General features: G+C 73.5%; 50 protein-coding genes and 1 pseudogene (1 of these 51 only partly in view). 26 read left to right on the top strand and 25 right to left on the bottom strand.

Features of this window, described 5'->3' with window-relative positions:
• The coding region (locus K7854_RS28340; RefSeq protein ID WP_226029396.1) for an ATP-binding protein at positions 1 to 2,384 on the top strand (2,384 nt) is incomplete at its 5' end.
• Here the strand turns inward: K7854_RS28340 and K7854_RS28345 are convergent.
• Positions 2,363 to 2,824, bottom strand: coding sequence for an ATP-binding protein (locus K7854_RS28345; RefSeq protein ID WP_226029397.1), 462 nt, complete (start codon positions 2,822 to 2,824; stop codon positions 2,363 to 2,365). The genes K7854_RS28340 and K7854_RS28345 overlap by 22 nt on opposite strands.
• A gap of 149 nt (positions 2,825 to 2,973) precedes the next feature.
• Between K7854_RS28345 and K7854_RS28350 the strand changes: the two genes are divergently transcribed.
• The 3 genes from K7854_RS28350 to K7854_RS28360 are packed head-to-tail and all read left to right on the top strand — an operon-like array spanning position 2,974 to position 4,540.
• Entirely contained in the window at positions 2,974 to 3,807 is an 834-nt protein-coding gene (locus K7854_RS28350) for a helix-turn-helix domain-containing protein (RefSeq protein WP_226029398.1), read from the top strand.
• On the top strand, positions 3,804 to 4,085 hold the full coding sequence (locus K7854_RS28355) for a DUF397 domain-containing protein (RefSeq protein ID WP_226029399.1): 282 nt from the start codon (positions 3,804 to 3,806) through the stop codon (positions 4,083 to 4,085). Before K7854_RS28350 ends, K7854_RS28355 begins: the two co-directional genes overlap by 4 nt.
• Positions 4,082 to 4,540, top strand: a complete 459-nt coding sequence (locus tag K7854_RS28360) for a PPOX class F420-dependent oxidoreductase (RefSeq protein ID WP_226029400.1) — start codon at positions 4,082 to 4,084, stop codon at positions 4,538 to 4,540. Before K7854_RS28355 ends, K7854_RS28360 begins: the two co-directional genes overlap by 4 nt.
• 54 nt (positions 4,541 to 4,594) lie before the next feature.
• Here the strand turns inward: K7854_RS28360 and K7854_RS28365 are convergent, their stop codons facing one another.
• Positions 4,595 to 6,778 (bottom strand): MMPL family transporter, encoded by a 2,184-nt coding sequence (locus K7854_RS28365; protein WP_226029401.1) that lies wholly within the window; start codon positions 6,776 to 6,778, stop codon positions 4,595 to 4,597.
• A 4-nt stretch (positions 6,779 to 6,782) separates the two neighbouring features.
• Positions 6,783 to 6,998, bottom strand: a complete 216-nt coding sequence (locus K7854_RS28370; protein WP_226029402.1) for a hypothetical protein — start codon at positions 6,996 to 6,998, stop codon at positions 6,783 to 6,785.
• Between the two features lie 181 nt (positions 6,999 to 7,179).
• Between K7854_RS28370 and K7854_RS28375 the strand changes: the two genes are divergently transcribed.
• Entirely contained in the window at positions 7,180 to 8,349 is a 1,170-nt protein-coding gene (locus tag K7854_RS28375; RefSeq protein ID WP_226029403.1) for a sensor histidine kinase, read from the top strand.
• Positions 8,324 to 8,994, top strand: a pseudogene (locus K7854_RS28380) (response regulator). The gene K7854_RS28375 and the pseudogene K7854_RS28380 overlap by 26 nt, the downstream one beginning before the upstream one ends.
• A 4-nt stretch (positions 8,995 to 8,998) precedes the next feature.
• Here K7854_RS28380 and K7854_RS28385 read toward each other — a convergent pair.
• On the bottom strand, positions 8,999 to 9,616 hold the full coding sequence (locus K7854_RS28385; protein ID WP_226029404.1) for a TOPRIM nucleotidyl transferase/hydrolase domain-containing protein: 618 nt from the start codon (positions 9,614 to 9,616) through the stop codon (positions 8,999 to 9,001).
• Between the two features lie 47 nt (positions 9,617 to 9,663).
• Complete coding sequence (locus tag K7854_RS28390) at positions 9,664 to 11,193, bottom strand: IucA/IucC family protein (protein WP_226029405.1); 1,530 nt, start codon at positions 11,191 to 11,193, stop codon at positions 9,664 to 9,666.
• A gap of 127 nt (positions 11,194 to 11,320) precedes the next feature.
• Here K7854_RS28390 and K7854_RS28395 point away from each other — a divergent pair, with 127 nt between their 5' ends.
• The 3 genes from K7854_RS28395 (at position 11,321) to K7854_RS28405 (ending at position 14,981) form a co-directional block, all read left to right on the top strand.
• Entirely contained in the window at positions 11,321 to 12,847 is a 1,527-nt protein-coding gene (locus K7854_RS28395; protein ID WP_226029406.1) for an IucA/IucC family protein, read from the top strand.
• Positions 12,848 to 12,909: 62 nt separating this feature from the next.
• Entirely contained in the window at positions 12,910 to 14,175 is a 1,266-nt protein-coding gene (locus K7854_RS28400; protein WP_226029407.1) for a VWA domain-containing protein, read from the top strand.
• Positions 14,175 to 14,981 (top strand): hypothetical protein, encoded by an 807-nt coding sequence (locus K7854_RS28405; RefSeq protein WP_226029408.1) that lies wholly within the window; start codon positions 14,175 to 14,177, stop codon positions 14,979 to 14,981. The genes K7854_RS28400 and K7854_RS28405 overlap by 1 nt, the downstream gene beginning before the upstream one ends.
• 85 nt (positions 14,982 to 15,066) lie before the next feature.
• Here K7854_RS28405 and K7854_RS28410 read toward each other — a convergent pair whose 3' ends face one another.
• On the bottom strand, positions 15,067 to 15,723 hold the full coding sequence (locus K7854_RS28410) for a winged helix-turn-helix transcriptional regulator (RefSeq protein WP_226029409.1): 657 nt from the start codon (positions 15,721 to 15,723) through the stop codon (positions 15,067 to 15,069).
• An 87-nt stretch (positions 15,724 to 15,810) separates the two neighbouring features.
• Between K7854_RS28410 and K7854_RS28415 the strand changes: the two genes are divergently transcribed.
• The 5 genes from K7854_RS28415 to K7854_RS28435 all read left to right on the top strand — a co-directional run bounded on the left by K7854_RS28415 (position 15,811) and on the right by K7854_RS28435 (position 19,548).
• Positions 15,811 to 17,019 carry a pyridoxal phosphate-dependent aminotransferase gene (locus tag K7854_RS28415; RefSeq protein ID WP_226029410.1) on the top strand — a complete coding sequence of 403 codons (1,209 nt, stop codon included), beginning with the start codon at positions 15,811 to 15,813 and terminating at the stop codon, positions 17,017 to 17,019.
• 125 nt (positions 17,020 to 17,144) lie between these two features.
• Positions 17,145 to 17,714: a hypothetical protein gene (locus K7854_RS28420; protein ID WP_226029411.1), complete on the top strand. Its 570-nt coding sequence runs from the start codon at positions 17,145 to 17,147 to the stop codon at positions 17,712 to 17,714.
• 59 nt (positions 17,715 to 17,773) lie between these two features.
• Positions 17,774 to 18,373 carry a histidine phosphatase family protein gene (locus K7854_RS28425; protein ID WP_226029412.1) on the top strand — a complete coding sequence of 200 codons (600 nt, stop codon included), beginning with the start codon at positions 17,774 to 17,776 and terminating at the stop codon, positions 18,371 to 18,373.
• A 47-nt stretch (positions 18,374 to 18,420) separates the two neighbouring features.
• Positions 18,421 to 19,071: a hypothetical protein gene (locus K7854_RS28430; RefSeq protein WP_226029413.1), complete on the top strand. Its 651-nt coding sequence runs from the start codon at positions 18,421 to 18,423 to the stop codon at positions 19,069 to 19,071.
• Positions 19,072 to 19,125: 54 nt separating this feature from the next.
• A complete protein-coding gene (locus K7854_RS28435) occupies positions 19,126 to 19,548 on the top strand; it encodes an acyl-CoA thioesterase (protein WP_226029414.1) in 423 nt (140 codons plus the stop codon).
• Between the two features lie 28 nt (positions 19,549 to 19,576).
• Here the strand turns inward: K7854_RS28435 and K7854_RS28440 are convergent, their stop codons facing one another.
• The 8 genes from K7854_RS28440 to K7854_RS28475 form a co-directional block, all read right to left on the bottom strand.
• Positions 19,577 to 20,965, bottom strand: coding sequence for a nucleobase:cation symporter-2 family protein (locus K7854_RS28440; protein ID WP_226029415.1), 1,389 nt, complete (start codon positions 20,963 to 20,965; stop codon positions 19,577 to 19,579).
• 251 nt (positions 20,966 to 21,216) lie between these two features.
• Complete coding sequence (locus K7854_RS28445; protein ID WP_226029416.1) at positions 21,217 to 22,605, bottom strand: 8-oxoguanine deaminase; 1,389 nt, start codon at positions 22,603 to 22,605, stop codon at positions 21,217 to 21,219.
• Between the two features lie 75 nt (positions 22,606 to 22,680).
• Positions 22,681 to 24,099, bottom strand: a complete 1,419-nt coding sequence (locus K7854_RS28450; protein WP_226029417.1) for a nucleobase:cation symporter-2 family protein — start codon at positions 24,097 to 24,099, stop codon at positions 22,681 to 22,683.
• 64 nt (positions 24,100 to 24,163) lie between these two features.
• Complete coding sequence (pucL, locus tag K7854_RS28455) at positions 24,164 to 25,099, bottom strand: factor-independent urate hydroxylase (RefSeq protein WP_226029418.1); 936 nt, start codon at positions 25,097 to 25,099, stop codon at positions 24,164 to 24,166.
• An 8-nt stretch (positions 25,100 to 25,107) separates the two neighbouring features.
• Positions 25,108 to 25,509, bottom strand: a complete 402-nt coding sequence (gene uraH, locus K7854_RS28460) for a hydroxyisourate hydrolase (protein WP_226029419.1) — start codon at positions 25,507 to 25,509, stop codon at positions 25,108 to 25,110.
• A gap of 2 nt (positions 25,510 to 25,511) precedes the next feature.
• On the bottom strand, positions 25,512 to 26,021 hold the full coding sequence (gene uraD, locus K7854_RS28465) for a 2-oxo-4-hydroxy-4-carboxy-5-ureidoimidazoline decarboxylase (protein ID WP_226029420.1): 510 nt from the start codon (positions 26,019 to 26,021) through the stop codon (positions 25,512 to 25,514).
• 149 nt (positions 26,022 to 26,170) lie between these two features.
• Positions 26,171 to 26,539, bottom strand: a complete 369-nt coding sequence (locus K7854_RS28470; protein WP_226029421.1) for a helix-turn-helix domain-containing protein — start codon at positions 26,537 to 26,539, stop codon at positions 26,171 to 26,173.
• Positions 26,536 to 26,802 (bottom strand): YkoF family thiamine-binding protein, encoded by a 267-nt coding sequence (locus K7854_RS28475; protein ID WP_226029422.1) that lies wholly within the window; start codon positions 26,800 to 26,802, stop codon positions 26,536 to 26,538. Before K7854_RS28475 ends, K7854_RS28470 begins: the two co-directional genes overlap by 4 nt.
• Positions 26,803 to 26,943: 141 nt before the next feature.
• On the opposite strand from K7854_RS28475, the gene K7854_RS28480 reads away from it, so the two are divergent.
• The 5 genes from K7854_RS28480 (at position 26,944) to K7854_RS28500 (ending at position 31,799) form a co-directional block, all read left to right on the top strand.
• Positions 26,944 to 27,783 (top strand): TIM barrel protein, encoded by an 840-nt coding sequence (locus K7854_RS28480; RefSeq protein WP_226029423.1) that lies wholly within the window; start codon positions 26,944 to 26,946, stop codon positions 27,781 to 27,783.
• A gap of 47 nt (positions 27,784 to 27,830) precedes the next feature.
• Positions 27,831 to 28,721, top strand: coding sequence for a 2-hydroxy-3-oxopropionate reductase (locus tag K7854_RS28485; protein ID WP_226029424.1), 891 nt, complete (start codon positions 27,831 to 27,833; stop codon positions 28,719 to 28,721).
• 198 nt (positions 28,722 to 28,919) lie between these two features.
• Positions 28,920 to 30,383, top strand: coding sequence for a catalase (locus tag K7854_RS28490; RefSeq protein ID WP_226029425.1), 1,464 nt, complete (start codon positions 28,920 to 28,922; stop codon positions 30,381 to 30,383).
• Positions 30,384 to 30,833: 450 nt separating this feature from the next.
• A complete protein-coding gene (locus K7854_RS28495; protein ID WP_226029426.1) occupies positions 30,834 to 31,076 on the top strand; it encodes a hypothetical protein in 243 nt (80 codons plus the stop codon).
• A gap of 69 nt (positions 31,077 to 31,145) precedes the next feature.
• Positions 31,146 to 31,799, top strand: coding sequence for a DUF2207 domain-containing protein (locus K7854_RS28500; protein WP_226029427.1), 654 nt, complete (start codon positions 31,146 to 31,148; stop codon positions 31,797 to 31,799).
• A 163-nt stretch (positions 31,800 to 31,962) separates the two neighbouring features.
• Here the strand turns inward: K7854_RS28500 and gcl are convergent, their stop codons facing one another.
• Entirely contained in the window at positions 31,963 to 33,747 is a 1,785-nt protein-coding gene (gene gcl, locus K7854_RS28505; protein WP_226029428.1) for a glyoxylate carboligase, read from the bottom strand.
• Between the two features lie 147 nt (positions 33,748 to 33,894).
• On the opposite strand from gcl, the gene K7854_RS28510 reads away from it, so the two are divergent.
• Complete coding sequence (locus K7854_RS28510; RefSeq protein WP_226029429.1) at positions 33,895 to 34,581, top strand: hypothetical protein; 687 nt, start codon at positions 33,895 to 33,897, stop codon at positions 34,579 to 34,581.
• Between the two features lie 43 nt (positions 34,582 to 34,624).
• Here K7854_RS28510 and K7854_RS28515 read toward each other — a convergent pair whose 3' ends face one another.
• Both K7854_RS28515 and K7854_RS28520 read right to left on the bottom strand, forming a co-directional pair.
• Positions 34,625 to 36,814, bottom strand: coding sequence for a trypsin-like serine protease (locus tag K7854_RS28515; RefSeq protein WP_226029430.1), 2,190 nt, complete (start codon positions 36,812 to 36,814; stop codon positions 34,625 to 34,627).
• A gap of 291 nt (positions 36,815 to 37,105) precedes the next feature.
• Positions 37,106 to 40,579, bottom strand: coding sequence for an ALF repeat-containing protein (locus tag K7854_RS28520; RefSeq protein ID WP_226029431.1), 3,474 nt, complete (start codon positions 40,577 to 40,579; stop codon positions 37,106 to 37,108).
• A 532-nt stretch (positions 40,580 to 41,111) separates the two neighbouring features.
• Between K7854_RS28520 and K7854_RS28525 the strand changes: the two genes are divergently transcribed.
• Positions 41,112 to 41,654: a hypothetical protein gene (locus tag K7854_RS28525; RefSeq protein ID WP_226029432.1), complete on the top strand. Its 543-nt coding sequence runs from the start codon at positions 41,112 to 41,114 to the stop codon at positions 41,652 to 41,654.
• Positions 41,655 to 41,719: 65 nt separating this feature from the next.
• Here K7854_RS28525 and lbuL read toward each other — a convergent pair whose 3' ends face one another.
• Both lbuL and ibuL read right to left on the bottom strand, forming a co-directional pair.
• Entirely contained in the window at positions 41,720 to 43,342 is a 1,623-nt protein-coding gene (lbuL, locus tag K7854_RS28530; RefSeq protein WP_226029433.1) for a linear/branched/unsaturated fatty acid:CoA ligase LbuL, read from the bottom strand.
• On the bottom strand, positions 43,339 to 45,015 hold the full coding sequence (gene ibuL / locus K7854_RS28535; protein ID WP_226029434.1) for an isobutyrate:CoA ligase IbuL: 1,677 nt from the start codon (positions 45,013 to 45,015) through the stop codon (positions 43,339 to 43,341). Before ibuL ends, lbuL begins: the two co-directional genes overlap by 4 nt.
• Before the next feature lie 133 nt (positions 45,016 to 45,148).
• Here ibuL and K7854_RS28540 point away from each other — a divergent pair, with 133 nt between their 5' ends.
• Positions 45,149 to 45,979 carry a helix-turn-helix transcriptional regulator gene (locus tag K7854_RS28540; RefSeq protein WP_226029435.1) on the top strand — a complete coding sequence of 277 codons (831 nt, stop codon included), beginning with the start codon at positions 45,149 to 45,151 and terminating at the stop codon, positions 45,977 to 45,979.
• A gap of 748 nt (positions 45,980 to 46,727) precedes the next feature.
• Positions 46,728 to 49,559: an AAA family ATPase gene (locus K7854_RS28545; protein WP_226029436.1), complete on the top strand. Its 2,832-nt coding sequence runs from the start codon at positions 46,728 to 46,730 to the stop codon at positions 49,557 to 49,559.
• 372 nt (positions 49,560 to 49,931) lie between these two features.
• On the opposite strand, the gene K7854_RS28550 is transcribed toward K7854_RS28545, so the two are convergent.
• The 5 genes from K7854_RS28550 to K7854_RS28570 all read right to left on the bottom strand — a co-directional run bounded on the left by K7854_RS28550 (position 49,932) and on the right by K7854_RS28570 (position 53,650).
• A complete protein-coding gene (locus K7854_RS28550) occupies positions 49,932 to 51,038 on the bottom strand; it encodes a winged helix DNA-binding domain-containing protein (RefSeq protein WP_226029437.1) in 1,107 nt (368 codons plus the stop codon).
• Positions 51,039 to 51,182: 144 nt separating this feature from the next.
• Positions 51,183 to 51,770 carry an Asp23/Gls24 family envelope stress response protein gene (locus tag K7854_RS28555; RefSeq protein ID WP_226029438.1) on the bottom strand — a complete coding sequence of 196 codons (588 nt, stop codon included), beginning with the start codon at positions 51,768 to 51,770 and terminating at the stop codon, positions 51,183 to 51,185.
• Complete coding sequence (locus K7854_RS37715) at positions 51,767 to 52,870, bottom strand: DUF6286 domain-containing Asp23/Gls24 family envelope stress response protein (protein WP_226029439.1); 1,104 nt, start codon at positions 52,868 to 52,870, stop codon at positions 51,767 to 51,769. The genes K7854_RS28555 and K7854_RS37715 overlap by 4 nt, the downstream gene beginning before the upstream one ends.
• Entirely contained in the window at positions 52,867 to 53,052 is a 186-nt protein-coding gene (locus K7854_RS28565) for a hypothetical protein (RefSeq protein WP_226029440.1), read from the bottom strand. Before K7854_RS28565 ends, K7854_RS37715 begins: the two co-directional genes overlap by 4 nt.
• Positions 53,053 to 53,128: 76 nt before the next feature.
• Positions 53,129 to 53,650 carry an Asp23/Gls24 family envelope stress response protein gene (locus K7854_RS28570; protein WP_226029441.1) on the bottom strand — a complete coding sequence of 174 codons (522 nt, stop codon included), beginning with the start codon at positions 53,648 to 53,650 and terminating at the stop codon, positions 53,129 to 53,131.
• Positions 53,651 to 53,814: 164 nt separating this feature from the next.
• Here K7854_RS28570 and K7854_RS28575 point away from each other — a divergent pair, with 164 nt between their 5' ends.
• From K7854_RS28575 to K7854_RS28585, 3 genes are read left to right on the top strand one after another with little or no spacing between them, the layout of a single operon-like run.
• Positions 53,815 to 54,357, top strand: a complete 543-nt coding sequence (locus tag K7854_RS28575; protein WP_226029442.1) for an RNA polymerase sigma factor — start codon at positions 53,815 to 53,817, stop codon at positions 54,355 to 54,357.
• A complete protein-coding gene (locus tag K7854_RS28580) occupies positions 54,348 to 55,031 on the top strand; it encodes an Asp23/Gls24 family envelope stress response protein (RefSeq protein ID WP_226029443.1) in 684 nt (227 codons plus the stop codon). Before K7854_RS28575 ends, K7854_RS28580 begins: the two co-directional genes overlap by 10 nt.
• Entirely contained in the window at positions 55,028 to 55,369 is a 342-nt protein-coding gene (locus K7854_RS28585; RefSeq protein WP_226029444.1) for an Asp23/Gls24 family envelope stress response protein, read from the top strand. Before K7854_RS28580 ends, K7854_RS28585 begins: the two co-directional genes overlap by 4 nt.
• A 13-nt stretch (positions 55,370 to 55,382) precedes the next feature.
• Here K7854_RS28585 and K7854_RS37720 read toward each other — a convergent pair whose 3' ends face one another.
• A protein-coding gene (locus tag K7854_RS37720; protein ID WP_226029445.1) for an nSTAND1 domain-containing NTPase crosses the window boundary here: on the bottom strand, positions 55,383 to 56,769 show its 3' end. Its footprint extends 2,438 nt past the window's final position; only the last 1,387 of its 3,825 coding nucleotides appear in the window; its start codon lies off the right edge, out of view; its stop codon occupies positions 55,383 to 55,385.

Consider the following 56,769-nt stretch of genomic DNA (forward strand, 5'->3'; position numbering starts at 1 on the left):
TGGCGCGCCGGGCCGCCTCGGCGGGCACCGCGGTGCTGTGGGGCAGCGGCCAGGAGGCGGAGGGCCACACGCCGTACGGGGCGTTCGCCGAAGCCCTCGACGGCTGGCTCGCCGGGCACGACGCGGGCGAGCGGGCCCGGGTCGGCGGCGAGTATCCCGAGCTGGCCGCGTTCCTGCCGTCGCTCGGACGGGTCGCCACCGGGTCGGAGCGCAGCCCGGAGGAGGAACGCGACCGGTTGTTCCGGGCGAGCACGATGTTCCTCGGCGACCTGGCCGTCCGCTGTCCGGTCCTCGTCGTCCTGGACGACCTGCACGCCGCCGACACCGGCTCGTTCCGCCTGCTCGGCCACCTCGCCCGGCGCGCCGGGGAACGCGGCACCGCCCTGCGGTTCCTGGTGACCTACCGCGAGGAGGAGGTGCCCGAGGGCGACACCCGCCGCTCGGTCGTCGCCTCCCTGCTGCGACAGCGGCTGGGCGCGCGGGAGGAAGTGGGGCGCCTCGACGAGGAGGCGTGCCTGACCGTGGTGCGGGACGCCGCGGGACACCGCCCGGACGATCCCGCCCGTGCCCGCCGCGTGTGGGAACTCTCCCTCGGTAATCCGCTGTTCGCCCTGGAACTGACCCGCGGCCTGAACGAGGGCGGCACCGACAACGATGTCACTCCCGAAGGCGTCCGGGAGCTGGTGACCGGCCGCCTGGTCCGGCTCGACCCCGACACCCGCCGCGTGGTCGAGGCGCTCTCCGTGGCCGGCGGGGAGACCGCCCTGACCGAACTCCTCGACGTCGCCGAACACGGCTTGCGCCCGCCGGTGTCCGGCGCCGCGGCGGCCGACGCCCTGGACCGGGCCATCTCGGCCTCGCTCCTCGAAGAACGCCAGGTCGTGGTCGCGGGGCGGCCCGAGGCCGGGGTCGCCTTCCGGCACCCACTGGTCCGGCTCACCTGCTACGAACAGCTGACCACGGTCCGCCGCAGGCAGCTGCACGCCGCCTACGCCCGGACGGTGGCCCGGCGCCGCCCCGACGCCGTCGACACCCTCGCCGCCCACTTCACCCGGGCCGACGACCCGCGGGCCGCCACCTACCTGCGCCGGGCGGCCGAGCGGGCCGCGGGGCTCTACGCCAACGACACCGCCGACCGCTACTACCGGGACCTGGTGGCCCGCCTGGACGTGGACGCGGCCCGCGCCCGGCTCGCCCACGCCCATGTCCTGCGCAGAATGGGCCATTTCGAGCAGGCGGCGGACACCCTGCGGCTCGCCCTCGCGGAGTTCGCGCGGCGCGGCGGCCACGACGACGCGGTCCTCGCCGCGGCGCTGCTCGCCGAGACCCTCGTCAAGACCAGCGCCCCCGACGCCGGCCGCCGCGTCCTCCGGGAGCATCCGGTCACCGCGGACACCGCACCGGAACCGGCCGCCTGCCACCACCTCGCCCGTTCCGTCGTCCGCTGCGTCCAGGGCAGGTACGCCGACGGCGCGGAAGCCGCCCGGCAGGCCCTGGACGCCGCCCGCGACGTGCCGGGGGCCCGGGGGCAGGGGCTGGCGGCCCGCGCCTTGGCGCTGAACGCGGCCAACCTCGGCCTCGCCGGCCGCTTCGACGAAGCCCGCGAGGCGGGCGACCGGGCGCTGGCACCGGCGGAGGCGTACGGCGAGCCGACGCTGCTCGGCTCGGTCCTGTCGACCGTCCGTGAGAACGCGCGCCGGTCCGGCCGGCTGCGTGAGGCCGTCGACATCGGCACCCGCGCCCTCGGCCTCGCCGAGCGGTCCGGTGACCCGACCGCCGCCGCCTTCGAACGGGCCAACCTCGCCGAACTCCATCTGCTGCTCCAAGAGCCCGGCCCCGCCCGTGCCCTCGCCGACCACGCGGTGTCGGGTGCCGAGCCGTACGACGCCTGGTGCCTCCCCTACGCGCTGGCCACCCAGGCCCGCGTGCGGGCCTTCGCCGGCGCGGCGACCGAGGCGAACGCCCTCCTGGACCGCGCCGAGGCGGTCGCCACCGCCCGGGGCGACCGGCAGGCCGAGCACGAGGTCCGCACGGCCCGCGCGGAACTCGCCCTGCACACCGGCCGGCCCGGGGACGCGCTGCGCGCCCTGGACGGCCACTTCGCCGACGCCCCCGTACTGGCGACCTGGGCCGAACTCCTCTCCGGGAACCGCTCCGCCGCGCTGCGTCTCGCCCGCGCGGAGGTGGCGCGGAGCCGCCGCACGGGCGAACGCCTCGCCGAGGTGGAGGCCCGGACCGCCCTCGGAGCCTGCTTGTGCCGCCTCGGCCGCGCACCGCAGGGCGACGCGGAACTGCGCCGGGCCGACTCCCTCGCGGCGGCCCTCCCGTACCCGGCCGGGACCCGCCGGGTGGCGTGGGCGCGTCAGATACTGAAGGGGGCTTGAGGGACGGCCCGCGGCAGCAGGTCCAGCTCCGCGCGGACCGTCTTGCCGACGGGTACGCGGTCGAACACGCACCATCGGTCCGCCAGCGCGTCCACGAGCAGCAGCCCGCGCCCGTGCTCGGCATCCGGGGCCGCCGTGACCGTGGGGCGGCGCTCCCCCCGGCTGTCGGACACGTCGATCCGCAGCGTGTACGCGTCCAGCCGCAGCAGCACCTCGATGTCCCGCCCCGGCACCCGCCCGTGCGTCACGGCGTTCGCCGCCAGCTCGGCGACGAGCAGCGCGGCCGTGTCGGACACCGGCGAGCCGTACGGGATGCCCCAGGCGTCCAGCCGGTGCAGGACGAGGTGGCGGGCCAGTCGTGCGCCGCGCGGAGTGGAGCTGAACCGCTGGGCGAACACACGCGCGGTGACCGGGAGTCGGGGGGCGGAAGCTGGTCTCATGCCGCCCATCCCACCTGCGGAGACGCCGTTCCACCAGATCAGCGACCGGTACGCACGGTGAGCGTACGGGTGCGGACGGTGGACAGTAGGAGTAACCGTCCGTGACCATGGGCCCGTTGAGTGGGCGTGACGGGTGGGAGGTGTCCCGGATGACGGACGGTACGTGCGGCGCGGGTGAACCGGAGGCGTCGGACAGCCTCAAGGCGTTCGGCGAGGTCGTCAAGGCGTTCCGCAAACGGGCGGGGCTGACCCAGGAGGAGTTCGCGCCACAAGTGCGGTACTCGGTGCCGACGGTGGCGTCCATCGAGCAGGGGCGACGGTTCCCTCCGGTGGACTTCGTGGAACGCGCGGAGGAAGTGCTTGACGCCTTCGGGGCGCTTCGAGGCGCGGCACGGCATCTGTCGCGGCAACCGGGGCTGGCGAGCTGGTTCCGGCAGTGGGCGCGGTTCGAGGCGGAGGCGGTGAGTCTGTACACGTATGAATGCCGGTTGATTCCGGGGCTGTTGCAGACGGAGGCGTACGCGCGCACGTTGTTCACGAACCAACTGCCGCCACTGAGTGACGACCAGATCGAGGCGCATTGGTTGGCCCGGGCGGAACGGCAACGGCTGCTCAAGGAGCGACCGAACACGGCGTTCAGCTTCATCTTGGAGGAGCATCTGTTCCTGCGGCGCACAGGCGGGGCGCAGACCACCCGGGCGTTGATCGACCACGTGCTGGGGCTGACGGAGCTACGGAACGTGGAGGTGCAGGTGATGCCGGTGGCGCGGAGCGCGCACGCAGGGATGGCCGGCCCGATGCAGCTCCTGGAGACACCAGAGGCACGCTGGTTCGCCTACAACGAGGGGCAGCGGGGAGGCATGTTCGTCTCCGAACGGAAAGAGGTCAGCGTCCTCCAGATGAGGTATGCCAGGATGCGGTCACAGGCCCTCTCCCTCGACGACTCCCTGGGCCTGTTGCAGCGGATGCGAGGAGCCTCATGAACACGACGGAACTGGCCTGGTTCAAAAGCTCGTACAGCAGCAGCGGCGACGGCGACTGCGTCGAGGTGGCCCTGGCCTGGCACAAGTCCAGTTACAGCAGCGGAGGCGACGGCGACTGCGTCGAGGTGGCCTCCTGCCCCGAGACCGTCCACGTCCGTGACTCGAAGGTGCGGCAGGGCGCCCAGCTCGCCGTCTCCCCGGTGGCCTGGGCCCGTTTCCTCAGCAGCACGTGCGTCCATGAAATGGCTGGGCAGCCGTGGACGTTGGCCAGGTCATGACCCAAAGACCAGCGCCTCGCCCCCTGTCCGACGAAGCCCTCTCCGCCCTGCTCGGCAAGCAGCAGTTCGGCACGCTCGCCACCGTCAAGCGCAGTGGCCACCCGCACCTGACCACCATGCTGTACAGCTGGGACTCCGAAGCCCGTACGGTGCGGTTCTCGACGACGGCCGACCGGGTCAAGATCGGGCATCTGCGGCGCAACCCGCGTGCGGCGCTGCATGTGCAGGGTGGCGACGTGTGGTCGTTCGCCGTCGCCGAAGGCGAGGCCGAGGTGTCCGAGAGCACGACCGCTCCCGGTGACGCCGTCGGGCGGGAACTGCTCGCGATGGTCCCGCAAGCCGCGAAGCCGGAGGACGAATCGGCGTTCCTGGAGCAACTGGTCGCCGAGCGCCGGGTGGTCATTCGGTTGAGGGTGGACCGCCTGTACGGCACGGCACTCGACATCGACGGCTGAGGACCGGCCGAGGGGCGCGGCCCGGCGACGGGCCGGGCCGCGCCGGGCCACGGGTCAGCGGGGCTCGGGGGCTTCGATGGACACCTTCGGCAGCTTTCGGGCCAGTGGTGCGGGCAGCCACCATGCCCACCTGCCGAGCATCTGCATCACGGCGGGAACGATCAGGCAGCGGATGACCACGGCGTCGAGGAGGATCGCGACGGCCAGGCCGAGCCCGAACTGCTGGAGCATGCGATCGGGGCTCAGGACGAACGCCCCGAAGACGAACATCATGATGCCGGCGGCCGCGGTGATGACCTTGCCGGTGGCAGCGAGTCCTTCCCGTACGGATTGCGCGGGATCCTTGGTACGCAGCCATTCTTCGTGGATGCGCGAGACGAGGAAGACCTCGTAGTCCATGGAGAGCCCGAAGACGATCGCGAAGATCAGAGCGGGGATGAACGCCTCGACGGGGCCGGGCTGGGCACCGAACCAGCCGTGCTGGAACACCAGGGTGATCACGCCCAGCGCGGCCGAGATGGACAGCAGGTTCAGGACGGCGGCCTTGACGGGGATCCAGATGGACCGGAAGACCAGCAGGAGCAGGATCGAGGAGACACCTACGACGACGGCGACGAACAGCGGCAACCGGTCGGCGAGGGTCTCGGAGACGTCCTGGGAGGCAGCGGTGGCACCACCGACCAGCACCTCGGCGCCGGTGGCGTGTTCCAGCGGTGGGGCCACGTCGTCGCGCAGGTGGTGGACGAGGTCCACGGTGCCGGTGGACTGCGGAGAGGTCGTCGGGTAGACGAATACGGTGGACAGGGCGCCGTCCTCGGAGGGCATCGCCGGGCTGGCCTCGGCGACGCCGTCGGTGGTGGCGAGCTGGGCCTGGACGGCCTGGCCCGCTTGCTGGTCGCCCTTGACCAGGACGATGAGCGGACCGTTGAAGCCGGGGCCGAAGCCTTCGGCGAGCAGGTCGTAGGCGTGCCGGGAGGTGGTGTCCTGCGCGTCGTTGCCGGAGTCGGCGAAGCCCAGGCGCATGCCCAGGGCCGGTGCGGACAGGGCCAGGAGTGCGATGACACCGACCAGCAGGGTCGGAACCGGGCGGCGCTGCACGGCACCCGCCATGGCCCGCCACCTGTTGCCTTCGGTCATGCCCTTCTTCGCGGCCCTGGCCCGCTGTTTGAGGACGTGCCGCTGGATGCGGTCGCCGAACAGGGCGAGAAGGGCGGGCAGCAGGACGAGGGAGGCGGCGATCGTGACCAGGACGGTGACGGCCACCGCAAGGGCGATGCCCTGCAGGGAGCCGAACCCGAGGGCGACCAGGCCGAGGAGGGCGACGATGACGGTGCAGCCGGCGAAGAAGACCGTGCGCCCGGCGGAGCCCAGGGCCTTGCGGCCCGCCTCGTCGGGCTCGGCTCCCGCCAGGAGTTCGTGGCGGTAGCGGTAGAAGATCAGGAGGGCGTAGTCGACCCCGACGCCGAGCCCGATGAGCAGGAGGATGGGCGGGGTGAAGTCGGCGACGGTGAAGATGTGCGAGGCCAGGGCGATCAGGCCGATGGCGCCGCCGACCGCGAACAGCGCGGTGATCAGAGGCAGCGATGCCGCCAGGAGCGAACCGAACAGCAGCACCAGGATGACCAGGGCGGCCACGATCCCGGTCAGTTCCGCGGTCGGGGGCGCCTGGTCCTCGGCGTTGCGCGCGGCCTCTCCGCCGACCTCGACCTGGAGGTCGTCGGTAGCGATGTGCTGGGCGACGTCGAGGATCTCGGCGACGTCCTCCTTGGGGACCTCCTCGACCTTGCCGTCCAGGGTGACGGAGGCGTAGGCGATCGTGCCGTCCTCGGAGACCGCCGAAGCGTCGGCGAAGGGGCTGCGCACATCCGCGACCCCGGCCATCTGCCTCACCTCGGCCAGCATCGGCTCGACGCGGTCCTTGGCACCCTGGACGCCCGCGATGTCCTTGAAGACGATCTGGATGCTGTCGCCCGCCTGGTCACTGCCGTGCTGCTCGAACAGGTCGGTGGCCCGCTGGGAGTCCGTGCCCGGCAGCGTGAAGTCGTTCTTGTACGCGGAGCCGACCGCGGTCGAACCCAGCGTGATGGCGGCCACGACCGCCACCCACAGGACGAGGGCCGCCCAGCGGTGGCGCTGCGCCCAGCCGGCCAGGGCGCCGAACCGGCCGTGGGATGCGGACGTGTCGGCTCCCGACGGGGGCGGGGCGAGGGGCGCGGCGGAGCCGCGAGGGGAAGACATGGACCTACCTCGGGTCGGAGCGGGTGTTGCCTGGAGTCACCGCCGCGCCCACCGCCGCTCCGGCGAGCGCGGGTACACCGACTACGAGTCCGGCGAACAGACCGGTGACCGTGATCGAGAGCGTTCCGGCAGCGGTGACCAGCAGGATTCCGGCCGCGGCACCCACGAGCGCACCGACGACGGCGGCGCTGAAACGGGTGGGGGCGATGGACGACGACATGCCTTCGATCCTGCTGGCCGCACCGGCCGCGGGCGTCGGCCCCCGGCTGACAGTCCATGGCGGGGGACGTACTCCCGCTGGTGTACGTCCCCCGCCGGCGCGTACTCCTCCAGCACGCACCCCGAGCCCAAAAGGGAACATAATCCACCAGGTCGTGGCGTGCTCCGGGCAGTATGGAGCAGTGCCGCACCTCGACGTCTCCCGCCTCCGCCTGCCCACCGGGCCGCGTGCCGACCTGGCGCTCGCCGGAGTCGTCCTGGCCCTGGCAGGCGTGGCCGAGGGGCAGCGCCTCGGCGCGGACTGGGCCGCGAGCCCTTCGGTGATCGGCTCCTGGACACTGGCCGCGACGGTGTGCGCGGTACTGCCGCTGCGCCGCCGCCACCCGGCGGCGGTCGGCTGGTGCACGGTCCTCGGCACCGGCGCCTACTACCTGCTGAGCACCGTCGACGGCCCACTCGTGGTCATCCCGATCGCGGCCCTGTACACGCTGGCGGCCCGGGGACGGATCCGGACGTCGGTCGCCATGGCCGCGGTCATGGTGATCGGCGTGGGCGTGGGAGCGCTGGTCGGCACCGGGGACGTCACCGGCACGGCAGTGTTCATGCTGACGGGCTGGCTGGTGGCGGTGGTGGCGCTGGGCGCGATGCGCCACGACCGGCTCGCCTACGCCGAGGCGCAGGCCAGGGGGCGCGCCACCCAGGAGCGCCTGCGCATCGCCCGCGAACTGCACGACGTCGTCGGCCACACCATGTCGGTGATCCACGTGCAGGCGTCCGCCACCCTGCACCGGCTGCCGAAGAACCCCGGGCTGGCCGAGGAAGCTCTGACCGCGATCAAGCAGAGCAGCAAGGACGGCCTGCGAGAACTCCGCGCCACGCTGGGCGTGCTGCGCCAGGTCGACGAAGAGGCACCCACCACGCCCGCACCCGGGTTGTCCGGGATCGACGAGCTGATCTCCACGGCGGCGCGGGCCGGCCTGGAGGTCCGCCTCGAACGCGCGGGAGCCGACGCCCCACTGCCGGCCGCGGTGGACCTCGCCGCCTATCGCATCGTGCAGGAGTCACTGACCAACGCCGTCCGGCACAGCGGCGCCCGGCACGTCGTCGTCGGCCTCCACCACGACCGACGGGCCCTGGTCCTCTCGGTCACCGACGACGGGCCGGGACCGGCCCGCGCGGGGCACGGCAGCGGCATCGCGGGCATGGCCGAACGGGCACGCGCCCTTGGCGGCACCCTGAGCGCCGAACCCGGGCGCTCCGGCGGTTTCACCGTCCGGGCCCGACTACCGTTTCCGGACCACCACGAGCCGATCGGCGGAGCAGCTCATGATCAGGATCCTGCTGGCGGATGACCAGCGCCTCGTGCGCGCGGGGATCCGCGGCATCCTCGACGACGAGGACGACCTGCACGTCGTCGCCGAAGCCGCCGACGGGCGCGCCGCCGTCGCCGCGTGTCGCGAACTGCGGCCGACGTGGTGCTGATGGACATCCGCATGCCCGGCATGGACGGCCTCGAAGCCGCCCGCCGCATCACCGCCGACGAGCACCTGGCAGCGGTGAAGGTGGTGATGCTCACCACCTTCGACCTCGACGAGTACGTGTACGGAGCCTTACGCTTCGGCGCCTCGGGCTTCCTGGTCAAGGACACCGAACCGGCCGAACTGCTGCACGCGGTCCGGGTCGCCGCGCGCGGTGACGCGCTCATCAGCCCCTCGATCACCCGTCGGCTGATCGCCGAGTTCGCCGACCGTCCGGACCGCGTCCGTCCGCCCGACCAGCGGCTCGACGCCCTGACCGACCGCGAACGTGAGGTCATGCGGTTGATCGCCGCCGGCCACACCAATGGCGAAATCGCCGCCCGGCTGGTGGTCTCCCCACTGACCGCGAAGACCCACGTCAGCCGGATCATGGCCAAGCTCGGTGCCCGCGACAGATCCCAGGTCGTGGTCATGGCCTACGAGTACCGCATGGTCAGCCCCGGCTGGCTGACGGACTGAACGGTCACAGTCCCGCGAGGAGTCCCGCCAGCGGGGCCGGTGGCGGGGCGCCGTCCAGCGCCTGCACCAGGAGGCTGCCGTAGCGGATCTTGCGGCCCTTCCTGGTGCTGAGGAAGCGGCGCAGCTGCTGCTGACGGGTGCGGCCGTGCTGGGCGGGCTGGGACAGGAAGGTCTGCCAGGGGCGGAGTTCGTCCTCGGAGCGTATGACCTCCTCGACCCGCTCCGGGCCCAGCGCCCGGATCATCTCGTCCTCCAGGTCGGCCACGCAGACGTGGAAGTCGCGCACGGCGCCCGCGCGCTGCCAGCCCCGGTCGTAGAAGGGCTCCTCGCGGGCGTCGCAGAGGCCGGTCAGGCGCAGGCCGAGGCCGGGCGGGCCGAGCAGTCCGGCGTAGCGGCCGACGCTCATCGCGCCGCCCATCGACACCACGGCCACGCCCTCGGCGGTCAGGTCACGGCCTTCGCGGGCCGCCAGGGCCTCGACGGCGGCGAGGTCGCTGGGGCCCTCCAGCAGCACCGCCGTCCGCAGGCCGAGGTCCGCCGCCAGCTGTGCCGCCGTGTCTCCGGCGCCGCCCGCCGCCGCCCAGCGGGCCAGCTCGTCCCGGAACGCGTCCATGTCCGCCATGCGGTGAGTGTGCCCCACCTCGGGGCGGCACGGCACGGGATTTCCGCTCAGGCCCCGCGCAGCGGGTTGGGCAGCGGCCGGTAGCGGGCGTCGGCGCCGTCCGCGCCGGTCCAGCGCAGCAGGAGGTTGGTCTTGGCGGGGAGGGCGGGGGCGGTGAGCAGGGCCGGGATCTCGGGGAGGTCGTGGCGGGACAGTTCGCGGCGGACGGCGGGCCAGGGGGCGAGGCCCGGGTGGTGTTCGGTGAGGGCCGCGGCGATTTCGTACAGGTGGTTGACGACCAGGCAGTAGACCAGGCGCTCCCAGCCGGCCGCCCGCGGGGTGTCCGGCAGGAGTTTGACGCCCTCCGCGTCCCGGAAGAGGGCCTGCACCGGCAGGCCGGCCTCGTCCACGGCGATCAGGGTGTTCTGCAGGTGCGCCTCCAGGACGACGCCGTCGTCGGCGAAGGCGGTCAGGACGGGCGGCACGACGGCGGCGAGGTATGCCTCCCACCAGGCCGCCGGGTCCGCGGTGGCGGTCAGCGGGCTGCCCGGGAAGCCCTCCACGAGCGCGGCGGCCAGCAGCGGGGTCGCGCCCGGCAGCAGGTGGTCCCGCAGGCCGTCGCGGACGACGACGGCCAGCTCCTCGAAGGCGAAGTCCGCGGTGCGGTGGCCGCGGTCGCCGAGCCAGGCGGCGGGGGGCCCGACGGAGGCGAAGGCCTCGCTGACCGCGGTGTCGGTGCGGCGCAGGCGCATCAGGTCGTGGCGCCACAGGCGGCGGATGTCGTTGGTGACCCGCACGTCGAGGCTGAACTTCAGGAACAGGTCCTGTCCGGGCAGGTACTCGGGCGCGTACACCGTACGGATCGCGGCCGTGGGCCAGGCGAAGAAGCCGGTCGTGCCCACCCGGACGAGCCTGCCGTCGGCGAAGGCGGGGGCCAGGGCCGGTGCCGTCAGCTCCAGCTGCCAGGGGTGGGCGGGCAGCAGGCGGTAGCCGGGCGGGGCCTTGCCGAGGGCGTCCAGGGCGGCGGTGTCCCCCTCGTCGACGACGGTGTCCTCGCGCACGGCGAGCAGGGTGAGCGGGAAGCGGGCGTGCGCCTCGGGCGCGTACGGCAGCCACCCGGCGTGCGGGCCGCCGCCGCGCGCCTTGGGGGCGGGGTGGTGGGTGTGGCCGGTGAGCAGGGCCTGTTCGGAGCGCAGGTACGGGTCCGCGGGTGGGGTGGCACGCGCGCGTGCCGTCAGCAGCGCGGCCACCGCGTCCCGGCTGTCGGTCATCTCGGTGGGCAGTTCGTGGTTGGGCACACCGGTGTGCCGGCGCAGCGCCTCGGCGACGAGCTTCACCAGTTCGGCGTGGTCGACGCGGTGCCACCCGTCCGCCGTGCGGACCTCAGGTTCGGCGGGCCGGCGGCCCTGGCGCACCCGCAGCAGTCTGCCGCCGGGCAGCCGGTACACGGGGCGGGCGCCGGGGCCCGGCAGCGGTTCGGCCACCTCGCGCAGCAGGCAGTTCAGCAGCGGTACGGCCGCGTGGGCGTCGGCGCGGCGGGCCACGTCGTCCCGGGAGTCGGCGCCGGTGGGCGGGGGCAGGAGATCCACGCGTTCCACTCGTTCCCTACGGTCGGTCCATGGCGGTGCGGACGGAGACGATCAGTATGTCTCTCGTGGTGGCCCTCGTCGGCCCTTCGCCGTGACGCCGTACCCGTCCGCCCGCCCGCACCCGAGGAGCCAGATCGTGCATCGTCCCCCCAGCGCAGCGACCGCGGTCGCCGACGAGGTGGCGGCCGTCCGTCCCGCTCTGGCCGCCCGGTTCACGGCCGAGCGGCCCGGGGCCCGTGCGGCCGTGCTGTCCCGCCTGTGGCGTGCCCTCGCCTTCGAACCGCTGCCGTGGATCGAGGGCCGGGAGCGCTCCGGGGACGGACTCCTCCTGCGGCTGCGGGACGGCCGCCGGCTGACCGGTCCGGCCGCCGACCCGTACCGCACGGACGCGTACGCCCCGGTGGTACGGCTGGACGAGGTCGCCTACGACGACCCGGAGCGGCTGATGACCGACCTCGCCGTACCGCACGCGGCCTCCTTCGCCGCCGAACTCGGGCACAGCGCGGCGTCCTTGGCGCTGTCGCGCGCGACGCAGCCCCCGGCGGTGCGGGAGGGGGCGCCGGAGAATCACCCGGACGAGTGGCCGGACAGCGACTGGGGCTGGGAACGGCGGGTGGTCGACGGGCATCCGTACCACCCGGGCTGCCGTGCGCGACCGGGTTTCTCGGTGGCGGAGCAGCTGGCGTACGGGCCCGAGCACGGGCCGGTGGTGGAGCTGGGGCTCATGCCGGTCCCGGCGGCGGAGTGCCTGGTGGCGGGGGTGTGGCCGCGGGAGCTGCGGGACGGGGCGCGGGTGCTGGTCCCGGTGCATCCGTGGCAGGCGGCGCACGTGCTCAAGCAGTCGTGCGAGGCCGGACCGGCCGCGCGTCCGCTGATGTCCCTGCGGACCCTCGCGGTGCCCGGCTCGATGCACGTCAAGACCGCGCTGAGCGCCCGGCTGACCTCCTCGGTGCGGGACATCTCGGTGGCCTCGGTCGCCGCGTCGGCGGACCTGTCCGCGTTCGGGGAGCGGCTGGCGGCGCGCCTGGACGGCCTGCTCCACGTGACCCGCACGCCGGGCGCGGCCACCGCCCACTCCTCCGACCTGGCCGCCGTGCTGCGCGAGTCGCCCCGGGTCTACGCCTCGGCGGGCGAGCACGTCGTGCCGGTGGCCGCGCTGGCGACCACCGGACTGCCGCGCTCGCCCGCGTGGCTCGCCGCCTTCGCCCGGCTCGCGCTCACCGTCGGGCTGCGCGCGCTGGAGCTGGGCGTGGCCCTGGAGGCCCACGGTCAGAACCTGCTGGCCGTGCTGTCCCCGACGGGCGACCCGGTGCGCCTGGTCTACCGCGACTTGGCGGACATCCGCGTCTCCCCGGCCCGACTGGCCCGGCACGGGATCGCCGCCCCCGGCCTGCCCGCCCGGATCCTGACCGACGAACCGGCCGCCCTGCGCCGTAAGTTGTTCGGTTCGCTGGTGGGGGGCGCGCTGGCGGCGACGGCCGGTTCGGGCCCTGCGCTGCGCGCGGCCCTGGAGGCGGCGGTGCCCGAACTGCCCCGCACGGCGGACACGGTGTCCCTGTGCGAGGAGCCGCTGCCGGTGAAGGCGCTGACGGTGATGCGGACTTCACCGGGGAGCACGGGTGATCTGTGGACGGAGCTGCCCAATCCGCTGCGGTGGAGGTGAAGTCGGGGCAACGGCGCGGTCTCGTTTTGGAGCCCGGCGGCACTGATCAATAGGATCCGCCGATGATCACAAGAACACGGCTGGCGGCGGGTGCCTGTGCCCTGCTCGCCGCGCTGGCGGCCGGGTTGGCGTTCCCGGCCGGGGCGAGCGCCGGTGAACCCACGGGTGAGGACGCGCCGAAGGTCGACCTCGTGCTCGACGTCAGCGGTTCGATGCGGACGCGGGACATCGACGGCGGTACGCGCATGGCCGCGGCGAAGCAGGCGTTCAACGAGGTGCTCGACGCGACGCCGGAAGAGGTGCAGCTGGGCATCCGGACGCTCGGCGCGGACTACCCGGGCGACGACCGCAAGACCGGCTGCAAGGACACCGCGCAGCTCTACCCGGTCGGCCCGCTGGACCGCACCGAGGCGAAGACGGCGGTGGCGACCCTTTCGCCGACCGGCTGGACGCCGATCGGGCCCGCGCTGCTGAAGGCGGCCGACGACCTCGACGGCGGCGCGGGCTCCAAGCGGATCGTGCTGATCAGCGACGGCGAGGACACCTGCGCCCCGCTGGACCCGTGCGAGGTGGCCCGCGAGATCGCCGCCAAGGGCATCGGGCTGACCATCGACACGCTGGGCCTGGTCCCGAACACCAAGATGCGGCAGCAGCTCAGCTGCATCGCCGAGGCGACCGGCGGCACCTACACCTCCGTCGAGCACACCGACGAACTGACCGACAAGGTCAACCAGTTGGTGGACCGGGCGGCCGACCCGGTGGTGACGCCGGTGGCCACCGAGGGCGCGGACGCGTGCGCGAAGGCTCCGACGCTCAAGTCGGGGCTGTACACCGACCGCGAGGAGTTCGGTCAGCAGCGCTGGTACCGGGTGGACGTGGCGCCCGGCCAGGAGCTGCGCGCCTCCGTGAGCGTGGGCGCCGACCGGGCCGTGAACCCCTCCTACGGGGTGCTGCTGCGGGCGGTGACCGCGCACGGCCGGGAGATCGTGCGCGGCGAGGCGGCGGGCGACGGCCGTACCGACGTGCTCTCGACGGGCCTGCGCTACCCGAAGGCGGTCAGCGACGAGGACGACGCCCCGGCCGAGGCCGTGTGCCTCCAGGTGACCAACTCCTTCTCCGTCGCCTCCGGTGTGAAGACCACGCCCGGTCTGCCGCTGGAGCTGACCGTCGACGTCGTGGACGGTCCGGGCGACTCCGACGACGTGGCGGCCTTCGGCCTCGGGCGCGGCTGGTGGCTGCTCGGCCTGCTGGTGCTGGTCGGCTTCATCGCCGGTCTGCTGTGGGGCTGGCTCTCGCGCTGGCGGTTCGCGATCTGGAGGACCAACTGATGCGACTCACCCGAGCGTTGAGCGCGGCCGTGCTGCTGCTCGGCCTCGCCGCGGCTCCCGCGGCGGCCGACTCCTCACCCTCCGCGAGCCCGTCCGGGGACGGTGACGCGCCGACCACGGCGGGCACGTCCTTCCGCACGGCGACCGAGTTCGAGCAGGGGCAGGTGGCCACGGCCAACGGTGCCGCGGGCGACTACCTGTACTGGTCGTTCCCGGCCGACGCCGAACAGCGTCCCACCGTGAAGGCCACGGTGAAGCTGCCCGAGACGCACGCAGCCCAGACCTGGCGGGTCGACGTGTACGACGGACTGCGCCGCCGCCAGGCGTGCCAGTGGGGCGCCCAGGCCCGCACCGCCGACGCGGGCACCTCCGCCGTGGAGCTGGCCTGCGTCCTGCGCACCGTGCGCGCCTGGACCGAGCCGTGGGCCAACGACCCGCTGCCGGGCACCTACTACGTCCGGCTGACGGCGGTGAACGTGCCGACCTCCGATCTCGGCGTACCGGTCTCCGCCGAGGTCCGGGTGGACTCCAAGGACATCGGCGGCGCCGCGGCGGTGGACGGTTCGCTGGCCGAGCCGCTGGTGCCGGGCATCGCGGTGACGTCCGGTGCCGGCCAGGGCGACGAGGACGACAAGAGCGCCGTACTGTCCGCGATCGAGCCGGAGGACGGCTGGTCGTCGGGCTGGTGGTCGGACCGCTGGGTGTGGAGCGGGATCGGGGCCGTGCTGGCCGCGCTCGCGGGCATCGGCGGTTACGCGCTGACCCGCGGCTCGGGACGGCCGTCCCGGGTGCCGCCCGGCGCCTGACCCGCCATCAGGAGGCCCGCCCCGGCGGGCCTCCTGTCGTTTCGGCCCCCGTTCGTCCCTCCCGCGGCATCCGCAGCACCTTGGCTCATCCCTCCCGCAGCGCCTTGGCCGCGGGGCCGTCGCCGGTCACCCGGACCCGGCCGCCCCGCACCGCCTCCGGCAGGCCGATCTCGCCCCGGCCCAGGGCCACGCACGTCGCGGCGTCCAGCACGAGCCGGGCGTCGGGCTCCCCGGGCGCGGCCCCCTCGCCGTACACGGGCCCCTCCGCCGAATCCGCCGCCGCGTCGGCGTGCAGGTGGAAGTCGCCCTCCTCCAGCCGGACTTCCACGAGTCCCTGGGCCGCCCCGGCCTCCCGCAGGGCCCGCAGCAGCGGCAGCGCGAACCAGTGCGCCCGTACGGCGTCCGTGGGCCGCCGCTCGCCCAGCTCCCCGGCGCCCCACGCGCCGAGCGCCTCCAGGACGGGCAGCAGGCCGCGTCCCCGCGCGGTGAGTTCGTAGACGTAGGCCGCACCCGGCGGGGGCAGCCGGCGCCTGGTCGCCAGCCCGTCGCGCTCCATGTCCTTGAGCCGCGAGGCGAGTACGTCCGTGCTGACGCCGGGCAGGTCGGCGTGCAGGTCGGTGTAGCGCCGCGGACCGGCGAGCAGCTCGCGGACGATCAGCAGGGTCCAGCGGTCGCCGACGGCGTCGAGCGCGCGGGCGGCGGAACAGTACTGGTCGTAGCTGCGGCGAGGACGAGGTGACATGCGACGCAGTGTAGACAAGTTGTTGGACTTTCCAAGCTGCTACTTGGTAAAACCAAGCAACACCAGATTCCGGAGGGGAAGCCGCGCATGGAGTTCCGGCAGTCGAACAAGCTCAGCGAGGTCTGTTACGAGATCCGCGGCCCGGTCATCGAGCACGCCAACGCGCTGGAGGAGGCGGGCCACAGCGTCCTGCGCCTCAACACCGGCAACCCGGCCCTCTTCGGCTTCGAGGCGCCCGAGGAGATCGTCCAGGACATGATCCGCATGCTGCCGCGGGCGCACGGCTACACGGACTCGCGCGGCATCCTCTCCGCCCGCCGGGCCGTCGCCCAGCGCTACCAGGCCCTCGGCCTGGAGGTGGACGTGGACGACGTCTACCTGGGCAACGGAGTGTCCGAGCTGATCTCCATGGCCGTGCAGGCCCTCCTGGAGGACGGCGACGAGGTCCTGATCCCCGCCCCCGACTTCCCCCTCTGGACGGCGGTGACCACCCTCGCGGGCGGCAGGGCGGTGCACTACCTCTGCGACGAGCAGGCGGAGTGGTACCCGGACCTGGCCGACATGGAGGCGAAGATCACCGACCGCACCAAGGCGGTCGTCATCATCAACCCCAACAACCCCACCGGCGCGGTCTACCCCAAGGAGATCGTCGAGGGCATCCTCGACCTCGCCCGCCGGCACGGCCTGATGGTCCTCGCCGACGAGATCTACGACCAGATCCTGTACGACGACGCCGTGCACCACTCGGCCGCGTCCCTCGCCCCCGACCTGGTGGTGCTGACCTTCTGCGGCCTGTCCAAGACGTACCGAGTGGCGGGCTTCCGCTCCGGCTGGCTGGTGGTCACCGGGCCGAAGCAGCACGCCAAGGACTACCTGGAGGGCCTGACCATGCTGGCCTCCATGCGCCTGTGCGCCAACGCCCCCGCCCAGTACGCCATCCAGGCCGCGCTCGGCGGCCGCCAGTCCATCCGCGAGCTGACGGCCCCCGGCGGACGGCTGCACGAACAGCGGGACGTGGCCTGGGAGAAGCTCAACGAGATCCCCGGCGTCTCGTGCGTGAAGCCCAAGGGCGCGCTGTACGCCTTCCCGCGCATCGACCCGGCCGTCCACAAGATCCACGACGACGAGCGCTTCGTCCTCGACCTGCTGCTCAGGGAGAAGATCCAGGTGGTGCAGGGGACCGGTTTCAACTGGCCTTCCCCCGACCACTTCCGCATCCTGACCCTGCCCCACGCGGAGGACCTGGAGGCGGCGATCGGCCGCATCGGACGCTTCCTGAGCGGCTATCGGCAGTAAGGACGCCTCCCGGCACACGCGGCGGCCGGGACCACGCGAAACGGCGCACACGTTTTCGATCTCGGTGGCAGACTGCCCGGACCGACAGGAGTGATCGATCCTGTAGTACCCCATGGAGGCAGCAGGTGGCAGTGCCCAGACCCAGCCTGACGACAGCGTGCGTCGTGATCATGATGCTGTCGATCGCGAGTTGCGGCGGGAGCGACGGCGACACGGGAGCCGCCGCCGCGAAGCCGGCCGCAAGCAGCGCGTCGGCCGCCCCCGCCTCCCCGGCCGGCCACCAGGGCGAGGCAGCCGGCAAGTCGCTGAAGCAGGTGGAGAGCGACCTCCGCTTCGCCACGGCTCCGCACGGCGATCTGCACGTCCAGGAGCGTCCGCCCGGCGCCTGCACCCTGCACGCCACCGTGCCGACCGCGAAGGTCCTCGGCAACACGGCGATGACGGAGGTCGTCGCGCGGCTGCGCTCGCACGGCTGGACGCCGAACGGTCCGGTCGAACAGGTGTCCGACAATGAGGACGACGGCAACCTCACCCGCGTCACGTCCGGCGACTGGGACGTCACGCTGGGGGCGGCTCCCATGCCCCCGGAACTCAAGGAGGCATACGCTCCGGATCAGGGCGCGATCGTCATCGGTGCCCTCTCGCCCTGCAAGGGCTCTTCCAGCGCGCTGCCCAGCCCTACCGCCCGACCCTGACCGGCAGGTCGGAGGCCGGACTCGCCGCCCGGGGGCACGTGGCCCGTAACCTGAAACCCATGGGTGATCTTTTTCTGGTCCGGCACGGTGAGACCGAGTGGTCGCGGTCCGGGCGGCACACCGGGCTGACGGACGTCCCGCTGACCGAGAAGGGGCGGGAGCAGGCACGGAGTCTGGTGCCGTTGATCCGGTCGCACCGCATCGGGGCGGCCTTCGTCAGCCCCTTCCAGCGGGCCCGGGAGACGGCCGAGCTGATCGGCCTGCACGAGGTGCGCATCGAGCCGGACCTGCACGAGTGGGACTACGGCGGCTACGAGGGGATCACGACCGTCGAGATCCACCGGGCCCGTCCGGACTGGTTCCTGTTCACGGACGGGGTGGCGCCCGGACCGCCGGACCACCCCGGAGAGACGCCCGAGCAGGTGGGCGAGCGGGCCGACCGGGTGCTGGCCACGGTGGAGGCCGCGTTCGCCAACACCGAGGGGTGTGTGGTGCTGGTGGCGCACGGACACTTCCTGCGCGTGCTGACCGCCCGGCACCTAGGCCTCCCCGCGTCGCACGGGGCGCTGTTCCAGCTGGGCACGGGCACGCTGTGCCGGCTGGGCACGGAGCACGGGCGGCCGGTGATCGCGGCCTGGAATGTCAGACCCCCGTCGTAGTCTTCGAAGGCGTCACCGGTGAGCCGACGAGAGAAGGGGGGCGCGCCGTGGCCCTGTCGCCCACCGCCGCACAGCGGCGGGTCATCGACGCCGCCGATCCCGCCACCGGGCGGCTGAAGGGTACGCCGGCCCAGCTCGCGGCGCTGGTGAAGCGCGGGCTCGCCTTCCGGCATCCGCGCCCGCCGCACGATCACTTCCTCACCCCGGCCGGGCACCGGATACGGGAGGCGGCCGACGCCCCGGAAGCGGTGACGAGGTCACCCGAGGCGCGCGCCGCACCGGACACCGGGGGTGTGTTCGCCGCGCGGGTGGGCGGGGAAGAGGCCGCCCCGGGCGACACAGGGCCCGCACGACTGCGGGAGGTGCGCGGCGCCTGGCAGGGGCTCCTGGAACTGCGCCGGATGACGCATCCCGACGGGAGCACCGACCGGCCGTGCGCGTGGGAGCGGTCGCATCTCGTGCGGGCCGCCGCGCTGGCCCTGGAGGCGGCCGGACACCGCCCGGCCGGACCGGGCGGCGACGACGGATACCGGGTGCGCGCGACCCCGCAGCCCGAGGCGGTCGCGGTGTACGAGCCCGACGGCGCCGCGTTGCGGGCCTGCGCGGCGACGCTGGAGCGGGCGGGCTGGCAGGCCGGGGAGCACACCGAGCCGCGCACCCGGGTCCGTTATCTGCTGGCCTCCCCGCGGAAGGTGTGACAGCCGCATGTCAGGATCGGTCCGTCCGTCCATGTGCGAAGAGAGGCAGCAGCGGTGAGCGAGCCGTTTTCCGTCCCCGTGACCGTCCGCGGGTACGAGACCGACACCCAGGGCCACCTGAACCAGTCCGTGTATCTCAACTACGCCGAGCACGCCCGCTGGTCGATGCTCCAGGCGGCCGGGATCCGGCAGGCGGACCTGGTCGCTCGCGGGGTCGGGCCGGTGGCCCTGGAGACCACCATCCGGTTCCGCCGGGAGCTGCTCGCCGGGGACGAGGTCACGGTGTCCTGTGCGTTCGAGTGGGGCGAGGGCAAGACCTTCCGGATCCGGCAGCTCGTCACCAAGACGGACGGCACGGTCGCCGCCGAGGTCGAGGCCGTCGGCGGGCTGATGGACCTGAAGCAGCGCAGGCTGGTGCCCGACCCGGCGCGGCGCTTCAAGGAACTGGCGGCGGAGCCGGGCCTGTTCGGACTGTAGACCCGGTTCCGCCGCCCCGTCCCCGGCGTCACTTCATCGCCGCCTCCCGGGAGGCCTCGCTGATCTCGTCGCCCGCCTCCATCGGGTGGGTGACGTCCTCCGCGTCCCGTTCCCGGCCGCCGATGTGGTTGAAGACCAGGTTGAGCAGCACGGCGGCCACGCAGCCGGTCGAGATGCCCGAGTCGAGGATGATCCGCGCGTTCTCCGGGAACGAGTGGTAGAACTCCGGGGCCGCGATCGGGATGATGCCGACGGCCAGCGAGACCGCCACGATCAGGACGTTGTTGTCCTTGTCCAGGCTCGCCCGGACCAGGGTCTGGATGCCGCTGGCCGCGACCGAGCCGAAGAGGACCACGCCGGCCCCGCCCAGGACCGGGCGCGGGACGACGGCGATGAGCGAGGCCGCCATCGGGCACAGGCCCATCAGGACCAGGAAGCCGCCGCCGACCGCGACGACGTAGCGGCTGCGGATCTTGGTCATCGCGACCAGGCCGATGTTCTGGGCGAAGGCGCTGCACATGAAGCCGTTGAAGACGGGGCTGAGGGCGGAGCCCAGGGTGTCGGCGCGCAGGCCGGCCGCGATGGTCTTCTCGTCCGCCGGGCGGTCCACGATCTCGCCGAGGGCGAGCATGTCGGCCGTGGACTCGGTCATCGACACCACCATCACCACGCACATGGAGATGATCGCGGCGATCTGGAACTGCGGGGCGCCGAAGTGGAACGGGGTCGGGAAGCCGACGACGTCCGCGTCCGCGACCGGACCGAAGTCCGTGACGCCGAAGGGGATGGCGACGAGGGTGCCCGCGATCAGGCCGAGCAGCACCGCGATCTGCTTGACGAAGCCGCGGGTGAAGCGGCGCAGCAGCAGGACGATGACGAGGGTGATGGCGGCCAGGCCCAGGTTGGTCGCCGAGCCGTAGTCGTCCGCCGTGGGGCTCGGGCCCTGTGCCCAGCCGAAGGCGACCGGCAGCAGGGATATGCCTATCAGCGTGATGACGGTGCCGGTGACGACCGGCGGGAAGAAGCGGATCGCCTTGCTGAAGAAGGGGGCGGCGACGAAGCCGAGCAGTCCGGCGACGATGACCGCGCCGAAGATGATCGGCAGCGCGTCGGACTTGTCGTCGGTGGAGGCGACCACCGCGGTCATCGGGGCGACACCGGCGAAGGTGACGCCGTTGACGAAGGGCAGCCGGGCGCCGATCTTCCAGAAGCCCAGCGTCTGGAGGAAGGTCGCCAGTCCCGCGGTGAACAGGCAGGCGCCGGTGAGGAAGGTCAGCTCGCCGGCGCTCAGGCCGATGGCCGCGCCGACTATCAGGGGCGGGGCCACGACCCCGGCGTACATGGCGGCCACGTGTTGCAGGCCGGTCGTCGCCATCTTCAGTGGCGGGAGTTTCTCGTCAACAGGGTGGTCGGCCACGGCGGCGTTCCTCCGGTCGTTTACACGTCGGCTCTGACGTGGGTGTCAGGGAGGTGGTGCAGGTGGTGGTCGTGCGGGACCGGGACGGACCGTTCGGGGGAACGGGCGACCGCTCCGGGGTGTGCGCGCAGGGGCGCACGCCCCGGAGTGGGCCACCGTGGACCCCGCTCGGGTCCACGGTTACCGGCCGGGAGCCGTCCCTCCCGGCCGGAGATCAAGTGGTGTTCTGTTGTACGGGTGTTGCGCGGGCTTCAGTCCTGGGCGGCGATCCGTGCCAGGCGCCGTGCCTGGTTGCGGGTGGAGCGGGCGACGGCGTCCTCGTCGACCGTGAGCAGCCTGCCGTCCTCGACGATCTGCCGTCCGTTGACGAACGACGCCGTGACCGGGGCGGGGGCGCCGAACACCAGGGCGGTCACCGGGTCGGCGATCGAGGAGTGGGCGAGGGTGTCCATGCGCCACAGCACCAGGTCGGCGAGCTTGCCCGGCTCCAGGGAGCCGGTCTCGGCGGACCTGCCGAGGACCCGGGCGCCGCCGTGGGTGCCCAGGCGCAGTGCCTTGCGGGCGTCCAGCGCGGCCTCGCGGTGCGGGCCGAGGCGGTTGATCAGCAGGGCGCCTCGCAGTTCGGTGTGGAGTTCGCCGGACTCGTTGGAGGCGGTGCCGTCGACGCCGAGGCCGACCGGGACGCCGGCGGCGAGCAGGTCGGGGACCCGGGCGATGCCCGCGGCCAGGCGGGCGTTGGAGGACGGGCAGTGGGCGACGCCGGTGCCGGTGCGGGCGAAGGCGGCGATGTCGGAGTCGTTCATGTGGACGCAGTGCGCCATCCACACGTCCTCGCCGAGCCAGCCGGTGGACTCGAAGTAGTCGGTGGGCCCCATGCCGAACAGCTCGTGGCAGAACTTCTCCTCCTCCACGGTCTCCGAGCCGTGGGTGTGCAGCCGCACCCCGAGCCGGCGGGCCAGGTCGGCGCTGTGCCGCATCAGTTCGGTGGAGACGGAGAAGGGTGAGCAGGGCGCGACGGCGACCTGGGTCATCGCGTCGAAGGCGGGGTCGTGGTGCTCCCGGACGGTGGCCTCGGTGGCGGCCAGCGCGTCGTCCAGGCTCTCCACCGCGAAGTCCGGCGGCAGCCCGCCGTCGGACTCTCCGCGGTCCATGGAGCCGCGGGCGAGGGTGAGGCGGACGCCCATGTCGCGCGCGGCGCGGACGATCGCGCCGGACAGGTCGCCGGCGCCGCGCGGGTGGATGTAGTGGTGGTCGGCGGCGGTGGTGACGCCGCCGCGGGCCATCATGGCGAGGGAGCCCTGGGCCGCCGCGTACGCCATCGGCTCGTCGAGGCGCGCCCAGGTCGGGTAGAGGGCGACCAGCCAGTCGAACAGCTTGTGGTCGGTGGCCAGGCCCCGGGTGAGCCACTGGTAGAAGTGGTGGTGGGTGTTGACCAGTCCGGGGGTGGCCAGGTGTCCGGTCGCGTCGATCCGGCGCACGACGTTCTCCAGGCCCTCGGGTGCCCCGCCCGCGCCGACGGACTCGATGCGGTGGCCGGCGAGCACGAGGTGCCCGGAGGCGTACTCGGTGTCGCCCGCGTCCACGGTGGCGATCGCACAGTTCTCGATGACCGTGCGTCCGGTCGCCGCTGATGCTGCCATGCTGCTTCTTCCTTGCCTTTCGGTGGGGCCCGTGGGCGGGGAGTGGAGTACCCACGGGGAGGGCACGGCAGGACCCTAGGAGGATTTGAGTGCCGGAACCGGTGGGCGGCTCCGGGTGCCGAGGTGGTGGAAGAACAGGTTGAGGGCGACCGCCACGATCGCTCCGGCGCTGATGCCGGAGCCCAGCACGGTCTGGGCCCAGGCGGGGAACTCGGCGTAGAAGGTCGGCGCCGCCAGCGGGATGATGCCCGCGCCGAGCGCCACGGCGACCAGGATGATGTTGGAGCTGTCGTCGAGTCCGGCCTCGGAGAGCGTACGGATGCCGCTGACGGCGATGGAGCCGAAGAGCACGATGCCCGCACCGCCCAGGACCGGCATCGGGACCAGGGAGACGACCGCGCCGAGGACCGGGAAGGCGCCGAGGACGAGCAGGGTGGCGCCGGCGACGGCGACGACGTAGCGGCTGCGTACCCGGGTGAGCGAGACGACACCGACGTTCTGCGCGAAGGCGGAGGTGGGGAAGCCGCCGAAGACGGGTCCGACCAGGGTGGCGAGGCCGTCGGTGCGCAGGCCGCGGGTGATGACCTTGGCGTCGGCGCGGCGGTCGCAGATCTCGCCGAGGGCGAGCATGCCGGCGCTGGACTCGGTCATCAGGACCAGCATCACGATGCACAGCGACAGGATGGCCGCGGGCTGGAACTCGGGGGCGCCGAAGGCGAAGGGGGTGGGCAGCGCGGCGACGGGCGCGGAGTCGAGGGCGCTGAAGTCGGCCATGCCGAAGGGGATGGCGACCAGGGTGCCGACCAACAGTCCCAGGAGCAGGGCGACCTGCTTGACGAAGCCCTTGCCGAAGCGCTGGACGACGAGGATGACCGCGAGGGTGAAGGCGGCGAGCGCGAGGTTGCGCATCGAGCCGAAGTCGGCGGCGGTCTTGTCGCCGCCCTGGGCCCAGCCCACCGGGACCGGCATCAGCGTGACGCCGATGAGGGTGATGACGACCCCCGTGACCAGGGGCGGGAAGAAGCGCAGCAGTCGGCCGAAGAACGGGCCGACGGCGAGGCAGAAGACGCCGGCGACCATCACCGCGCCGTAGACGGCGGGGAGTTGGCTGCCCTTGGCGTTGGTCTCGACGATGGCGAGGATGGGCGCGATACCGGCCGAGGAGGCGGCGTTGACGAAGGGCAGGCGGTTGCCGACGAAGCCCTTGACGCCGAGGGTCTGGAGCAGCGTGGCGACGCCCGCGATCAGCAGCGAGGCCGCGATCAGCCGGGTGCGGCCCTCGATGTCGAGGCCGCAGGCCTGGCCGATGATGAGCGGAGGTGTGACGACGCCCGCGTACATGGCGGCGATGTGCTGAAGCGCGGCGGGGACGAGCCGCGAGGGGTGGAGCTTCTCGTCCACCGGGTGCACGGACGTGACGGCGTCCTCGGTGTGCTCCGGTGATGACGGGGTGGAACTTGAGCCTTTCGCCGGCTCCGTTGCAGGCTGTGCCATGGTGTTCCCTCCGGTGTGACGCGCCGCCGGCCCGGGCGGCCGGGCCGGCGGCGCGCGTCCCGCGTCAGAGGTTGGTCATGTCGACCGGGATCAGTTGCTCGGCGCCGTCGCGCAGGATGGTGGCCTCGATCAGGCCGTAGGGGCGGTCGGCGGCGTAGTAGACGGCGCCGTCCTTGGCCTCGTTGTCGATCCCGAAGGGCGACAGGTCCGAGCGGAAGTGGTGCTTGTTGGGCATCGAGAAGCGGATCTCGTCGACCTCGTCGCGCGAGTTCAGTACCCGCACACCCATCTCGAAGAGGGTCTGCTGGAGCGAGTACGAGTAGGTCTCGGCGAAGGCCTGGAGCGCGTGCTTGCGCACCCCGTTGTACGAGCGGTCCCAGTCCGGGGCGTGCGAGTCGACGCCGTCCCAGTTGTGCCGCCACCAGGTGGAGACGGTGGTGGCCAGGATGCGGTCGTAGTCCTCCTGGAGGGTGGTGTACTTGTCCTTCAGGTAGCCGAAGAACTCGGAGTTGGTCGAGTTCAGGACGGTGAGGTCCTTGAAGCCGGACAGCACCTGGATGCCGTGGCCGTCGTAGGTGATCTGGGCGACGCGGGTCTCCTGGCCCTTGCGGACGAAGGAGTGGGCGATCTCCTCGGAGCCGACGAAGCGGGCGCCGCCCTTGGAGGTCTCGATCCGCTCCCAGCCGTACTCCTCGATGCGGATGCGGGCCCGGTGAATCGGCTCGTTGTTGTCCACGAAGTGGCGGGCGAGCTTGACGCCGAGGTCCTCGGCGCTCTCGATCCCGTGCTCCTTGGCGAAGGCGAACACCGTGTTCTTGGTGGTGTCGGTCGGCAGGACGTTGGCGTTGGAACCGCTGCGGTGGACCTCCTCCATGTCGCCGGACAGGGCGACGGAGACGTTCAGGTCCTTGATGTGGTGCGTGTCGCCGTCACGCGTGATCTTGACGACTCGGTTCTCGGCCTTGCCGTACTGGTTCTGTCCCAGGACGAAACGGGTCATGGTGTCGGTCAGCTCCCTCGGTAAACGGAGTAGCCGAACGGGTTGAGCAGCAGCGGAACGTGGTAGTGCTCGCCGGGCACCACCGCGAAGGTGATGGTGACCTCGGGGAAGAACACCGGCCGGCCGTTCTCGCTGTCCCGGAGCGCGGGGGCGTCCTGCTGGGCCGCGGCTTGTTTCTTGGCGAAGTACGTCTCGGTGTCGAAGTCGAGCCGTACGTGGGTGGTGCCCTCCGGCAGGGCCGGGAGGTCCTTGCACCGGCCGTCGGCGTCGGTCGCGGAGCCGCCGAGTGCCTGCCAGTCCGCGTCCGCCCCCGAGCGGGCGGCGAGCCGGACGGCGACGCCCTCGGCGGGGCGGCCGACGCTGGTGTCCAGGATGTGCGTGGACACGGAGGCGGTGGTGCTGGTGCTCATGGTCAGGCGTCCTGTTCGACGAGTCGGGTCAGGCGGATGCGGTTGATCTTCCCCAGTTCGGTGCGGACGATCTCCCGCTCCTGCTCGGGCGAGTTGCCGATCCGTTCCTTGACGGCGTCGCGCATCTGCTCGCCGGTCCGGCCGGTGGCGCAGATGAGGAAGACGTGGCCGAACTTCTCCTGGTAGGCCAGGTTCAGTTCGAGCATCTCCGCCTTGAGGTCCTCGCCGGCGCCGGCCATGCCCGCCTGTTCGCGGGACGAGGTCGGATCGCCCGGCTTGGGGCGGCCGATCGGCGGGTGCCCGGCCATCGCCTCGGCGAGGTCCTCGGCGCTCAGCTCGGCCATGGCGGCGTCGCTTGCGGCGTACAGGTCCTCGACGGTGGCGAAGGGGCGGGCGGCGAGCAGGTGCCGGGCCCACGCCGTGGCGGCGCACACCTCGTGGAGTTCGGCGCGTGCCGAGGACTCCCCGAGCGTGTTGAAGCGGGCCAGGCCCGACGCGGAAGTGGACGTCACGGGAGCCTCCGTGGCCTTGTGCTGAGCGGGCGTGCCGATAGCTAACGCCCTCGGAAACAACGCGTCAACACTTTGTTGAAAATTCGGTGTTACGAAAGCCGCCGCCCGGTTACCGGACGGCGGCTTCGAACGCGGAGGAACCGTGCAGGTCAGGTGCCCTTCTCGCGGTTGAGGTAGTTGTACACGGTGAAGCGGCTGACGCCGAGGGCGCTCGCGACGGTCTCCACGCCGTGCCGCACGGCGAAGGCGCCGCGCGCCTCCAGGGTCCGTACGACCTCCTGCTTGGTCCTGCGGTCCAGGTCGGCCAGGGGCCTGCCCTGGCGGCGCTCCATGGCGGCCAGGATGTGGTCCAGGGAGTCGGCGAGCTGGGGCAGGCGCACGGCGACCACGTCGGCGCCCTCCCAGGAGAGCACGACGTCCTCCAGCCCGGCCTCGTCCGGCGGCAGCAGCTCGCCGCCCATGGCGTCGACCAGGGGCTTGACCGCCGCGATGAACGGCTCCTCGGCCGGGCCGGTCACCGCTCGCCCTGCCCTTCGGCGCCCGCTGCGACCACGTTGACCTGGAGCGAGATCCGGGTGGCGCCGGCCGCCAGGGAGCGGCGCAGCAGCGCGTCCACGGCGGCGAGCACCTGGTCGGCGCCGCCCTCGGCGGTGTTGCCGAACGGGCCGACGTCCACCGCGTCCAGTTCGGCGGCCTCGACCACCTCCCGGGCCACCACCGCGTGGGCGGGCGCCTCGTCCAGGTCGAAGGGTTCGGTCGTGAACTCCACTCTCAATCGCACCCGGTCAACCTAACGCGGGGGTGACCGCTTTGCGCCGCCCCTCTTGACAAGGGCCGCGCTCCACCGGCAATCTTCCATTACGCAGAAACGAACTTCCGTAATGCGGAACATCGATCGAAACGGAAGGGAGCGCGGCACCCGATGGGATTCGCAGACCAGCGCTTCAACGTCAACCTGTCGATCCTCTTCACGGAACTCCCGCTCCTGGAGCGCCCCGCGGCCGCCGCGGCGGCCGGCTTCACCGCGGTCGAGCTGTGGTGGCCCTGGATCGACTCGCCCACCCCCGAGCAGTCCGAGCTGGACGCCCTCAAGGCGGCCATCGAGGACGCGGGCGTCCGGCTCACGGGGCTGAACTTCTACGCCGGACAGCTGCCCGGCCCCGACCGCGGCGCGCTGTCGGTCCCCGGCGAGGAGTCGGACCGCTTCCGCGCCAACATCGACGTGGCCGCCGACTTCGCGAAGTCGCTGGGCTGCACGGCGCTCAACGCCCTGTACGGCAACCGCGTGGAGGGGGTGGACCCCGCCGAGCAGGACCGGCTCGCGCTGGAGAACCTGGTCCTCGCGGCCCGCGCGGCCGACCGGATCGGCGCGATCCTGCTGATCGAGGCGCTCAACGAGCCCGAGTCGCCGAAGTACCCGCTGGTGTCGGCACCGGCCGCGATCGGGGTCGTGGACAAGGTCAACGAGGCCACCGGGCTCGGCAACGCCAAGTTCCTCATGGACCTCTACCACCTGTCCATGAACGGCGAGGACCTGCCGCAGGTGATCGACGCCTACGCCGCGAAGACCGGTCACGTCCAGATCGCCGACAACCCGGGCCGCGGCGCCCCCGGCACGGGCTCCCTCCCGCTGGAGGACCTGCTCGACCGCCTCGCGAAGGCCGGATACGACGGCTGGGTCGGCCTGGAGTACAAGCCCGGCGACGCCCCCAGCGCCCAGGCCTTCTCCTGGCTGCCGGCCGGGGCCCGCGCGGCCCGCTGAGCGCCGTCCGCAGAACTTTCCAGAGAATTGCCAGAGAGGTACCCATCATGAGCACGCTCCCCAAGGTCGCCTGGATCGGTCTCGGCATCATGGGCTCGCCCATGTCCGAGAACCTGATCAAGGCGGGTTACCAGGTCACCGGCTTCACGCTGGAGCAGGAGAAGCTGGACCGCCTGTCCGCCGCCGGCGGCACCGCGGCCGGCTCGATCGCCGAGGCCGTGCGCGACGCCGACGTGATCGTCACCATGGTGCCCGCGTCGCCGCAGGTCGAGGCCATCGCCTACGGCCCCGACGGCATCCTGGAGAACGCGAAGTCCGGCGCGCTGCTGATCGACATGTCCTCGATCACCCCGCAGACCTCGGTGGACCTCGCGAAGGCGGCGAAGGACAAGGGCGTCCGCGTCCTGGACGCCCCGGTCTCCGGCGGCGAGGCCGGCGCGATCGAGGCCGTGCTGTCCATCATGGTCGGCGGTGAGCAGGCCGACTTCGACGCGGCCAAGCCGCTGCTGGAGGCGCTCGGCAAGACCATCGTGCTGTGCGGTCCGCACGGCTCGGGCCAGACCGTGAAGGCCGCCAACCAGCTGATCGTCGCCGTGAACATCCAGGCGTGCGCCGAGGCCGTGGTCTTCCTGGAGAAGTCCGGCGTGGACCTGAAGGCCGCCCTGGACGTCCTGAACGGCGGCCTGGCCGGCTCCACCGTGCTGACGCGGAAGAAGGACAACTTCCTCGCCCGCGACTTCAAGCCGGGCTTCCGCATCGACCTGCACCACAAGGACATGGGCATCGTCACCGACGCCGCCCGCAACGTCGGCGCCGCCCTGCCGGTGGGCGCCGTGGTGGCCCAGCTGGTCGCGTCGCTGCGCACCCAGGGCGACGGCGGCCTGGACCACTCGGCCCTGCTGCGGGCCGTGGAGCGCCTCTCCGGCGCCCAGGTCTGACGGACCGCCCCGAGACCTCCGGGCGGCGCCGCCGCTGACACCTGTCATGTCGCGCCCGAGCGGCGGCGCCGCCCGGAACCCACTTCAACAAACTGTTGACGTGCCACTGTCCCAATCCTAGGCTCCACGAAGCGGAAAACAGTTTCCATCCAACTGCTTCCGCTGAACCCTCGTCTGCAAGGCCACGGAAGGTCCACGATGTCGCAGCGCGTGCTCACCACCGAGTCCGGCGCCCCGGTCGCCGACAACCAGAACTCCGCTTCCGCCGGCATCGGCGGCCCGCTCCTGATCCAGGACCAGCACCTGATCGAGAAGCTCGCCCGCTTCAACCGGGAGCGCATCCCGGAGCGCGTGGTGCACGCCCGCGGCTCCGGCGCCTACGGCCACTTCGAGGTGACCGACGACGTCACCGGCTTCACGCACGCCGACTTCCTGAGCACGGTCGGCAAGCGCACCGAGGTCTTCCTGCGCTTCTCCACCGTGGCCGACTCCCTCGGCGGCGCGGACGCGGTCCGCGACCCGCGCGGCTTCGCGGTGAAGTTCTACACCGAGGAGGGCAACTACGACCTCGTCGGCAACAACACCCCGGTGTTCTTCATCAAGGACCCGATCAAGTTCCCCGACTTCATCCACTCGCAGAAGCGCGACCCGTTCACCGGCCGTCAGGAGCCGGACAACGTCTTCGACTTCTGGGCGCACTCCCCCGAGGCCACGCACCAGGTGACCTGGCTGATGGGCGACCGCGGCATCCCGGCGTCGTACCGCCACATGGACGGCTTCGGCTCGCACACCTACCAGTGGACGAACGCCAAGGGCGAGTCCTTCTTCGTCAAGTACCACTTCAAGACCGACCAGGGCATCCGCTGCCTGACCGCCGACGAGGCGGCCAAGCTCGCGGGCGAGGACCCGACCTCGCACCAGACGGACCTGGTGCAGGCGATCGAGCGGGGCGTGTACCCGTCCTGGACCCTGCACGTGCAGCTGATGCCGGTGGCCGAGGCGGCGAACTACCGCTTCAACCCGTTCGACGTGACCAAGGTGTGGCCGCACGCCGACTACCCGCTCAAGCGGGTGGGCCGGCTGGTCCTGGACCGCAACCCGGACAACGTCTTCGCCGAGGTGGAGCAGGCCGCGTTCTCCCCGAACAACTTCGTTCCGGGCATCGGCCCCTCGCCCGACAAGATGCTCCAGGGCCGGCTGTTCGCCTACGCGGACGCCCACCGCTACCGCCTGGGCGTCAACCACACCCAGCTCGCGGTGAACGCCCCGAAGGCCGTGCCCGGCGGCGCCGCCAACTACGGCCGCGACGGCCTGATGGCGTCCAACGCGCAGGGCCGGCACGCCAAGAACTACGAGCCGAACTCCTACGACGGCCCGGCCGAGACCGGCCGCCCGCTGGCGGCGCCGCTCCCGGTGTCCGGCCACACCGGCACCCACGAGGCGCCGCTGCACACCAAGGACGACCACTTCGTGCAGGCGGGCGCGCTGTACCGGCTGATGAGCGAGGACGAGAAGCAGCGGCTGGTCGCGAACCTCGCCGGCGGTCTGTCCCAGGTCTCCCGCAACGACGTGGTGGAGAAGAACCTCGCGCACTTCCACGCGGCCGACCCCGAGTACGGCAAGCGCGTCGAGGAGGCGGTCCGCGCCCTGCGCGAGGACTGACCCGACGGCTCGCGCACGGAACCCGGCGGGGAGGCCGGGGCCGTGTGCGCGGCCCGCGCAGGCACCGAGGCGGCCCGGATGAGGGGTGACCGCCGGGTGCCGGCGCGGGCAGGGCGAGGACCGCGGCGGCCTGCGAGCCAGTGCGGTGGTGAAGGGCACGGACGCTCCTCCTACGACCTGAGGGGAGGAGCCGTTCCGGCCCGTCGCAACCGCCGCGGTCCCAGCCACCCGCCTCTCGCTGCCGAGAGGCCCCACGACCCCGTCCGGCGGCGCGAACGACCTGTCGCGCCCAGCCTCGCGCCGCCGGACGGACACCAACGGCACCACGGGGAGCACTCCCCGCCAAGAACCTTCACCGGCTGAGCAGCGCCGGATGCGGACGGTCCCGCATCCGGCGCTGCTCGGCGTTCACCGGGTGCGGATTCCCCTCCCGCGCAGCAGCCTGGAAGCATGGCTACGGCACACCCACCCGAGCGTCCGCACATCGTCGTCCACTCCCCCGCCCTGGACGGCTCCCGCCGGGTCACCTCCGGCGCGGAGACGCTGGGCGTCGCCTCGCACATCGACGACGTCGCCGAACTGCTGCGGCTGGCCGACCTCTACGTGACCGACGTGGAGGACAGCGACCTGGTCGAGTGGCAGGGCGGCGGCCCGGAGGACTGGCCCGGGCTGCACGAGCACCACGGTGGCTGAGAACGGGCGTAGGAGCCCCCGGCAGCGGGCACAACCCCGGCACAACACGGGGCGCACGGGGGTGGGGTCGTGGACGGTGTCACGGAGATCGGGTGGGAGCCGCACCAGATCGCGCTGCTGGGCGGCGGGCCGCCGGCCGCGGTCACGGTGGCGCTGGTCGCCCTGCACCTGCTGGGCGCCGTGGAGAACGGGCCGCGCCGGACGCTGATCGCCGCGGGGCCGGAGCCGGACGGGCTGGGACCGTTCGAGGGGACGCTGCTGGACTGTCTGCACGAGCCGCTCACCGCCCGTGAGCTGGTCCGGCACCCGGACGTACGCCTCGCCGTGGCGCTGACGCGGATCCCGCTCGCGGAGGACGGGCTGCTGGGGCACCCCTGGCTCCGGCCGACCCGCGGCGCCCGCCGGCGTCTGGAGCTGTGGCGGGAACGGCACCCGCTGCCGTCGGTCAGCCACGGGCTGACGGACGACGACACGCTGCTCGCGGTCGCCCTGCACGGCGATGCCGCCCTGCGCCTGCTCCTGCCGCGCTTCGCCCTGCGGACCGGGCTGACGGCCCCGGGCGCCCCGGCCGCAGGGGTGCGCTTCTCCCTGGGCCGGGGCAGGTTCCTGCGGTGGCGTGACGAGTACGAGGACTCGGTCCCGGGCGACCGGGACGGCACGGGCCCCGGGGACCACGCGGGCGGTGGCGGCTCGGGGGGCGGGGGCGGTGGCGGCTCGGACTGAGCGCGTACACATGGGGTCCGCGCACATGGGGCCCCGGCACATGGGGCCGACGCACATGAGGCCCACGCACGCGCCCACGCACATGGGGTCCGCACACACATGAGAGCGGCCCGTCCCCCCGAGGAGAGGAACGGGCCGTTCTCGGCACTCGGCGCCGGGTCCGTCAGACCTTCAGCGTCCTGACCGCGGTCGGGGCGTGCCCCGGCTCGGTGGCCACCTCCTCGAACTCCACCACGTTGGAGATGTCGTTGGTGCCCGACATGGAGATGTTGGTGACGCGCTCCAGGATCGCCTCGACGACGACCGGCACCCGGTGCTCGGCGGCCAGCTTCTTGGCCTGCTCCAGGGCGGCGCCCAGTTCGTTCGGGTCGGTCACCCGGATCGCCTTGCAGCCCAGGCCCTCGGCGACCTTGACGTGGTCGACGCCGTAGACGCCCAGCTCGGGCGAGTTGATGTTCTCGAACTCCAGGTTGACCTGGAAGTCGATGTCGAACGCCCGCTGCGCCTGGCGGATCAGGCCCAGGTAGGAGTTGTTGACCAGGACGTGCACGTAAGGGATCTTGTGCTGCGCGCCGACGGCCAGTTCCTCCAGCATGAACTGGAAGTCGTAGTCGCCGGAGAGCGCCACGACCTGGGCGTCCGGGTCGGCCTTGGCGACGCCGAGGGCGGCCGGCACGGTCCAGCCGAGCGGGCCCGCCTGGCCGCAGTTGATCCAGTGCCGCGGGCGGTAGACGTGCAGCATCTGGGCGCCGGCGATCTGCGAGAGGCCGATGGTGGAGACGTACCGGGTCTCCGGGCCGAAGGCCTTGTTCATCTCCTCGTAGACGCGCTGCGGCTTGATCGGGATGTCGTCGAAGTGGGTACGGCGCTGGAGGGTGGCCCGGCGCTCCTGCGCGGAGGCGGCCCAGGCGGAGCGGTCGGGCAGCTTCCCGGCCGTCTTCAGCTCGCGCGCGACCTCGACGAACAGCTCCAGGGCCGCCTTGGCGTCGGAGGCGATGCCGTAGTCCGGGGCGAAGATCTTGCCGATCTGGGTCGGTTCGACGTCGACGTGGACGAACTTCCGGCCGGCCGTGTAGACGTCCAGCTTGCCGGTGTGGCGGTTGGCCCAGCGGTTGCCGATGCCGAGGACGAAGTCGGACTCCAGGAAGGTCGCGTTGCCGTAGCGGTGCGAGGTCTGCAGGCCGACCATGCCGGCGTTCAGCTCGTGGTCGTCGGGCAGGATGCCCCAGCCCATCAGGGTCGGCACGACCGGGGTGCCGGTCAGCTCGGCGAACTCCACGAGCAGGTCGGCGGCGTCGGCGTTGATCACGCCGCCGCCGGCCACGATCAGCGGGCGCTCGGCGGCGTTGAGCAGGCCGATGGCCTTCTCGATCTGGGCGCGGGTGGCGGTGGGCCGGTAGACCGGGAGCGGCTCGTAGGTCTCCGGGTCGAACTCGATCTCGGTGGTCTGGACGTCGATCGGCAGGTCGATCAGGACCGGGCCGGGCCGGCCGGAGCGCATCAGGTGGAACGCCTGCTGGAAGACGCCGGGGACCTGGGCGGCCTCCAGGACGGTGACGGCCATCTTGGTGACCGGCTTGGCGATGGAGGCGATGTCGACGGCCTGGAAGTCCTCCTTGTGGATCACCGCGGTCGGCGCCTGGCCGGTGATGCACAGGATCGGGATCGAGTCGCCGGTCGCCGAGTACAGACCGGTGATCATGTCGGTGCCGGCCGGGCCCGAGGTGCCGATGCAGACGCCGATGTTGCCGGGGTGGGTGCGGGTGTATCCCTCGGCCATGTGCGAGGCGCCCTCGACGTGGCGGGCGAGGGTGTGCTGGACGCCGCCGGACGCCTTGAGCGCCGCGTAGAAGGGGTTGATCGCCGCACCGGGCACACCGAACGCGTCGGTGACGCCCTCGCGCTTGAGGATCTCAACTGCCGCTCGGGCAGCGGTCATACGAGCCATCGAGTACTCCTGATCCGGCTGTCGGATTCGCACTCCCGTCGCGCCCCGCGGTGAGCTTCTTCCGTAGCAACTTCCGTATAGCGAAATTTGTTTTCTACGATCTGGAAGTAATGTAAGTGGGCGGCCGGAGGCCGTCAAGAGAGGACCATGGGGGTCATGTCCGAGACCATCTCGGTGTGCTGCACCGCCTGCGGGCGCCGGCACCGCTACACGGCACCGTCGTACCCCTGTGCCTGCGGGGCGCCCGTCGCCCCGGAGCTGGATCCGCGCGGGGCCGCGACCGCGGTCACCCACCGGGCGTGGGACGAGGAGTGGATCGGGGTGCGCTGTGCGGCCTGCGGGGCCGAGAGCCGGTGGCCGCGGCCGGAGCTGGGCTGCCCCTGCGGGACCGTGCTGTGCGTGCCGGTGGACACCGCCGCGGCCGGCCGGTCCGGGCGGGCCCCGGGATCACGGGTCCCGGCGCACCGGGCGGTGCCGATCCGCACCGCCCGCGACGCGGTCACCGCCGCCGTGCTGTATCTGCGCGGCCTGGGCCACCGGGACGTGCGCCGCGCCGACCAGCGGCCCCTGGCCGGCATCGGGCTGGCCGCGCCCGGCATCGTCGTCCAGGTGGATCCGACGGCGGGCCCGGCCTCGGTGCGGGACGTGGAGTGCCTGTGGCTGACGGCCATGGCGGAGTCGGCGCGGGGCGTGTACTTCTCGCTCGCCGGATACGCCGGGGACGCCCGCGCCCGTGCGGACCTGCTGGACCTCGCGCTGTTCGTGCTCGACCCGTCGGGCGTGCCGCGCCCGGTGAACGCGCCGGCCGTGGCGCTGGACGCCACGGCCGGCTGAGAGGTGCGCGGTGACTACCGCGCCACGGAGAGATGTGCGGTGACTACCGCGCCACGTACCCGAAGTCGGTGCCGGAGGCGGGCAGACCGCCCTGTCCCGGCTGGTAGGCGGTGACCGCGGCGTTGGGCTCGCCGAGGGTCACGTTGGACATCGGCAGGGCGTAGAGCGCGCCGGTGGCCGTCGGACCGTAGGGCATGCCCACGTAGAGGTGGGTGCCGGTGAAGTGGATGCTGGAGCCCAGGCGCTGGTCCGCGCCCGGCGCGCCGGGGATGCCGTCGCCGTCGCCGGACTCGATCCACTTGTCGTTGGCGCCGGGCGCACCGAGCATCGAGAAGACGTGCACGGCACCGGAGGAGGCCGCCGAGCCGATCGCCTCGTCCGGGATGCCGACGGCCATCTTCATGGTCGCCTCGGTGCTCACCGCGCGCGGCGCGGTGTTGATCGCCGTCAGGGTGGCGCCGAAGTGGTCACCGGCCTCGGAGGTGCCGGAGACGTCGTCGTCAGCGGTGCCGGAGGAGTACCCGTCGAGCTGGGTGTAGGCGCCCGCGGCGGTGATCCGGAAGGTGAGGACGCTGCCCGTCTCCGCCTTGGAGACGCCGTTCACGTCCAGGGCTTCGCCCGGTGAACCGACCGCGAGGATCGACTCGTCGGCGCGCGCCGCGCCCGACGGGCGGTACGGGGCGAGGGCCAGGGCGGCGCCGAAGCGGTCGCCGGCCTCGGCACCGCCGGAGACGGTGTCCAGGTCCTGGTCGAGACCGAACAGCGGGGTGGGCCGCTTCTCGCTGTTCAGCGTGTGCGAGAAGACCGCGAGGTTGCCGGCGGCGGCATCCGCGCCGATGGCCTCGTCGGGCGCTCCGATGGCGAGGTGGTTGGCGTCGGCGGCGAGCACGGCGCCGAAGCCGTCGTTCGCCTCGACGGCCCCGGGCACGTCCAGCCGGTCCTGGTGGATGCCCACGTTGGTGCCGCCCCGGACGTAGTAGACCTGGCCCGCCTTGGCGGCGGAGCCAAGGCTCTCGCCCGGCACGCCGATGGCGAGGAACGGCTCACCGGCGGCGGTGGTGCCGGCCGCGAGCGCCTGGCCCATCAGGTCGCCGGTCTCCGACGCGGAGGCGCCGATGGTCCCGCCTCCGGCACCCTGCTCGAAGTGGGTGGCCTTGGTCGCCGAGGTGCCGAGACCGCCCCGGCCGCCGTACAGGATGTCGACCATGCCCGCGTCGACGGCCTCGCCCAGGTTCTCGCGCGGAGTGCCGACCGCGAGGTCGCTGCAGCCGTCCTCGTCGTAGTCGACGACGGCCAGCGAGGTGCCGAACTGGTCGTTGCCCTCGGAGCTGCCCGGGACCCAGTCGAGGTCCTGGGTGATCTCGGCGGTGCCCTTGCCGCCGCCGTAGACGACCCTCACCAGGCCCGCCTTGGCGTGCGTGTCGACGTCCGCCATCGGGTCACCGACGGCGACGTCCTCCACGCCGTCGCAGTTGAAGTCGGTGATCCGGTTGGCTCCGGCCTCGGACGCCACCCAGGAGCCCAGGTCGTCGACGCGGGCGACCACGCCGCCGGTGCGGGTCTCGGCGGCGTCGATGCCGAAGCAACCGCCTTGGTAGGAGCGGCTGCTCAGGGCGGCCAGCCGCTGGGTGCCGTCCACGGTGCGCACCAGCGGGCCGCCGGTGTCGCCCATGCACGCGGCCGCGCCGTCCTGGCCCGTCACCGTCGCGGTGGTGGCCTCGGCGGCGTCCACCGAGAAGGACCCGGTGTGCAGCTTCGACGGCACCCACTCGGACGCGCTGCGGCCGTACCCGGCGAGCGTCAGCTGCTCACCGGCGGTGGGGGCGGTGGTGGCCAGGGCGAGCGGGGTGACATCGGTGACCGGGCGGTTCAGCCGGGCCAGGACCACGTCACGGTCGGTGCGCGGCACCAGCTCCACGACCGTGCGGACCGCGCCCCCCGTGCCGTCGAGGTCGGCGCGGCCGATGGTCGCGGTGGTGGCCAGGGCGGGCTTGCCCGGGGGCACGGCGAGGCTCTCGGCGGGGCTGTCGGCGAAGCAACTGGCGGCGGTGAGCAGCCACTCGGTGTCGACCAGGACGCCGGAGCAGCCGCGGTCGTGGTCGCCGATCACCAGTTGGGCGGTGTACGCGTGAGTGGTGTCGGAGTCGGCCACGGCGGGGCCGGTGACGGCGGACGCCGGTGACGCCGTCATGAGTGCGGAGCCCGCGGTCAGGGAAATCGCGAGTGCGGCCATGCGCAGGGATCGGGGGTGACCCACGGGTCTTGTGCGGTGCACGAACAGCTCCTCAGGTTCAACTGCGGCGACGGCGTCGGCCGCAAGGTGGCGATGCTCGCCCTTGCTCGGTGGATTGCCGGACCGGCCCGTCCGGCGGGGACCGGCCGCGGTCGGTCCGGGGTGTCGGTGCCCACGGCCCGGACGGCCCCGGTGCTCAGCGGCACGACGCTCGCCGAGACCCCGTGAGCTGGGACGCTGATGGGGTCTCGACGAGGGTGCGGGTGTCACGGAAGAAGACGTTCCGGGCGCCTAGAAGATGGAGTTCCAGCCGTCGGAGATCGCGCCCCCGATGTCCGACGCCACGTCGCCGACCGTGTCCCACGAGGTGGTGCCGAAGGTGATCGCCGACCCCACGAGTTCGTGGCCGATCCGCGAGGCGGTCACGGCACCGCTCTTGAGGCCCTGGGACGCGTCCTCGAGGATCTGGGACACGCCCTTGATGTCGATCTTCCCCAGGTACGGGATCTGCTTGGCGAACTTGAGGCCGCCGCACATGGCGCCGACGGCCAGGCCGCCGACGGACTGCAGGAACGCCTCCGGCCCGTCGGTGAAGCCGGTGATGACGGCCGATCCGATGCCGGTGACCCAGGAGACGGTGCCGGCCACGCCGGCGATCGCCTCACCGGCGGGCGGCGGAATGAGCAGGGAGAACGCGGCCACGGTTCCGGAGACACCGCTGACGACGTTGAGCACCTGGGCGGTCTTCTGCCAGCCCGAGGCGCCGTCGTCCGAGTCCTCGGACCCGCGGGCGGAGTTGACGACGTCGTTGTCGGCGTTGTCGGCCGGGTCGATGCCGCTCTCCTTGCGCGCCTTCGCACGCTCGGCGGCGGCGCGTGCGGCGGCGGCGTCTTCCTGCCGCTTCTTCTCGGTGTAGATCTGGCGGGCCTCGGAGGCCGCCTGGGCGGCGGCGTTCTTGTCCTGCTCGGCCTCGAGCGCGGACTGGGCGGCGGCGTTGGCCGAGGCCTGGGCCTGCGCGGAGTACTGTGCCGCGGCGGAGGCGGAGGCCATCGCCTGGTTCGCGGAGTAGTTCGCCTGCCGTGCCATGCGGCGGGCGGAAACGGCCGCGCTCTTGGCCTTGTTGGCCGACTCCTGCGCGGCCTGCGCGGACTCTTCGGCGTCGTCCGCGTGTCCGTCGGCCTCGATGGCGTAGGTGTTGGCCTTGTCGGCCGAAGCCTTCGCCTTGTCCGCCCAGGTCTGTGCCTCGTCGGCCGCGTCGCGGGCCTCGGCCGCGGCCTTGGAGGCCTCGTAGGCGTCCTTCTGCGCGTCCTGTGCGATCTTCGCGGCCCGGGCGATGGTCGAGCGGATGGCCGCGATGTGCGCGGCGTTGTCGTAGTCGAGCTGGGCGGCGCTGTGCTGCACCGTGGTGATGAAGTCGCGGCGCATCCAGGTGGTCCCCTCAAGGGCCACCTGGGCTGCCGCGGCGGTGTAGGGACCCGCGTCGTTGAGGATGGTGAGGATGGTGGCCCGGTCGTCCAGGGCCGCCTTGTCGGGGAGGTCCGTGAAGAACGCGTGCAGTGCCGCGGGGGAGCCGTCGTCCAGGGCTGCCTGCGCCGCGTCCTTGACGGCCTTGCCCGGGTTGTCGCCCAGGATCCGGAGGATGTCGACCCTTCGGTCCTGGGCGGCGGCCTCGTGGATGCCGGTGGTCAGGAAGTTCCGCACGGACTGCGGGTCGCTGTCCTCGATCGCGTCCGCGGCGGCGTTGGCGACCGCCTCGGTGGACACCTGCGCCAGGGCGAGGGCCGTTTCGCTGTCGTCCTGGCGCTGCGCGATCTGCCGGTCGGTGGAGACCCAGGTGAGGACGTCCTCGTCCTGTCCCGCCAGGGCGTACTCGGCGGCGGCCCGCGTCCAGGTGCCTATGGTGGTGGAGATCAGGTTCACCGCGGCCTTGCGGCCGTTGACCAGGGCCGCGGCGGTGTCCCCGGCGGCGTACGCCTCCTCGGCCCGGCTGATGAGGTCCTTGGTCTCGGCGTCCAGCCGGTCGGCCTCCGTCGCCGCGTTGCGGGCCGCTTCCCGGTCCTGGGCCTCGGCGGCCGCCATCTCCCGGGCCTCGGCCAGGGACTGCTCGGTGTCGTGCGCCAGCTTCTCCGCCTCCGCCTCGCGGGCGGCCGCCTCGACGGCCCTGGCGTCCTCGACCGCCTTCGCCGCCAGCTCGGCGGCCGCGACCGACTCACTGGCCCAGGCCTTCGCCTTGTTGGCGTAGTCGTCCGCCTGGCCGGCGGCATCCGCGGCCGCGTCCGCCGCGGCGGCCGCCTTCTCGGCGTGGTCGGCCGCCGAGTCGGCCGCCTTCCGGGCGGCCGTCGCCGCGCTCGCCGCCGTGTTCGCCAACGACTGGGCCCGGTTCGCGGCCTTGGTGGCACGGGCCGCCTGCGCGTCGGCCTCGGCTGCCGCCGCCTTCGCCACGGCGGCTTCCGACTGGGCCACGCCCGAGGCCTGGGCCGCCACCGCGGCCTGCTGGGCCGCCGCCGCGGAGTCCCGCGCGGTGGCGGCAGCCGAGATGCCGGCCGCCGCCGCCTGCTGAGTGGCGGTCTGCGCGGCGGCCAGGGCCTGCGCCGCCTTACGGGCCTTGGCGGCCGCGTTGCGCGCTCCCTCGGCAGCCAGCCGGGCGGCCTTGGTCTGGGAGGCGTCCCGCGCCGCGGCCACGGCTGCCGAGTAGGCGAGGGAGGCGGCCCGGCCGGCCGTGGCCGCCGCCTGGGCGGCAGCGGTGGCGGCGAACGAGGATCGGCGGGCGGCGTTGTGCGCCGCGGCGGAGGCCTGAACGGCGGTGCGGGCGGCGGAGGCCGCGCCCTGGGCGGCATTGGCGGCCTTGCGCGCCGCAGCGGCGGACTTGGCGACGTCCTCACGGGCCGCGGCCGCCTCCGCGGCGGCCGTCAGCGCCGCCTCCTTCGCCTTGGCCGCCGCCTCCTTGGCCTTGTCCGAGGCGGCGACCGCGCGGTCGGAGGTGACCTGGGCCCGCTTGCCCTCGCGTTCCACGATCGCCACCAGCTGATCGACGGTGGCGGTCTCCTCGTCCCGGGCACGCGCGATGTACTGACCGATGGCGAGGAACCAGTGGATGGCCGAGGGGGTGCCGTCGTCCAGGGCGCGCTGTGCGTACTTCGCCACCTCCGGGGAGGCGTTGGCGAGGATGGTGAACACCTCGACCCGCTCGTCCGTGTTCCGGGCGGTGAACTGGGTGTCGAGCAGGAAGACCGAGAGGGCGTCGCTGCTTCCGTCGTTGAGCGCCGTCTGGGCGGCGTTCTTGAGGCCCCTGCCGGCGCTGTTCTGGATGCTCAGCGTGTTGAAACGCAGGTCCTGGAGCTCGGCGGTCCTGAACCCTCCGTCCAGGAAGGCGGCGACGGCCTCGTCGCCGGCCTCCAGTGCCGCGGCGGAGGCCGTGGCCATGCCCCGGCCGGAGAGGGCCATGGCGCCGAGCAGGGCCCGGCGGTTGTCCTCGGCGGTCGCCTTCGCCAGCCCCTGGGACAGGAAGCCGTCGACGTCCGTGGCGGAACCGGCGAGGGCCTGGGCTCCGGTCAGCTTGACCGTGGGGCCACCGACCTTCCAGGCGGTGACGGCCCTGGCGCGGGCGGTGTCGGGCAGTTCGGGAAGCTTCGGCAGGTCGTCCACGGACGAGGCGCTGGTGGCGGCGAGAGCGCGGGACGGGGCGGCGAGAGGGATTGCGGTCGCCGCAGTGGCTGCGCCGAGCACAGTGAGGACGCGACGTCTGCTCCAGTAGGTGGTGTCCATGAAATCCCCTCGATATGAAGCCCGGTCGGCAGCACAGGGCGGCGGACGACCGCCGGGCATGCCGACCGGGCATTTCTCTGTCCGGACCGGTGCGCACTGAAACTAAGCGACGCGCACGTATGGAATGACATCCGGGGAGAAACGTAGAAGAGCAAGCATGTAGTTGACCAGAAGTTGATCGTCTTCGATCCGTGACAAGGATCACGATTAAACAGTCGACCGAGTCTGCATTCACGCTGGATGGTCCGTCCGCAATGAGTACTAACAGTGCGTCAGCTCCCAAAGTGGTCGACACTGCATCAACTGCCTTGCACCGTCCACCTGTTGACGTCGTGGCTGAATTTTGACGACCGTCGGCGGTGGACAAAGTTCAAACGCTGGGCTTCAATGGGCCCGCCAGTGGATCTTCGTAGGCAAGAAGGGCGGCCTGCACGTTGGGCATATCTCCGGACAGGACCGGCCCTCCCTCGTCGCCGCACGAAGACGAATTCAGAGTGGATAGCCGGGAAAACGGGCTGTCGGGGGAGTGGTGATGAGCACAACCAGTGTGAACGAGTCGCGTTCGAAGCGGAGAGCGCTCTTGCGGCGAACCCTGCCCGTCTGCGTGGCGGCCGGAGTCGCCTCGATCCTGGTCTTCGGCTCGGGGGGCTCACCGGACGCGGCGGCTCAGGCCACCGTGCCGGCCGCCGACGAGGCCCCGGGTTACGCGGTGGAGGACTTCAATTACCCGCAGGCCGACAAGATCCTGGCGGAGAAGGGTATCCGGCTCAAGCGGGGCGACGGCCACATCGTGCTGGCCGAGTGCAAGAGCGGAACCAATCAGCTCGAGGTCTGGTCCTACGAGTCGGTCGAAGCGATCTGCTTCAACGTTTCCGGCAACTCCGGATGGCTGACGATGGAGATTCCCTCCGTTTTCGGCATCCGGGGCAATGACTTCAACACCGAAGTCGATATGACCACCGAGGGCGAAGAGAAGACCTTCGACGTCGAAAAGAACCTCTGGACGGCCGTCGGACAGACCGCGGACGAAGAGGGGCGTGACTTCGCGCTGCTGGAGATCAGGACGTCCAAGTAGGGGCCGGGAATCAGCATCGCCGGCCCCTCCCCCGGCCGGTGCGCCTCGCCGCACCGGCCGGTGCTTCAGGCGCGGGTCCCGTACCGCTCCCGCAACTCCACCTTGCGCACCTTCCCCGAGACGGTCATCGGGAAGGAGTCGAGGAGCTGGAGGCGGCTGGGCACCTTGTAGTGGGCGAGCTGCCCCTCGCAGTAGGCGCGCAGTTCCTCCAGGGTGAGCGGGTCGGCGGCGTCGCGCGGGACCACGCAGGCCAGCACCTCCTCGCCGTAGCGCTCGTGCGGCACGCCGACGACCTGGACGTCCGCGATCTTCGGGTGGGCGTACAGGAACTCCTCGACCTCGCGCGGGTAGATGTTCTCGCCGCCCCGGATGATCATGTCCTTGATGCGGCCGACGATCTCCACGTACCCGTCCTCGCGCATCACCGCGAGGTCCCCGGTGTGCATCCAGCGCCCCGGGTCGATCGCCTCGGCGGTCTTCTCGGGCTCCTCCCAGTAGCCGAGCATCACGCTGTAGCCGCGGGTGCGCAGTTCGCCCGAGCCGCCGCGCGGCAGGGTCACGCCGGTGACCGGGTCGACGACCTTCACCTCGATGTGGGGCAGTACCCGGCCGACGGTGCCGGTGCGGTGTTCGAGGTCGTCGTCCATGCGGGTCTGCAGGGAGACCGGGGAGGTCTCGGTCATGCCGTAGCAGATGGAGACCTGCTCCATGTGCATCTCGGCGACCACCCGCTTCATGACCTCGACCGGGCAGGGCGAGCCCGCCATGATGCCGGTGCGCAGCGAGGTGAGGTCGTAGGTGGCGAAGCCGGGCAGGTTCAGCTCGGCGATGAACATCGTCGGGACGCCGTAAAGGGACGTGCACCGCTCGAGCTGCACCGCCTCCAGCGTCGCCGCGGGTTCGAAGGACGGGGCGGGGATGACGATGCAGGCGCCGTGGGAGGTGGCGCCGAGATTCCCCATCACCATGCCGAAGCAGTGGTAGAAGGGCACCGGCAGACAGACCCGGTCCTGCTCCGTGTAGCCGACCGTGCGGCCCACCCAGTAGCCGTTGTTGAGGATGTTGTGGTGGGAGAGGGTGGCACCCTTCGGGAAGCCCGTCGTGCCGGAGGTGTACTGGATGTTGACCGGGTCGTCGCAGCTCAGCTCGGCGGCGAGCGCGTCGGCCCGCTCCCGCGGCACCGCGGCGGCGGCCGCGGTGAGCGCGTCCCAGGACGGGTCGCCGATGTAGACGGTCTCGCGCAGCGCGGGGCACCGGCCGCGGACCTGGTCCACGATCGCCCGGTAGTCGCTGCTCTTGTGGGCCAGCGAGGCGACCAGCAGGGTGATGCCGGACTGCTGGAGCACGTACTCCAGCTCGTGCGCCCGGTAGGCCGGGTTGACGTTCACCATGATGACGCCGATGCGCGCGGTGGCGTACTGGACGAGGACCCACTCGGGGCAGTTGACCGCCCAGATGCCGACCCGGTCGCCCCTGGTGAGGCCCTTGGCGAGCAGTCCGCGCGCCACCTCGTCGACGGCGGCCCCGAACTCGGCGTAGGTCCAGCGGCGTCCGGAGGGGACGTCGACGAGGGCCTCGCGGTCCGGGTGGGCGGCGATCGCCCGGTCGAGGTTGGCGCCGATGGTGTCGCCGAGCAGCGGGGTGGTGCTGGTGCCGTGGGCGTAGGAGAGTCGCTGTGGCTCGGTCACCGGAAGTCCTCCTCGCGGTACTCGTCGGCGGAGCCGGCCGCCGTGGCCTCGCGCAGTTCGATGCGGCGGATCTTGCCGGAGACGGTCTTGGGCAGCTCGCCGAACTCCAGGCGGCGCACCCGCTTGTAGGGGGCGAGGGTCTGCCGGGAGTGCTCGAAGAGCACCTTCGCGGTGTCGGGGCCCGGCTCCCACCCGGCCGCGAGCACGATGTACGCCTTCGGTACCGCCAGGCGCAGTTCGTCCGGTGCGGGCACGACCGCGGCCTCGGCGACCGCCTCGTGCTCCAGCAGCGCGCTCTCCAGCTCGAAGGGGCTGATCTTGTAGTCGGAGGCCTTGAACACGTCGTCGGCCCGGCCCACGTAGGTGAGGTAGCCGTCGGCGTCGCGGGAGCCGATGTCGCCGGTGCGGTAGTAGCCGCCGGCCATCGCCTCGGCCGTGCGGTCGGGGTCGCCGTGGTAGCCGGTCATCAGGCCGACGGGGCGCGCGGACAGGTCCAGGGCGATCTCGCCCTCGGCGGCGCCGGGCGCGCCGGTCACCGGGTCGAGCAGCTCGACGCGGTAGCCGGGGCTGGGGCGGCCCATCGAGCCGGTCTTCAGCACCTGGCCGGGGCTGTTGGAGACCTGGACGGCGGTCTCGGTCTGGCCGAAGCCGTCCCTGATGGTCCTCCCCCACAGGCGGCGGACCTGCTCGATCACCTCGGGGTTGAGCGGCTCACCGGCGGCGACGACCTCGCGCGGCGGGGTGGCGAGCCGGGAGAGGTCGGCCTGGATGAGCATCCGCCACACGGTCGGCGGGGCGCAGAAGGTGGTCACCTGGGCCCGGTCCATCTCGGCCATCAGCCGGGTCGCGTCGAACCGGGTGTAGTTGTACAGGAAGACGGTCGCCTCGGCGTTCCACGGCGCGAACAGGTTCGACCAGGCGTGCTTGGCCCAGCCCGGCGAGGAGATGTTCAGGTGCACGTCCCCGGGCTTCAGCCCGATCCAGTACATGGTCGCCAGGTGCCCCACGGGGTAGGACACGTGGGTGTGCTCGACCAGCTTGGGGCGGGCGGTGGTGCCGGAGGTGAAGTACAGCATCAGCGGGTCGTCGGCGGCGGTCGGGCCGTTGGGGGCGAAGGCGTCGGAGGCCGTGTACACGTCCTCGTAGGCCCGCCAGCCGGGGGCCGGTGTGCCGCCGCCCACGGCGATGCGCGTGTAGTCGCCGGGCACCTCGTCGAACTTGCCGCAGTCCTCGGCCCGCACGATCACATGCCCCACCCGGCCGCGGTCGACCCGGTCGCGGAGGTCGGCGGGCCCCAGCAGAGTGGTCGCCGGGATGACGACCGCGCGCAGCTTCATCGCGGCCAGCGCGGTCTCCCACAGCTCCACCTGGTTGCCGAGCATCACGAGGATGCGGTCCTCGGGGCCGACGCCCCACTCGCGCAGGCGGTTCGCGACCCGGTTGGAGCGGGCGGACATCTCGGCGAAGGAGACCCGGACCTCGCGGCCGTCCTCCTCGACGATGTGCAGCGCCGTGCGGCCGTTGCCGTCGGCGATGACGTCGAACCAGTCCAGCGCCCAGTTGAAGGCGTCGGGGCGGGGCCACCGGAACCCCTCGTAGGCGGCGGTGTAGTCCTCGCGGTGTTCCAGCAGGAAGTCCCGTGCGCTGCGGAACAGCTCCGTGGCCGTCGTCATCTGTCCTCCTAGGTGCCGGACCTTGCCGGGCGGCTCCGTGCCATCGTCTAATCCGTGATGTGGGTCTCACTACCCCCGAACGGGGGTGTGCGTCCCAGGACCAGGACGGCGGTCGCGGAGGAGGGCGGGACGAGTGGCGGTGGACGCGGCGGACACGGCGCAGATCCGCAGCGCGCTGGTGCGGCTGCGGCGCACCACCGGGCTGCCCGTCGCCTTCGGCGGTCTGGTGGAGTCCGGACGGCGCCAGGTGCGCATCAGCGAGCTGAGCGGCACCGCCACGACGGCGCTCAGCGCGCTGGCGGTGACGGCCGGCAACGGGCTCGGCGGCCGGGCGGTGGCACTGTCGCGGCCGTGCGCGGTGACGGACTACTCCGTCTCCCGGCAGATCAGCCACGAGTACGACCTGCCGGTCGCCGCGGAGGGCCTGCGCTCGGTGCTGGCCGTGCCGGTGGTCGTACGGCGCCGGGTGCGCGGCGTGCTGTACGGCGCCCTGCGGACCGCCCAGCCGCTGGGCGACCGCACGCTGGGTGCGGCCGTGGCGGCGGCCCGGGACGCGGAGCAGGCGCTGGTGCTGCGGGAGGAGGCGGACGAGCTGCTGGCGGCGGCCGCGCCCGCGCCCGGTCCGGCGGGCGGCGCGGCCTGGGAGCAGGTGCGGGAGGCGCACGCGGCGCTGCGGGCGCTGGCGCCGAGGATCGCGGACCCGGCGCTGCGGGACGAGCTGCTGCGCGCGTGCGGTCTGCTGGCGGCGGGGGACGGCCCCGTCCCGGGGCCCCGGCTGGCGCCGCGCGAGGTGGACGTGCTGGCCTGCGTGGCCGGGGGCGCGACGAACGGGGAGGCGGCCGAGCGGCTCGGGGTGGGCACCGAGACCGTCAAGAGCTATCTGCGCTCGGCCATGCGCAAACTGGGCGCTCACACCCGCACGCAGGCCGTCGCGGCGGCCCGCCGCACCGGGTGGCTGCCGTAGGCGGTCCCGCCACACCGGGGTGACCGCCCCGCACAGCCCCACCGCACAGGTGGCGGCGCAGGCGGGTCACCGCACCGGGGGGCCGGCGCAGACGGCCCCACCCACCGGTGGCCGCCGCGGACAGCCCCACCGCACCGGGGTGGCCACCGCGGACAAGTCCCACCACACCAGGGTGACCGCCCCGCACAGCCCCACAGCACACGTGGCGGCGCAGGCGGGTCACCGCACCGGGTGGCCGGCGCAGACGGCCCCACCCACCGGTGGCCGCCGCGGACAGCCCCACCACACCAGGGCGACCGCCCCGGACAGCCCCACCGCACACGTGGCGGCGCAGGCGGGCCACCGCACCGGGTGGCCGACGCAGACGGCCCCACCCACCGGTGGCCGCCGCGGACAGCCCCACCGCACCGGAGTGGCCACCGCGGACAAGTCCCACCACACCAGGGTGACCGCCCCGCACAGCCCCACCGCACAGGTGGCGGCGCAGGCGGGTCACCGCACCGGGTGGCCGACGCAGACAGCCCCGCCCACCGGTGGCCGCCGCGGACAGCCCCGCCTCATAGGTGGCCGGGGCAGGCGGTCCCGTCGTATCGGTGGCCGGCGGGTGCGGGGCGGGTCGGGATTTCGGGGTGCGTTCGTTTTCCGCGGGCCGGGGTTTGTTGTTGGGGTCACCTCGCCGTGCCCCGTAAGGCAATGCGCCGTTGCCTAATATTGCCCCGGACACGACATACGGAGGGGAGCGGTCACCGTGCCACGGGACTTCGCGGACGCTGCCGGAATCCGCTCCGACCTGGTCATCGGGCGGGAGGAGTCGTTCGGCGCGGCGCGTGAGCAGCTCACCCGGGGCGGCAGTGTGCTGCTGCACGGTCCCGCGGGAATCGGAAAGTCGACGGTCCTGCGCACCCTGGCCGCGGAATACGCCCGCACGGCGCACACCGTGCTGCGCTGTTCGGCCACCGAGTCCGAATCCCACCTCCCCTTCCTCGCTCTGGCCGACCTGCTCGGCCAGGTCCTCGACGAGGTCTCCCCCGCGCTGCCCGCCGCCCAGCGCACCGCACTGGAGTCCGCGCTGACCGGCCGCGGCGAGTCCACCCTGCAGCGCGACGGCCTCGCGCTGCGCCTGGCCGTACTGTCCGCGCTGCGGGCCCTGGCCGCGGCGGGGCCGGTCCTCGTCGTCGCCGACGACCTCCAGTGGCTCGATCCGGCCAGCACGGAACTCCTCGGCTTCGCCGCCCGCCGCCTGGGCGACACCCCGGTCCGGCTGCTGTGCGCGGTGCGCACCGAGGGGCCCGAGACGGAGGACGCGGAGTACGACCGCCATCTGCGCGCCGCCCCGCCGGGGACCCGCGCGGTGCGCCTGGGGCCGCTGACCCGCGCCCAGGTGTCGGCGCTGCTGGAGGAACGCGGCTACTCGGGCCTGCACCGCTCCACGGTCCGCGACATCCACCGCACCAGCGGCGGCAATCCGCTGTTCGCCCTGGAGCTGGGCCGGGCCCTGGCCGAGAGCCCCGCGGCGCCCCGCCCGGGCGAGCCGCTGCCGGTGCCGACCTCGCTGCGCGCGCTGGTCCTGTCCCGCCTGGACATGCTGTCGGACGAGGCGCGCCGCACCCTCCTGGTGGCCAGCGCCGGCGCCCGCCCCACCCCCGCGCTGCTGCACGCGGCCGGCCGGGAGAACGCCGAGGCGGAGACCGCGCAGGCCGCGGCGCTCGGACTGCTGGCGCCCGACCCGGAGGGTCCGACCGTACGGTTCGCGCACCCGCTGATCTCGGCCGCGCTGTACGCCGAGGCCCCCGCACCGGAGCGGCGGGCCGCGCACGCGGCGCTGTCCACGGCCGCCTCCGACCCGATCGAGCGTGCCCGGCACCTGGCGCTGGCCACCACCGGCACCGATCCCCGGGTGGCGGCCCGGCTGGCTCAGGCCGCGGCGCTGGCCCGGGACCGCGGGGCACCGTCGGTGGCCGCCTCGCTGGGGCTGCTCGCCGCCCGGCACACCCCGGCGGACAGCGTCCCGGGCCCGGACGAACGCCGGCTTGCGGCCGCCGAGGACGCGATCACCGCGGGCGAGCCGGACCTGGCGCGGGACGTGGCCCGCGAGGTGCTGACCCGGGCCACCGCGCCCGGCGAGCGGGTGCGGGCCTGGATGGCGGTGATCGAGGCGGCCGGTCAGGCCATCGGCGAGGTCGACGCCGTCTTCCCGCAGGCGCTGGCCGACGCGGGCGACGATCCGCGGCTGCTCGCCCAGGTCCACTACCAGCTGGCCTGGCGCTCCCTGGTGGTGCAGGGCGACTTCGCCCAGGGCCGTCAGGAGGCCGCGCACGCGGCCCGGCTGGCGGAGCGGGCCGGGGACCGGCGCACCGAGCTGCTGGCGCTCGCCTTCCAGGCGCAGTCGGAGACGCTGATGGGCCACCCGGACGCCCCGGCGACCATCCAGCGGGCGCTTGCGGAGCCGCAGGACCCGCGGGTGGCCTGCCACCACAACGGGGCGGGCTCCTCCCGGTTCCGGTGGCTGGTGATGAGCGACCGGCTGGCCGAGGCGCGGGCCACCGTCACCGCGCTGCTGCGCGAGGTGCGCCGGCGCGGGATGGCCGAGAGCGAGGTCCACTATTTGCGGTTCCTCGCGGAGACCGAACTGCACTCCGGGCACTGCGGCCGGGCCCTGGAACTGTCCCGGGAGAGCCTGACCCTGGCCCGCGACGCGGGCATCGGGGAGGGCGCGGGCGCGATGCAGGCCGCGCTCGCCGAGGCCGCGGGCGGCGACCCCGGCCGGGCCCTGGAGCTGGCGCGGGAGGCGGTACGGCGGGCGGAGGGGGACGGCGACGCCGTGTACCTGTCGCGGGCGCTGGCCGCGCTCGGTCACGCGCACCTGGCGGCGGGCGACGCTGCGGCGGCCGTCCGGGTGCTGCGCCGGGTGCGGGAGCTGGAGGCCGGCGCGGGGATCACCGACCCGGCGCGCGGCCGGTGGCAGGGCGACCTCGCGGAGGCGCTGGTGCGCACCGGGGAGCCGGCCGAGGCCATGGACGTCATCGAGGTCGCCCGGGCGCACGCGCTGCGGCTGGGGCGGCAGAGCGTGCTCGCCGTCCTCGACCGCTCCGAGGCCCTGGTGCGGGCGGCGCGGGGCGAACACCGGGCGGCCGTGGCGCGGTTGACGGCGGCGCGGGAGCGGCTCGCCGGGCTGGGCTTCGGCCTGGAGGAGGCCCGGGCGGTCTTCGCGCTGGCCGAGCTGCACGCCGAACGGCCGGGCCGGGCCCCGGAGTCGGCGTCGTACGACGAGGCGGCGCGGCTGTTCCGGCGGTGCCGGGCGCTGCCCTGGCTGCGGCGGGTGGAGGCGGCCGTCGCGGCGCGGGCGGCCGGACCGCCCCCGGCGCCGGTCGCCGAGCCGGACGGTCTGGCGGGGCTGGCCGCGATGGAGCGTCAGGTGGCCGCGCTGGTGATGGAGGGCGCGACCAACCGGGAGATCGCCGCCCGGCTGTTCGTCAGCGTCAAGACCGTCGAGGCGACCCTGACCCGGGTCTACCGCAAACTGGGGATCCGGTCCCGGGTCGACATCGTCCGGCTGGCGGCGGGCCGGCGCCCCGACTGAGCACGGCCGGGCGGCGGGGGCCCGCCCGCAACCGTCGGGTTTACCGGCGGTAAACCGAGGGTTTTCCCTGCCCGGTGCCGTTAGGGGCTTCCCTCATTGGGTGGCCCGGACCACCGGTTCTAGCGTGAGCATGTGCCGCTCGCCCGGGCACACGGGGATCTGTCCCGAGACCCCCGTGCAACCCCCCACGCCCGTGCGACCCCCCACCGGCAACCACCTGAGGAGACTCATGTCCGGGCCCGCCCGCTCCAGACCGGCCGCCGTTTGACCCCCTGAGTACCCCTCAGGCGCAAGACCGGGGGGCGTTGCGGGCCTCCACGAGCGGCCCGCAACGCCCCCTCTCCATGCCTGCCGCCCCGGCGGGCTCGTGTGTCAGTCCCGTACGGTCCCGAAGCGGATGTCGTACCCCGTGCCGGCGTGCATCGTCGCGAGCATCCGGCCGCCCTCGGCCACGATCTCGTCCCGCCGCGCCTTCGGGGCGCGGTCGAAGAGTTCGACGACCAGGGCGTCCTCCTCCGGCTTCCACAGTCCGGCCACGAAGCCGTCGACGAGCAGGACGCGGTAGGACTGGTTCTTCTTCCAGGTGCGGCCCTTGTGCTCGGGCGGGACGACGCGGGCGCGGTCGGCGTGGGAGAGGAGCAGGTTGTCGAACTCGGGCAGGAAGCGCGGCGGGGCCGGGGTGTCCGGGTCGGGGCGGGGCGCGTCGGGAAGGTCGAAGAGTTCGGTGCCGCCCGGGCCCCGGAAGGTGACGAGGCGGGGATGGAGCCGTTCGAAGGCGTCCCGGAGCCGGGTCAGTCCGGCCCAGGTCTGCATGTCCTGCACCGAGGCGGGTCCGAACGCGGCCAGGTAGCGCAGCACGGTGTCGTCGGGTGCGGGCGCCGGACTCGCGGGGCGTCCGAACCAGTGCTCGGCGGTGGTGAGCGTGACCTGGCCGCTGCGGCCCCACAGTCCGCGCGGCGTCACCTGGACGAGCGGGAGCCGGCAGCGGGCGGCGACGGACAGGGCCTGCGGGTCCGCGTCGGGCCACTCGGCGCCCAGGGCCTCGCGCAACTGCCCCGGGGTACGCGGCTCGGCCTCGACCAGTTCCCGGGCGAGGCGGGCGAGCCGGTCCAGGTCGACGCCGGTCAGGCCCTTGCGGAACGCCCGCAACTCCCTTTCCCTGGCGGCCTGCACCAGGGGCCGCAGGGTGAGGCAGTCGTCGGCGGTGTGGGTGTGGATGGTCGAGCGCAGGGTGACGAGCCGGGCGACGCGGCGGTCCGCCATCGGGGCGGACAGGTCCTCGGGCGTGAAGCCGTCGAGGCGGGCGGCGAGCGCGTAGTACGGGGGCTTCACGTTCTGGGCCTGGAGCCCGACGAGGTGCGCGACGGCGGCCTCGGCGGACATCACCGCGCGGCGCAGCAGCAACTGGCGGGCCAGGGTGGCACGGTTGAGGGCCCGGATGCCGAGGACGGGGGCGGTCGTTCCTGCCTTGGTCGTCATGCCGTGCACGGTAGCGGGCATCGAGGACGGCCCCTGTCCGCGTTCCGCGCGCGGCGCCCCGGTTTCGGGTGCCGCGGCCGCTCGGTCGCCGCCCCGGCTCGGTTCCACCGCGGAACGGGCGCCGGGCACGTCTCGGGGACGCCGTCAGCGGGCACGCCGTTCGCGGGTGGACCGTACGCCCAGACGGAGGTGGGTGGTCAGCGGGTGCGGCGCGAGGGAGGCGCGGGCCTCGTCGAGCGGGCCGCTGGTGAGCCGGGCCAGGACCGGTCCGGGCTCGGTACCCGGTTCCAGCAGCACCCGTACGCGGGCCCGGGAGCGCTTCTTGCCGGCGCGCAGGTGCACTTGGGCGCGTTCGACGCCCTCGGTCGCCTCCGCGCGCCGGGCGACGGCGTCGGCCAGTGCCCGGGAACGCAGGGTGAGGGAGGGGCCGGCCAGCGGCAACCGGCGTCCACCGCCGCGGAACTGGGCGAGGAGCCAGGCGAGGCACAGCAGCAGCATGCAGGCCGCGCCCGCGACGACGGCCGGTATCCACCAGCCGTGCACGCGCAGGCCGACGAGGCCGTCGCGGTCGAGCAGGACCGTCCCCGCCTCCGGGTCCGGGGCGGGCCACCACCCGGGCAGTCGCCCGGCGACCCCGTCCGGGGTGAGGGCCAGCCATCCGCCGCCGGCCAGCAGGGCCGCCCCGGCCAGCGCGAGCAGCGTGCGGTTGACCGCGTTGCGCAAAGTGTTCACGAGTCGTCCTCCTCCAGCGCGGCCCCCTCGGCCGGACGCACCCCGGCTCCCGTCCCGCTCCCACCGAACGGCACGGGCCGGTCGGGCACCGGTTCTCCCGGCACGGGGGCCTGGGCCGACGCGGGCCGGGCGGCCGGTGGGGGCGTGTGCGTGGGGGGCCTGTCGGCTGGGTGCCAGTGTGGGGTGGGGCGGAGGGTGATGCGTGGCCTGAGGGGCCGGGACAGGCCCAGGGTGGCGAGGGCGGCCCCGGTCGTGGTGCCCAGTGCGGTCCGGGTCGCTTTGCGGTCGCCGAAGGAGAGCCGGGCCCGCACGCGTACGCGGCGCCGCCCGCAGCGCACCCGGACGTGGGTCACGCCGGGCACCGCCGACGCGGCGTCCCGCACCAGCTCCGCCGCGGCGGCGCGGTCCAGCACCGCCCGTTGGCCGTGCCGCCCCGGCACGGGTGACATGGGCAGCACGCCGCGCAGACCCGGGGTGAGCGCGAGGCAGAGGAGCCAGGCGCCCAGGGCCGCGGCGACGGCGCCGCCCGCGACGACGGCGGTGTCCCCGGGGCCGTGGGTCGCCGCCCAGCCGACCGCCTCGGTGCGCAGGCCCGCCGGACGCCGGCCGGCGAGGTGCACCGACAGGACGTCGTACAGGAGGGCCGCGCACGCTGCCGCCGCGGCCAGGGCCACCAGCGCGGCGGGGATCCGGCGCGCCGACCAGGGGCGCCGGGCCCGGCCGCGCGGCGGGCCGCCCTCCCGGGCCGGGGACGACCGCGGGGCCGTCCGGTCCGCGGCCAGGGACCGGACGCGGACGGTCGCCGCCCGCACCGTGAGCCCGCTCAGCTCGGCCACCCGGTCCGCCGTCCGGTCCCGCACCCGTTCCCCGGCTTCCGCGAGCACCGCCGGGTACGGGAGCCGCACGTCGACCGAGACGTCGGCGCGGTGTCCGCGCACCGTCGCGGTGCCATGGGTCACCCGGACGTGCCGTCCGGCGATGTCGGTCTCGGCGGCGGCCCGTTCCGCGATGCGCCGCACGGCGCGGTCGGCGACGACGGTCCTACCGCGTTCGGCCGGTGCCGTGCGGGCGGGTCCCCGGGCGGCCGGCCTGCCCGTCACCGGGTCCTCCGGTCTCCGGGCGCCAGGAACTCGCGCCAGTCCGTGCCGTTGTCCGCCAGGCGCCCCAGCACCGCGCCGACCGCGCCCAGCGCGGCCACCAGCAGGAAGGCACCGAAGCCGCCGAACCACCCGGCGAAGGCCAGCGCCATGCCCGCCAGCATGCCGATCACCGCTCTGCTCATCACGCACCTCCGCCTCGAAACCCGCTCCGCATCCCGTCGGTCACCCCGTCGGTCGTCCCGTCCGTCGTCCCCGCCGTCACTCCACGCGCGCCTCCGCCGGGCGCTCCGGGTCCTCGTCGTCCGGCAGGTGGACGTCGTTGACCGTGATGTTGACCTCGACGACCTCCAGGCCGGAGATCCGCTCGACCGCGTCGACGACGTTCTCCCGTACGTCCCGGGCGAGGTCGGCGATGGGCACGCCGTACTCGACGACGAGGTCCAGGTCGATCGCGGTCTGCCGCTCGCCGACCTCGACCTTGACGCCGCGGCCGACGTTCGGCCGCCCGCCGGGCACCCGGTCGCGGACCGCGCCGATGGTGCGGGACAGGCCGCCGCCCATGTCGTACACGCCGGGGATCTCGCGCGCCGCCATGCCCGCGATCTTGACCACCACGACGTCGGCGATGGAAGTGCGGCCCCGGGTCGCGGCAGGTTCGGCGGTGCCGGTGGAGCCGCCGCTCACGGTCGTGGCGCCGCCCTGCACGGTGCGCCCGTTCTTCTCCTTCTCGGGCCGCTGGGGCTTCGTCTCGATGCCGGCCGTCTGCGGTGCCGTCGTCATGGTGTCCTCCGTCAACCGTGGTCGTTGCCTGCTCTGGACGTTGGACCCGGACGGGCGTTGGGCGTTACGCCGACGCGGAGATTTCTTTTTTCCGTGTGCTCGCGTAACGCCGCGGGCAGTCGGTGTGTCCAAGGACGGGAACGGCGGAGCGGGAAGGAGCACGGGTGCCGGGGGACGACGGACTGCTCGCGGTGCGGGCCGCCGAGGGCGACGAGGACGCCTTCGAGGCGCTCGTGCGGCGGCACGCGCCCGGGCTGCTGCGGCTCGCGGCGAGCATGCTGGGCAGCCCCGCGGAGGCGGAGGACGCGGTGCAGGACGCGTTCGTCAGCGCGTGGCGCAGACTCCCCGAGTTCCGCGGGCAGTCGGCCTTCGCCACCTGGATGCACCGCATCGTCGTCAACCGGTGCCTGAACATGCTGCGGTCCCGGCGTCCCGTGACCGATCTCGACAGCGTGCCCGAACCGGCGGCGCCGGACCACTCCGTCTCCCCCGTCCGGGCCGCCGAGTCGCACGCCGCCGCGGTGGCGCTGGGCCGGTCGCTGTCCGAGCTGTCCCCGGAGCAGCGGGTGTGCTGGGTGCTCAGAGAGCTGGAGGGCCAGTCGTACGAGACGATCGCGGAGACGGTCGGGATCAGCGCCGAGGCTGCCCGCGGCCGGGTGTTCCGCGCACGACGCTGCCTGACGGAGGCGATGACCGCATGGCGATGAACAGCGGCGCGGAGCTGCCCGGGTCCGGCACCGGTCCCGGATCCGGCGGCGCGGACGTACCCGCCGAGGACGAACGGCTGGCCTGCGGGCGGATGCTGTCCGAGGTGTGGGAGGCCTGGGAGGACGGCGCGGACGATCCGGCCCGGGATCCGCACCTGCGTGCCTGTCCGCACTGCTCGGCGGCGGTACGGCAGCTGGACCTGCTCGGCGCGGCGGTGCGCGAGGCGGGCGGCGGCCGGGAGCCCGAGTGGGACGCGGGGGCGCTGACCGAGCGGGTGATGGACGTCGTACGGCTGGAGCTGCGGCCCGGCCGGCCGCTGCCGCTCGGGGAGCGCGAGGAGGACCTGTGGGTGCGGGAGGCGATGGCCGCCAAGGCGTTGCGGGCCGCCGCCGAGACCGTGCCGGGGGTGCGGGCCGGATCGTGCCGGATCCGGCCCGCCGAGTCGGGCGGCTCGCCGTCGCGGGGCCCCGTCCGGGTGCGTCTCGAGGTCGTCGTACCGCTCACGCCGCGCCTTCGCGACCTCGCGGAGGAGGTCAGGCGGCGGGTGCGCGGGGCGGCGGACGACGCCCTGGGGCTGCCCGTGGACCACGTGGACGTGCACATCACCGACGTGACCGACCCGGCCGGGGCGGACCCGGGCGGGGTCGGTGCGGAAGAAGGGAACCAGCCGTGACCACTGCCGCCACCGAGCGGGACGCACTCGCCGGCACCGTCGCGCGGGCCGCCGCCGACGTGCCCGGCGTCGCCTTCCTGCGGCCGGGCCTCGCGGACCTGTTCCGGCCCTCCGCCCGGACCGGACCGCCGCGGGCCGCCGCCGGGCGCGCACCCGCCGGCGTGCGGGTGAGCCGGGCCTCGGCGACGGGGCCGTGGGAGGTGGACGTCCAGATCGTCGTCCACCGCGACCGGCATGCCCTGACCGTCGCCCGGACGGTGCGCGACGCGGTCACCACCGCACTGTCCGCGACGGCACCCGGCGCCCAGGTGACGGTGACCGTGACCAACGCGGTGTGAGCGGCCGGCCCGGTCAGCAGGTGGGCCGGTAGGGCAGGCGGGGCAGGAGTTCCGCCCAGCGGGCGGGGGTGAGGTCGCCGCCGGTGCGGGCGCAGACCCGGCTCAGCGCCCGGTCCGTGTCCAGGGTCCAGATCCGGGCGGTCAGGTCGTTGCCCGCCGAGGCCAGGGTGTCGCCGCCGGGCGCGAAGGCGACCGAGGTGACGGTGTCCAGGTGGCCGGTGAGCGCGGTGCCGAAGGCGTCGGCGCGGGCGGGGTCGGACACGTCCCACAGCCGGACCGCGTGGTCCTCGCCGCCGCTGGCGAGGGTGCGGCCGTCCGGGGCGAAGGAGACCGAGGTGACGCCGCCGCGGTGGCCGGTCAGCTCACCGCCCAGGGGCCGGGCCCGGGCGGGGTCGGTGACGTCCCAGAGCCGGACCGTGCGGTCCCGGCCGCCGGTGGCGAGGACGTGCCCCTGCGGCGCGAAGGCGACCGCGTTGACCCAGTCCCCGTGGGCGGTCAGGGGCGTGCCCAGGGGGCGTGCGTCGTCGCGGTCGCGCACGTCCCACAGCCGGGCCGTCTTGTCCTGGCTGCCGGTGGCCAGGGTGTGCCCGTCCGGCGCGAACGCCACGGAGCCGACCCAGTCGGTGTGGCCGGTCAGGGGTGTGCCCACGGGGCGTACGTCGTCCGGGTCGCGCACGTCCCACAGGCGGACCCGCTCGTCGACCCCGCCGGTGGCGAGGGTGCGGCCGTCGGGAGCGAAGGCCACGGTGAGGACACCGCCGGGGTGGGCGTCCGGGACGGTGCCGGCGGGGCGGGGCCGGGCCGGGTCGGAGACGTCCCACAGCCGCAGGGTGCCGTCCTCGGCGCCGGAGGCGACGGTGCGGCCGTCCGGTGCGAAGGCCGCGGTCAGGACGGGGGCCCCGGATCCGGCGAGCGGGCGCGGCAGCGGGCGCGGAGGCCCGGACCGTCCGACGTCCCAGAGCCGGACCAGGGCGTCGTCGGTGCCCGCGGCGGCGAGCAGCCTGCCCGTGGGGTCGTAGGCCACGGCGCTGAGCGGGTTGGTGAAGCCGGTCAGGACGCTGTCCGGCAGGTGCCACACGCGGACGCTGTGGTCGGCGCCGGTGGTGGCGAGGGTCCGGCCGTCGGGGCCGTAGGCCAGGTCCCACAGGCCCTCGGTGTGCCCGGTCAGCGGTTCACCGATCCGGTGCGGGTAGGCGGGGTTGGCCACGTTCCACAGGATGACGGTGTCGTCCTGGGCGGCGCTGGCCAGCGTGTGTCCGTCCGGGCTGAACTCCACCGACCACACGGCGGCGGTGTGCGCGGTCAGCGGCTCGCCCAGCGGGCGCGGGCCGCCGGCGGCCCCGTCGGGGCCCGTGCCGTCCGTGTCCGGCACCTCCCACAGGCGCACCGTGTCGTCGTAA

The sequence above is a fragment of the Streptomyces hyderabadensis genome (genome assembly GCF_020404845.1).
In the GTDB taxonomy this organism is placed as follows: domain Bacteria; phylum Actinomycetota; class Actinomycetes; order Streptomycetales; family Streptomycetaceae; genus Streptomyces; species Streptomyces hyderabadensis.

Coding starts and splice junctions, on each gene's coding strand:
- K7854_RS28345 (WP_226029397.1), bottom strand. CDS start 2,824: ATGAGACCAGCTTCCGCCCCCCGACTCCCGGTCACCGCGCGTGTGTTC.
- K7854_RS28350 (WP_226029398.1), top strand. CDS start 2,974: ATGACGGACGGTACGTGCGGCGCGGGTGAACCGGAGGCGTCGGACAGC.
- K7854_RS28355 (WP_226029399.1), top strand. CDS start 3,804: ATGAACACGACGGAACTGGCCTGGTTCAAAAGCTCGTACAGCAGCAGC.
- K7854_RS28360 (WP_226029400.1), top strand. CDS start 4,082: ATGACCCAAAGACCAGCGCCTCGCCCCCTGTCCGACGAAGCCCTCTCC.
- K7854_RS28365 (WP_226029401.1), bottom strand. CDS start 6,778: ATGTCTTCCCCTCGCGGCTCCGCCGCGCCCCTCGCCCCGCCCCCGTCG.
- K7854_RS28370 (WP_226029402.1), bottom strand. CDS start 6,998: ATGTCGTCGTCCATCGCCCCCACCCGTTTCAGCGCCGCCGTCGTCGGT.
- K7854_RS28385 (WP_226029404.1), bottom strand. CDS start 9,616: ATGGCGGACATGGACGCGTTCCGGGACGAGCTGGCCCGCTGGGCGGCG.
- K7854_RS28400 (WP_226029407.1), top strand. CDS start 12,910: ATGATCACAAGAACACGGCTGGCGGCGGGTGCCTGTGCCCTGCTCGCC.
- K7854_RS28405 (WP_226029408.1), top strand. CDS start 14,175: ATGCGACTCACCCGAGCGTTGAGCGCGGCCGTGCTGCTGCTCGGCCTC.
- K7854_RS28410 (WP_226029409.1), bottom strand. CDS start 15,723: ATGTCACCTCGTCCTCGCCGCAGCTACGACCAGTACTGTTCCGCCGCC.
- K7854_RS28415 (WP_226029410.1), top strand. CDS start 15,811: ATGGAGTTCCGGCAGTCGAACAAGCTCAGCGAGGTCTGTTACGAGATC.
- K7854_RS28425 (WP_226029412.1), top strand. CDS start 17,774: ATGGGTGATCTTTTTCTGGTCCGGCACGGTGAGACCGAGTGGTCGCGG.
- K7854_RS28445 (WP_226029416.1), bottom strand. CDS start 22,605: ATGGCAGCATCAGCGGCGACCGGACGCACGGTCATCGAGAACTGTGCG.
- K7854_RS28450 (WP_226029417.1), bottom strand. CDS start 24,099: ATGGCACAGCCTGCAACGGAGCCGGCGAAAGGCTCAAGTTCCACCCCG.
- pucL (WP_226029418.1), bottom strand. CDS start 25,099: ATGACCCGTTTCGTCCTGGGACAGAACCAGTACGGCAAGGCCGAGAAC.
- uraH (WP_226029419.1), bottom strand. CDS start 25,509: ATGAGCACCAGCACCACCGCCTCCGTGTCCACGCACATCCTGGACACC.
- K7854_RS28480 (WP_226029423.1), top strand. CDS start 26,944: ATGGGATTCGCAGACCAGCGCTTCAACGTCAACCTGTCGATCCTCTTC.
- K7854_RS28485 (WP_226029424.1), top strand. CDS start 27,831: ATGAGCACGCTCCCCAAGGTCGCCTGGATCGGTCTCGGCATCATGGGC.
- K7854_RS28490 (WP_226029425.1), top strand. CDS start 28,920: ATGTCGCAGCGCGTGCTCACCACCGAGTCCGGCGCCCCGGTCGCCGAC.
- K7854_RS28495 (WP_226029426.1), top strand. CDS start 30,834: ATGGCTACGGCACACCCACCCGAGCGTCCGCACATCGTCGTCCACTCC.
- gcl (WP_226029428.1), bottom strand. CDS start 33,747: ATGGCTCGTATGACCGCTGCCCGAGCGGCAGTTGAGATCCTCAAGCGC.
- K7854_RS28510 (WP_226029429.1), top strand. CDS start 33,895: ATGGGGGTCATGTCCGAGACCATCTCGGTGTGCTGCACCGCCTGCGGG.
- K7854_RS28515 (WP_226029430.1), bottom strand. CDS start 36,814: ATGGCCGCACTCGCGATTTCCCTGACCGCGGGCTCCGCACTCATGACG.
- K7854_RS28520 (WP_226029431.1), bottom strand. CDS start 40,579: ATGGACACCACCTACTGGAGCAGACGTCGCGTCCTCACTGTGCTCGGC.
- K7854_RS28525 (WP_226029432.1), top strand. CDS start 41,112: ATGAGCACAACCAGTGTGAACGAGTCGCGTTCGAAGCGGAGAGCGCTC.
- ibuL (WP_226029434.1), bottom strand. CDS start 45,015: ATGACGACGGCCACGGAGCTGTTCCGCAGCGCACGGGACTTCCTGCTG.
- K7854_RS28550 (WP_226029437.1), bottom strand. CDS start 51,038: ATGACGACCAAGGCAGGAACGACCGCCCCCGTCCTCGGCATCCGGGCC.
- K7854_RS28565 (WP_226029440.1), bottom strand. CDS start 53,052: ATGAGCAGAGCGGTGATCGGCATGCTGGCGGGCATGGCGCTGGCCTTC.
- K7854_RS28570 (WP_226029441.1), bottom strand. CDS start 53,650: ATGACGACGGCACCGCAGACGGCCGGCATCGAGACGAAGCCCCAGCGG.
- K7854_RS28580 (WP_226029443.1), top strand. CDS start 54,348: ATGGCGATGAACAGCGGCGCGGAGCTGCCCGGGTCCGGCACCGGTCCC.